Here is a 45,165-nt window from a genome sequence, read left to right on the forward strand (position 1 = left end):
AAGTCAATGCCATTTTAATTAGTATAGGGTTAACCATGTTAATTACAGCTATTATACTCTTTTCGAAACCCTACTTCCCGCTTCTATTGTTTTCTATGGCTATAATTTCGTTTATAGTTTCTCTAATATCCGTTTATGGTTTTAGAGCTTCATTAGTCTCTTTTTCTGGACTATTATCAATGGTGATTGCCTTTGCAATTCAAAAAGAAACTACTGTAGCCATTTTTCAACACATTGGCCTCATGGGAATTGGTGGACTTTGGTATTTACTAGTATCCTACACCTTTCAAAAATTGGCACCACAAAAAGATAAAAACCAACTCTTATCAGACACGCTTGGACTCATTGGCAAATACCTAAAACTAAGAGCTAAACTTTTAACTAAAAGAGAGGAACGGGAAGCACTCATGAAACAAGCCTTAGTATTACAAACCCAAATAAATGAAAAACATGAAACCTTAAGAGAAGTACTTTTTACAGGAAGAAAACGTTCTGGTCGTTCGCATTACCATGAAAAAGAACTCTTAATATTTATTTCGTCAGTCAATATATTTGAGCTTGTAGAAGCCAAACATCTTGATTACCATGAAATAGACCGAATCTTTAGCGATAAAAAACACCACCTAAAAGCCTCAAAAAATCTAAATAAGGTAATGGGTAATCACCTCATAAAACTAGCTGAACTACTCATTCAAAATAACAAACTTCCCAATAAAGACAACTTATTAAAAGCTTTATCAAATGCGAATGACGCCATTGCAGAATACATAGAAGAAATAAAACTTCCAAAAGCAAGAGAAGGAGCATTGGTGCTAAAAAACCTATACGACTATCAAGAACTCTTACTAGAAGAAATCAGAGCAATTAGACGAGTGATGGACAATGTAAAAGAAGCCTCAAAAGTTTCGTTAAAACGCCAAGATGGAAGCCAGTTTTTAACCCTACAAGAATATAACTTAAATGTAATCATTCAAAACCTCAGCTTTAACTCCTACTTATTCAGGCACGCTCTTCGCTTCGCTGTAGCCATGCTATTTGCCTTTATACTTGGAACCCTATTAGATATTCACAACACCTATTGGATTCTCTTAACTATTATCGTTATCATAAGACCTAATTACGGACTAACCAAAGAACGTTCAAAAGATCGTATTATCGGAACATTCATTGGAGCTGCCATAGCCATTGCAATTGTATTACTAACTCAAAACACAATCGTTTACGGAGTTTTAGCCATAATATCTTTAACTTTATCCATAGCTCTAATTCAGCAAAATTATAAATCCGCTGCTGCCTTAATTACCATCAACATTGTTTTTGTATACTCCTTAATCAATCCCAATGCTTTTGAAGTTATCCAATACAGAGTTATAGATACCATTATAGGTGCCATCATTGCTATTGTTGCTAATTATATGTTATGGCCTAGTTGGGAAGTCAACAATTTAAAAAATGTACTTGTTAACGCACTTCAAAAAAACAAAAGCTATATTTTAGCCACAAAAGACTTATACCATGAAAAAGACGAAAATCTACTGGCTTATAAAATAGCCCGAAAAGAAGTCTTTTTAGCCATAAGCAATTTAAACGCTGCTTTTCAACGACTTACGCAAGATCCTAAATCGAAACAAAAGGAGTTTGAGTTGATCTATAATCTTGTAACCTTAAACCAAACAATGGTTTCAGCCATAGCTTCTATTGGGAGTTTCATTATGAATCACAAAACTACACCAGCCTCACAAGAGTTTAATGTCTTGATTGAAAAAATTGCCAACACTTTACACATCGCTGCAGAACAATTAGTAGGTAAAATTCCTGAACAACAAAACGATGAAAAGACGATAAAAGAAGCAGAAGAAACACTATTAAAAACCTTTGAAGTCCTTTCCAAAAATAGAGATGAAAACATTGAAAAAGGAAATCCAGAATTACATACTGATACCCTGCATCATTTACAAGAAGCCTACTTAATCTCCAACCAACTAACTTGGTTAAAATCTCTTTCCGAGAACTTAAGAAAAGCCACCAAAAGTTATAGTCAAGTGATTTAGATTACTTAATCATTTTATTTTATACTTGTAGATTCACTAAAGCCATCAAATTATACTTTCATTTAAAAATAAAACTGTAACAATATGTGAAAAAATTTGTCTAATAGATTCATCATCAATCAAATCAAATGTACAAATCAACAATCACAATGTTACTATTAGCTGTTGGTCTAACTAGTAATGCTCAAAGCACATCTTTTCAACCAGTTCAAAAAGAAGATGGTTGGAAAGTCGAAAGTCAACTTTTAGGAAACGAAACCATCAAAAAAATGGACAGTCTTGTTTCTGTCAACCAATTCAAGCAAATTTCAAGTATTGTAATAGCGCATAACGGAAAAATAATTTTTGAGAATTATTACAATGAGAGTAATTCTGATACAAAACAGAATACACGTTCCGCTACAAAAACAATTACAGGAACACTTATTGGAACATTACTTCAAAATGGATCTTTAAAATCGGTTAATGAAGTCGCTTCAAAATTCTCAAAAGTCAAAGACCTACAAAATCCAGACAAACGAAAAGATAAAATCACAATTGAAGATTTACTTACCATGTCTTCCATTTTAGAATGTGACGATTGGAATGAAAACTCACGCGGACAAGAAGAACGCATGTACATCATAGAAAATTGGGTAAAATTCTATTGGGATTTGCCAATTAAAGGATTTCCTGAATGGATAAAAAAACCAAAAGATACAAAATACGGTAGAAGTTTCAGTTATTGTACTGCTGGAGTTGTAGTTTTGGGCGATGTGATAAATAACGTTACAGGTTCATTAGAAAAATATGCAGACAAAGCCCTCTTTTCAAAACTAGGTATAACAGATTATCATTGGCAAATGACACCAACAGGAATTCCAATGACTGGTGGTGGATTAGGACTAAAAAGTCGGGATTTATTAAAAATAGGTCAATTATATTTGAATAAAGGAAAATGGAATAACGAACAAATCATTTCAGAAGATTTTGTTACAGAATCAACTAAACCACATGCTGAAGTTGGAATGTTCGACTATGAATATGGCTATTTATGGTGGTTGTCTGAATTTGGAAAAGAAGAAAAGGAAAAAGCCTATTTCATGACAGGAACTGGTGGAAATAAAGTAGCTGTTTTTCCTGAATTAGATTTAGTAGTGGTTTTAACAAGCACTTATTTTAATGGAGGAATGGAATCGCACAACCAAACCGCAAAATTATTGGATGAATACATCATTCCCGAAATTAAAAAACTTAAGAACTAAAACCAAGTCAATAAGTAATTCTGTTTTTACAAGAGTTCTTAGAACTTCATAACTTTTTTAAGTATATTTGAAATAAGAAAAAAACTTAAAAAAATAAACCATGGCACAAATCAATCCTCACATCAACTTCAATGGAAATGCCGAAGAAGCCTTCACATTCTACAAATCGATTTTTGGTGGCGAATTCACCAAAATAGTCCGTTTTAAAGACGTATCAAGTCCCGAATTTCCTATACCAGCAAAAGAAGCCCATAAAATAATGCACATTGCATTATCCATTGGAAAAAATAGGTTGATAGCAAATGACGTTCCCGAAATTCTAGGAAAAGTCAATGAAAATGAAAACAGATCTAAGATTTCCATTAGTGCCGAAAGCCCAGAAGAAGCCATCAAGCTATACAACGGACTTTCTGCAGGTGGAAAAATTGAAATGCCAATTTCAGAAAGTTCTGACGGTACCTATTTCGCAATGTTCAGAGACAAATATGGCATAGAATGGATGATAAACTACGAGTCAAAATAAAATAACTAAATATAAAGCCATGAAACTAGGAGCATTCTCAATAAGTCTAGCCGTAAAAGACATTCACAAATCAAAAGAATTCTACGAAAATTTAGGGTTCAAATACAAAGGAGGAAACATAGATCAAAACTGGATTGTCCTAAAAAATGAAACAGCCGTAATCGGACTTTTTCAAGGCATGTTCACAGAAAACATCATCACATTCAATCCGGGTTGGGACAGCGATGCACAAAACATTGAAGAATTTGATGAAGTTCGAGTCATTCAAAATCACCTAAAAAAATTAGGCATAGAACTAACGACTGAAGCTAATGAAAAAACAACTGGTCCTGCACACATAACCTTAACAGATCCAGACGGAAACAATATCCTTATTGACCAACACAGATAAGAAATGGCATAAGTTAAAAATTGAATAAAGAAAGCTCTTCAATTCATGAGAGCTTTCTTTTATTATATTTGAAAACAATTATTAAAACTTCTCTATTTTTATAAATCTATTTTCCAAAACTAAAATCAAATTCCACAAATCCTTCTAGACTCATAACCTTTTAACCTTTTCTCAACAATTAAACATAAAAAAAAGAATTATGAAATATGCCATTAAAGCAAATTCCGTTTCAAAAAAAGATGCTAACTTAAGTATCAAACAATCCGAAATTAGTTTTGGAACAACTCCAGAAACTGCTGATTATTTACCCAATCCAGCCGAATTATTCTTAGGTTCTTTTTCCGCTTGCATCCTTAAAAATGTAGAACGTTTTTCCATCTTAATGAATTTCGAATACACAAAAACAGAAATTACAGTAAGCGCCACTCGTTTAGAAAAACCACCAAGAATGGATGAAATTAATTATGATTTAATAATTCACAGCCAAGACAGCAATTTAAATATTGAATTACTCAAAAAGAACATTGAAAAACATGGAACCATATTTAACACAGTGCTAGCTTCTTGTACAATTACTGGAAAAATTGAAATAAAAACAGAATAATCTAAAAATCAGAACAATATAAAAAAGCGCTAATTATAGAGCTTTTTTATGTAATTAAATTAAAAAAACAATTACTAAATTAAACAACTAAAAAAGCCAACATATATATAAAACCAATTCCACAAACCCTTTTAAACTAATAACCTTTAAAACTCTTCAACTCTTCAACATTTGCATAATCAAACAGTTAAACGATAAAATATACACTTTTATCCATAAAAAATTAAATAAACACCTATCTTTGAAAGAACATTAAATAGTATTCATCGTAAAATAACACTTTTATATTACATAATTAATACTCCTAAAAAGAAATCTTAATTATGAAACTATAGACAACATTTATTTAAGTTAACTAGTTTTTAAAACATGAAATATTCGTTAATCTTTTTTCTGTCTTTATTTACAAATTCTTTATTTGCTCAAACTAACATAGACAGTTTAGAAGCACTGCTACCTGATAAAAAAGAACTCGAAAAAGTTAAAGTATTAAATGGCTTAAGTTATGCTTATTGGGGAGTTAATCCAGACAAAGGTATTGAATATGCTAATAAAGCTCTCGAAATTGCTACTCAAATGGACAGCAAAAAAGACATTGCAAAAGCAATTGGAAATGTAGCGATAAATCAATGGGCAAAGAGTGAATTTAATTTGGCACTCGAAAACAATCTAAAAGCATTAAAAATATATGAAGAAATTAACGACTTAGAAGGAATAAGCAGTATAAGCACAAATCTAGGAAGCATTTATTTAGACCTTTTCGATTATGAAAATGCCTTAAAATATGATTTTAAATCACTAAAAATTTCTCAAGAACATGGGCTAAACGATGTTTACATACTTACTTTAAGCAACATCAGTTCCATTTATTTAGAACAAAAAAATTACCCAAAAGCACTAGAATACATTCAAGAAGCAATTAAATTTTCAGAAAAAAATAACATTAAAATTAATTTAGCTTCTCAACTTACTACATTAGGCGAAATATATAAACTGCAAGAAGACTATAATAAAGCACTAACATCTTACAAAAAAGCACTGTCCATTTTTAAAAAAGATAAAAACACCTACGGAACAGCCATCAGTTTATATAATATTGGCGACGCAGAATACCATCTTAAAAACTACACCAATGCCTCAAATTATTTTGAAGAATCACTAACATTAAGTCGAAAAATTAACGACCAAGTTGGAGTATTACTTGCCAATAAAAGTATCGGAGAAGTCCATAAAGAACAAAAAAAATACAATACAGCTTTATATCATTATGACATTGCATTTCAATGGGCTAATAAATTAAATTCTAATGAAGACAAACTAGGCATTTATAAAAATTACGCAGAGCTGTATAAAGCTATGGGCGAATTCGAAAAAGCATTAAAATATTTAGAAAACTACAATGCACTAAAAGATAGCATAAACAGCGAAAATAGCTCCAACCAAATTGCAGAAATGCAAACCAAATACGAAAGCGAAAAAAAAGATAAAGAAAATGAACTACTGCGAAAAAACAGCAAAATTCAAGCATTAGCCATTACTAAACAAACCAACTTAAGCAATACATTTATTGGAGTATCTATTTTAGTTATACTACTGATTATTATTCTGCTAAACCGTTTTGCAATTAAGAAAAAAGCCAACCAACAACTCATTCTTAATAATGAAATCATTTCTACCCAACGAGACGAACTGAAACAAATAAACTCTACTAAAGATAAATTCTTCAGCATTATTTCACATGACCTTAGAAGTCCTTTTAACAATATTTTAGGATTTACTAATCTGTTAGCAGAAGACTATGATACTTTTGACGAAGCCGAAAAAAAAGACATCATAATTCAATTAAATAAATCATCGAAAACAACTTTCGATTTGTTAGCCAACTTACTAACTTGGTCGCAAACACAAACTGGACAAATAGAAATCAACAAAGAAAACCTCAATTTAAAAGAATTAGTCGAAAACACCATTACACCCTATCAATGCAATGCCATACAAAAAAACATTCAAATAATAACAAATGTACCTCCAAACATCACTATTGAAATAGACCGAAACACTTCTTTTGTATTCATTGGAAACCTGCTAAACAACGCCATAAAATTCACCCCAAAAGGAGGAACCATAACCATCAACTCGCAAGAAAACATAGACACTATTGAACTGCACATTATTGATACAGGTGTGGGTATGACTTCAGAAAAAATAGAAAAACTATTTAAAATTGAAGAACATATATCAACCAAAGGAACCAATAACGAAGAAGGAACTGGTTTAGGATTAATTCTAAGCAAAGAATTCATTCTCAAAAACGGAGGAACCATTACAGTAAAAAGCGAACTAGGAAAAGGAAGCCAATTCATAATTTCGCTACCCAAAGCAAGTTAAAAAAACCATTCAAAACAAAAAAGCCTTTATGTAACAATAAGGGCTTTTTAAATTTTATTATATTTAAAAAATAAAAAAATCCGCTACGATCAGGTTTCAAAACACAAACTATTTCTACAATCCCTTTTAACCTCATAATCTTTTCCCTCACATAAATAGCAAACAAAAGTAATCAATAGACATTTGTAAGATTTTAGACAATAGTATAAGTTTTTAGTTATATTTGAAAAGAAATCTTAAATATGAAACAACTATTTCATATTAAAAGCAAGTAAATAAGTAATAAAAAAATGAAACACCCCTTTAAATTATCAAAAGTAAATCTCTTCTATGCTTCAATAGCATCAGTAATAATCATATTCCTAAATATTAGAATTTACGGATTTGATGCTTATACCTTTGGACTTGCCTTTGGGACAATTTTTACAATGATAGGATTTACAGTTCTGATAGCATTGCTGTTTTGGTACCTACTTGGAAAAAAAGAAAATGGAGGAACAACAACCTTCAATGTGTTACTTACAATAATGCTTTTAGGAACTATAAGTGAATTTTCGCAAAAAATAAATGATAGACAAAAGCCACTTAATAGCATGAAAGAAGCCGTCAAAGAATATAAACAAAATGCATTAGCCAATCCAGATGCTATTGATTCAAATTATGGCGAATTATCTTCCAATGTAAAAAGCTCCATTAAAGACTTAATTAAAACTACAACTGGAGAAGAACAGCAAGTCTATTTAGCACTACAAGAGTTTTTTAATAAATCCGATAGCGTAAATGTAGCATGGAGTAATGCCTATAATGCATTTGCCGTACCACGTATTTTAGATTATAACTTATTAGCAACTAAAAAGGAATTTGATTTTCAAAAAATAATAATCCAAGAATACATTGACCAATCCATAAACTATAAAACATTTGTAGACAACAGAGTTGAATTTCTAAAAACTAAAACCCAACATATAAATAAAAATCACAAAGCATATATAGGTTTTACAAAAGGTTTTACAAAAAAAGATGCCATTCAGAAACCTGTTTTTTCACCCTACATTAATGCACATATTGAATATGGTCAAGAATTAAAAAAAATGCTCGAAATTTTAGAACAAGAAAAAGGCAAATGGACTTATGAAAACGAAACCATAACCTTTGATAATTCAAAAAGCGAAAACAACTATCAATCGCATTTAAATAAAGCCATTAAAAACGAAAAAATTGTAGATTCCCTTTACAGTAAGTTAATTGAAGTAATGTAAACAAAAACTAATCCTTAATGAAACTAAAAATCCTAATCCTCTTATTTGCAATGTCGTTCACTACATATGCACAAGAAAATTGTAAAAAATTCAGAACAGGTAAATTTCAAAACATTGAAAAAGGAATTGTAAAATCTACTATAGAAAGAAATGATTCAATACAATGTGAATATTTTGCAGACAAAGAAATTAAATTAGAAATTACCTGGATTGACGAATGTACTTATAAACTTAAATTAGTTTGGGGCAATGATGCATTTTGGAATAGAAGACCTAAAGATATGCCAACTCCAGATTTGATAGTTCAAATAACTAAAACAAATGGAAACGAATACGAACAAGAATCAAAATCTGAAGGAGAGGACTTTATATATAAAAGTACTTTAACTAAAATAGAATAAAAAAAATAAAACTTGAACAATTAGCAAAAGATTAAAACAATTATAAAAATCTTCCTAATTTTATAAACCCCGTTCCAAAAACAACACTAAAAAATCCTCAAAACCTGCGTTAAAACCACAAACCAATACAACATACAACACTCAAAAGAATGAAAAAAACAATCCTGTTACTATTCTTAGCTGCAATAGCCTTCAGCTGCAAACAAGCCACTATAACCTACAACGACCCAATTCCAAAGCACGACAGTTTAAAAATCACTTCAAAAGTGCTAAATGAAGACCGAACAATCAACGTTTGGACACCACCAAACTACGAAAAATCAAGCGACAGCTTACCAGTGCTATACATGCCAGATGGGGGAATCAAAGAAGACTTCCCACACATGGCCAATACATTAAGTGAATTAATCGCAGCTAACAAAATACCTCCCTACATACTAGTTGGTATAGAAAACACAGACCGAAGAAAAGACCTTTCCGGACCTTCCAAAATAGCCTATGATTTAGAATACATAAAAAATCCAGGAGGTTCAAATAACTTTAGAAGCTTCATCCAAAACGAATTGATACCTACCATAAATAAAAACTACAGAACCAACGCCAAAAAAGCTATCATCGGAGAATCTTTAGCAGGTCTTTTTGTAGCAGAAACATTTATATTAAACCCTAAATTGTTTGACAATTACATAGCAATAGACCCCTCTTTATGGTTCAATGAACAATATTTAGTAAAGAATTTTGAATCCTTAACCAAAAACAACGACTACACAAACAAAAAACTTTGGTTTGCAGGTTCAGATGCCGAGGATATATCTAAACATACCCAACAGCTAGAAAAAAAACTAAAAAAACAAAAACCAACTTTCTCATGGAAATACTCAGATGAACCAACAGAACAACACAACACTATCTTTAGAGCCACAAAAGAAAAAGCATTAATCTGGACATTAAACAATTAAAAAAAATATAAAAATTTATCTAATTTTATAAATCTGTGTTCCAAAACCCTATGAAAACTATCCAAAGCAAAGTGCCTATTCCTTCAAAGAAAAATCTATGTGCCTATGTGATTAAAAACTACCTATAAACCAAAAAAAATCTACAAAAACTAGCGTTTGGGAAAGTCAATGCGGATAATCAGCAGTCAAAACACAAACCATTCCCACAAACCTTTTTATCTTCATAACCTTTTTACAATTAAACAGTTAAACCATTAAAAACTGTAATTAATAGACTTTTGTGAGATTTTAAACAACTTATAAAGTTTATACTTATATTTGACATAAGAAGTTAAAATAGAGCATTTTGTGATGAATAACAGCCACTTAAATGCAAATAAAATAAAACACTTATGAAAAAAACAACTTACAAACTACTTACAACTCTTCTTTTTACTTTATACATAACAAACGTTTGTCATAGCCAATACACTACCAAGCAAGTAGATTCTATCATGGCTTATGCTATGGATAAATTTAATGTTGCCGGAGTAGCAATAGCTATAGTAAAAGACGGAAAAATAATCCATTCAAAAGGCTACGGAGTAAAATCAGCTGTCACAAAAAGTCCCGTAAACCAACACACCAATTTTGCAATTGCATCTAATAGTAAAGCTTTCACCACAGCAGCACTAGCAATTCTAGTAGAAGAAGGTAAAATAACATGGCAAGACAAGGTTAAAGATCATATTCCTGAATTCAAGATGTACAATCCCTATGTAACTGAAAACTTTAATATTCAAGATCTATTAACGCACCGAAGCGGTCTAGGATTAGGAGTTGGTGACCTCATGTTTTTTCCCGACGGTTCAGACTTTACAATCGACGATTTATTAGCAAGTTTTCAGCATTTTAAACCTGTATCTGCTTTCAGAACCCAATTTGATTATGACAACTTATTGTATTTAGTCGCTGGTGAAGTTATTAAGCGAACATCAGGCATGTCGTGGGAAGATTTTATTTCAAAAAGAATTTTCCAACCGCTTAAGATGGATAATTCTTTTGCAGCTTTAGATAGAGTAAAAGATAAAAGCAACTTGGCGAAACCTCATGATTCAAATTCAGGGACTTTAAAAGTACTACCCGATTTTAAAGAAATGATAAACGGTGCCGCTGGTGGAATTTATTCAAATGTAGATGATATTGCTAAATGGATGCTGATGCATTTAAACAACGGAAAGTATGGTGATGAACTAAAAAAACAACTATTTACACAAGAATCACAACGTGAAATGTGGAAAATACATACCGTAACGGAAGCAAATAGAAATCCACGTTATAATTCCCATTTTTCAGGGTATGGTTTAGGATGGGATTTATCGGATATAAAAGGAAATATGAGCGTTTCACATACAGGGGGACTTCCTGGAATGTTATCCAAAACAATTATGATTCCAGACATCAATTTAGGTGTTGTCATTTTAACAAATACAAGTGATGACGGTGCCGGAATTTTCTTGGCCGTTTCAAATACAATTGTAGATAGTTATTTGGGTCTAGATAATTTTGGATGGATAGATAAATATGCAATCTATTTTAAAAACAGAAAAGAAGAAGGAGATGCTGTTACTAAAGAAGTGTGGGAAACAGTTAAAAGTGCTGATCACCCGCAACTAAAATATGAGGATTACATTGGTGTTTATAAAGATGCTTGGTTTGGCAATGTAGAAGTTTTTATGAAAGGAGATAAATTATGGATGAAGGCACATAAATCCCCAAAACTTAATGGAGAAATGTTTTTTTATAAAGCAAATACATTTGCCATTAAATGGGAATACCAAGACATGAATGCAGATGCTTTTGCTATGTTTTCGTTAGATGAAAATGGAAAAGCGCAAAGCATAAAAATGAAAGGAATATCGCCTAATATAGATTTTAGTTTTGATTTCCATGATTTGGATTTAAATAGAGTTGATAAGAAGTAATTACTTGGTCCTACCCTACTTATAAAAATTTCTCTAATTTTATAAATCCGCGTTCCAAAACCTATGCAATCTATAAAAAGCAAAGTGCCTAAAACCAATAAAAAAAACCTATGATCCTATGTGGTTAAAAAAAACATACAATTCAACACTAACAACTAATAAATGATAAAATTCTTTAGAAAAATTAGGCAAAAAATGCTGACTGAAAATAAATTCAGCAAATACCTGATTTATGCTATTGGCGAAATTGTGTTGGTAGTAATTGGAATTTTAATAGCATTACAAATTAATAATTGGAATCAAAGTAACCAGAACAAAAAGCAAGAAAAACAAATCTTAACGCAACTTTTAGAAGAATACCAAAGCAATCTAAATCAAATCAATAGTAAAATATTTATACGAAATGAAATCTTAGCATCATCTATTAAATTATTGGCGTATAGAAATTTAGAAAGCACATTAATTAATATTGATAGTCTAGATAGAAACCTTTCAAGAACAATTACTCGACCAACCTTTGACCCAGAATTGAGCGTAAGCAATGAGCTAACTAATTCTGGAAAACTCTACCTTATTACTAATGCCGAACTTCGAAAAAAAATTTCTGCTTTTCCCAGCTCTTTAAGTGAGTTAAAAGAAGAAGAAATTATTACAGTAAATTTAGTAGAAGAAAGGTTTTATCTCTTTTTAATGGAACATTACCAAATTGGACGATTAAATATTGAGTTTCTGGATGACGAAAAGTTTAGAAAAATGGTTACCCAAATAACATTTAATAAAGAGAAATCACTAAAAGATTTATTTGAACCAAGTGACCCAACACAATTATTAAAACATCCTGATTTTGAAGATTATTTAAGTTTAATTATTGTCAACACAACATACACAAATGACCAATCCATTGGCGTAAAGTATAAAATTGAAAAAATTATAGATTTAATCAGCAAAGAACTCAAAAAATAACCACAACACAAAACCAAACATAATTTAGTACTAGTCCTAGCCTACTTATAAAAATTTCCCTAATTTTATAAATCCGTGTTTCAAAAACTTCACAAAAAAAACCATACTATGATAAATTCAGGTAGTAAAAGAATAATCAATTCAAGAAATTTAATGCTGTTACTTCTAACACTACTAATGACATCTTGTAACGGACAAGTGAAAGAAAAACCTAAGGATGTTAGGGTAGAAAAAGAGCTAAGCAAACCACCATTACTATTTAATCAAAGCACGACATTTCCACAAATTCACACCAATTTAAACGGAATGGTAAGCCAATTTGTTAGAACTATGTATCAAGATACAAAAGGTAACTATTGGTTTGGTACAAATGCAAATGGAATTATAAGATACGATGGCCAAACACTCGAAAAAATGAACCTTGAGCAAAAGTACAAATCGATGGCTGTTAGAGAAATTGTTGAAGATAAAAAGGGCAATATCTGGTTTGGTACTTCTTCGGGATTAGTAAAATATGATGGCAAAAAATTCACAACATATTCCACAGAAGTCGGTTTACAAAATGATGAAATTTGGGGAGTAACTATTGACAAAAAGGGAGTAATTTGGGTAGGAACTATTGGAGGAATTAGTCTTTTTGATGGAGAGAGGTTTAGTCCTTTTACACTACCCAATAATAAAGTGGAAAACCCACAACACATGCTTTCTGATAAATTGATTTTCAAATTTTTAGAAGACAAAAACGGAACGATGTGGCTTGTCACCGATGGAAATGGAATTTTCAAATACAACAAAAAAGAATTTACACATTTAACAAATAAAAACGGACTTACCGACAACAATACCGCAGATATTTTAGAAGACAAACAAGGCAACATTTGGATTGGGACCTTCAATGGAGGCGTGAGTAAATTTGATGGAAAAACATTCAACAACTTTACTAAAGACGGTATAATTAAAGGCCCAGAAACCTATAATTTTTATGAAGACAAAAAAGGAAACATTTGGTTTTCGGCTGAAGGTTTTGGGGTATATCGATATGATGGAACTAAATTTACCCAATTCACAACAGAAAACGGATTAACCTCCAATGTAGTGCAAAGTATTTTTCAAGACCAAAAAGGACAACTATGGTTCGGAACATGGCAAGGAATAAGCATCTATGACAATAAAAAATTCTCAAATGCAAAGGACAAAGAACCTTGGACAAATTAAAAAAACACAAAAAAGACTTATTGCTTCTGCCGTAGGTCTTTTTTTTCGCAATACCCAAACAAACAACCCTTGTTTAAAAACAGCAGCCCTTTCCTATAAAGGAACAATTCTTGTTTATAAACTAAGCTTCCTTGTTTGCAATCAACCTATCAAAACCTAAAAGTTTCTTAAACCCAAAAGAAACGCTTAACATTTTCTTATATTTAAGTCATAAGTACCAGACTAGTGGGCTATTTGACAACGAATTAAAACTAAACAAGCAAAACCAATGACTATAGATACTTCAAAACTACAAGCCTTTGCACCCCTATTCTACTTAGTATGGTCAGATGATTTGCTAACCCAAAAAGAATTTGAAACCCTACATACTTTTATAACAGCTCAAACTTGGCTATCCCAAAAAGAACAAGAATACCTCTTACATAAAATTGATGTAGCCAATCCTCCTTCCAGAGAAACTTTACACACTTGGTACAAAGAATTACAAGAAATAATAAGGCGGCATCCCAACAGTCACTCACTATATGATATCGCACTAGCTTTATCCCACAACAACGAACACATAAAAGCATTAGCAACCGCTTTCAAAAAAATAGAAATCGATTTAGGGATTTTAGGAGAAGAATTCATCAGCAATTTCAAATTAAATGAAGACACCTTCACCTCCAAAAGCCAAACCAACACCAATTTTGAGGTAGCCAAACTAACAACCTTTTTAGACGGAGCACAAACTCCCATCATAAACAAAGTAAAAGAAGTACTTTCAAGACCAGAGTTTACTTATGAAACCTCAACAGACGTTGACATTTACCAAGAAACCGTTTACGAATGGTGTAAAACCTTAGCCAAAGAAAATTTTGGAAACATGGCTTATCCCAAAGAATACGGTGGTGGAGAAAACATAGAAGACTATTTCGCCATCATGGAAACCTTAAGTTACCACGACCTAAGTTTAGTCATAAAGTTCGGAGTACAATTCGGACTTTGGGGCATGAGTGTCCACTCTTTAGGAACAGCAAAGCATCACGAAAAGTATTTAAAAGATATTGGTTCCCTAAAACTACCAGGTTGCTTTGCCATGACAGAAACCCATCACGGTTCCAACGTAAAAGGACTAGAAACCACCGCGACTTACGATCACAAAACCAAAATATTCACCATACAAACCCCAAATAAAAACGCCCAAAAAGAATACATAGGCAACGCAGCCGTACACGGACAAATGGCCACAGTATTTGCCAAACTAATCATAGACGAAGTAGACTACGGAGTAAATGCCTTCATAGTACCCATAAGAGACGAAAAAGGAAACACCATAAAAGGAGTCACTATAGGAGATTGCGGCCACAAAATGGGCCTAAACGGAGTCGACAACGGTACTTTAAGTTTCGATAACGTCGTAATTCCAAAAGAAGACATGTTAGACCGTTTTGCATCGGTAAATGAACAAGGACAATTCGAAAGTCCCATTGCCAGCGACAACAGAAGATTCTTCACCATGTTAGGCACTTTAGTCGGTGGCCGAATAGGAATTCCCCGTTCAGCCCTAGCAGCCGCCAAATCAGGACTAACCATAGCCATAAAATACGCAGACCAAAGAAGACAGTTCGGTCCAGAAGGTGGCTCTGAGATACCAATCCTAAATTACAGAATACACCAAAGAAGATTGTTACCCCATTTAGCCAAAACCTACGCAATTCACTTCGGTTTGCAATACCTAACCAATCGTTTCACCACAAGAACCGAAGCACAAATGCAAGAAATTGAAGCTTTGGCAGCAGGCATGAAAGCCTATTCCACATGGAGCACTACGGCAGTATTACAAGAATGCAGAGAAGCCTGTGGAGGAAAAGGGTACTTATCAGAAAACAGAATCGATGCCCTAAAGAACGACAGCGAAATCTACACTACTTTCGAAGGAGACAACACCGTACTAATGCAATTGGTAGCCAAAAACAGATTATCAGAATTCAGAAAATCTTTTGGAGAAATGAATTCCTTGGGTCTCTTAAATTACGTGTTCGAAAATGCCAAAACAGCATTGGCTGAAAAAAATCCAATCACAACCAGAAACACAGACGAAACCCATTTATTAGATAGTGAATTCCATCTGAAAGCTTTTCAATACAGAGAAAAAAGCATTGTAGCTTCAGCCGCAAACCGAATCAAAAAACTAATAGACAAAGGCATGGAACCTTATGATGCCTTCAACGTAGTGCAACACCAAATGCTTGATGTAGCAGAAGCCTACTTAGAACGAGTAACATTAGAACAATTCCAACAAGCCATTGAAACGGTCGAAGATGAAGCAGTCAAAACAGCCTTAAACAAATTAGCGCAATTGTATGCGCTTCACCAAATAGAAAACAACAAAGCCTGGTATTTAGAACAAGGCTACATGGAAGCAGTAAAAACAAAAGCAGTTAGAAAAATGGTTAATCAATTGTGTTGGGAAATTCGTCCCGATGCAGTTGCTTTAGTAAATGCATTCAATATTCCCGACAGTTGTTTGGCAGCACCAATTGCTTTTCAATAAACAGAAAAATATAATTTAATTTAAAACACAACTAGTATGAGCCAACCAGACTTCAGCCAATTAAAAGCACTATACATAAACTGTACTCTAAAAAAATCTCCAGACAAAAGTCACACCGACACTTTAATGAACGTCTCCAAAGAGATCATGAAAAAAGAAAAAGTCAGTATAGAAGAATTCAGATTCATAGACCACAACATAGCCACAGGAATCTACCCAGACATGACCGAACACGGCTGGAAAGAAGACGAATGGCCAACCCTTTTCAAAAAAGTCAACGAAGCAGACATCCTAATAGTAGGAACACCGATATGGTTAGGAGAAAAATCTTCAGAATGCCAAAAGCTAATCGAAAGATTATACGCAATGAGCGGAAAAACAAACGAAAAAGGACAATACCTCTTCTACGGAAAAGCAGCAGGTTGCGTAATAACAGGAAACGAAGACGGAGTAAAACACTGTGCCATGGGAATTTTATATGCATTGCAACACGTAGGCTATTCCATTCCACCCCAAGCCGATGCAGGTTGGATAGGAGAAGTCGGGCCAGGACCAAGTTACGGTGACACCGAATGGCAAGGCAAAAAAATCAGTCCCCCATTAGGAACAGATTCCAACTTCACCAATAGAAACACCACCTTCATGACTTATAATCTCTTACACTTAGCCAACATGCTAAAAAACCAAGGAGGTTACCCCAACTACGGAAACTCCAGAGAAGAATGGGACAACGGAAAACGCTGGGAATTTGAGAATCCAGAGTACAGATAAAAAAAACCAACTCTATTTTGAGTTGGTTTTTTATTTTAATATTTGAATGTTCCGTATTCACTGGTAATCGTCAACCTCTTAGTAGGACTTTCTTCTACCCTACCCACAATTTGAGCTTCAACCCCAAATGATTTTGAGATTTCGATGATGTCATTAGCAATAGCTTCATCAACATAAAGTTCCATTCGGTGTCCACAATTAAACACCTGATACATTTCTTTCCAATCCGTTTTAGATTGTTCTTGTATCAATTTAAATAAAGGAGGAACTGGAAATAAATTATCTTTAATTACATGTACATCATCTACAAAATGTAGCACTTTTGTTTGCGCTCCACCACTACAATGTACCATTCCACAAATTTCTTTAGGAGTATAAGTATCTAAAATCTTCTTAATTATTGGAGCATAAGTTCTAGTAGGAGAAAGCACCAATTGACCAGCGTCAATAGGACTATCTTCAACCTCATCCGTCAACTTAACTTGACCAGAATAAACCAATTCACCAGGTACAGAAGCATCAAAACTCTCAGGATACTTCTCAGCCAAATATTTATGAAACACATCATGACGAGCAGAAGTCAAACCATTGCTTCCCATTCCACCATTATAACCTTTTTCATAAGTAGCTTGTCCAGAACTCGATAATCCAACGATTACATTTCCTGGTTTTATATTCGCATTGTCAATTACATCAGCACGCTTCATACGAGCCGTAACAGTAGAATCCACAATAATAGTTCTAACTAAATCCCCAACATCAGCAGTCTCTCCACCCGTAGAATGAATCGTAACACCAAATGTTTTTAGTTCAGCAAGCAATTCTTCCGTACCATTAATAATAGCCGACAAAACCTCAGCAGGAATCAAATTCTTATTACGACCAATCGTTGAAGAAAGTAAAATGTTATCCGTTGCACCCACACATAATAAATCATCTATATTCATAATCAATGCATCCTGCGCAATACCTTTCCAAACTGAAACATCACCAGTTTCTTTCCAATACATATAAGCCAAAGAAGACTTTGTACCAGCTCCATCAGCATGCATAATGATACAATAAGCATCATCATTAGTTAAATAATCAGGAATAATTTTACAAAAAGCTTTAGGAAAAAGCCCTTTATCTATGTTTTTAATGGCATTGTGAACATCTTCTTTAGCAGCAGAAACTCCACGAAGATTGTAACGTTGACTTGAATCAGAACTCATATTCTTGTATGTTGTGTTGTTGATGAGCAAAGATATAAAAATGATTAAGGATAATCTAATTTTGGATATTCAGATGTTCGGATTTTCGGAACGCGGATTTAAGAAATTGGAGAAATCAATAAAATTAGAACACAGATTATCAATCAATCTATGTAAACTATGAAAAGTGAAGCATCTACGATACAAACAAAGTCTATTTGCCTATGTGGTTAAAAAAAAATGAAAGATTGAAAAATTCTTTGTGGTGAAAAAGAGAAACTGCATCAACTTCAGCTTGACAAGTTTGAGGTTATGTTTTAATTGTAACGCAAAGAGGCAAAGTTTTTCGCATAGTTCACAAAGCAAAGATGTCAGTAAAAAACTTAAATGACTTATATGTTTTAAAAAAAACCGCAAATTCACAAATCATCAATCAATCTTTATTCTATAAAAACCATTTTCAGTTACGAATTCATAATCAAAACCTTCTATAGATACACTCTTTAGAAAATAATTAGTATTACACCTTGTTTCACTTTTATAAATCTCAGAAACAATTAAAATTGAAATTTGGTTATGCAATGAAATCGTTGTGGTAAATGTCCCTTCAGACCAAGAAGGAGTAATTTGAATAATATTTGCATTATCCTCAGCAATAAAAAAATACGAATTAGTATTTGTTGCAGGAGCAGTTGAAACTGATAATTGATTTTCTGTATAAGTTCCGTTTGTAAAAATATTTTCATTTGTAGCTGAGTCGACAATCTCAACAAAAAAATAAGGTGGCCCAGTTGAAGCATCTTGACAAGGCTCAGTTTTTTCACAAGAGAATAAAATAAATGCAATTAAAATAAATAATGTTGATTTCATATTAAAGTTTAAATAAATAAAAAACTCAAAATCATTTCTTTACAATTAAAATCTCCACTCTTCTATTGGCAACACGTTCCTCTTCATTTTGTTCAGGAATTGGATACAAAGGCATCGAACTTCCAAAACCTTGAAAACTGACTCTAACTGCTCTAATCCCTTGATATACTAAAAATTGTTTAATGGCTTTTGCTCTTTCTCTTGATAACATAATTGAACGAGAATCGGTCACATCTGCATTGCAGCAAACATGACCTTGAATTTGAATTTCTAATCTTGGATTATTTTCCATAATTCTAAATAAATCATATAAAATTGGTCTAGATTCATTCATAACTCCAAACGTATTGTGATAAAAATTAATATCTTTTAAGATTAACGTTTTACCTTCTTTAGTTTTAGCAATGCGCTCTTCCAAAGGAGCATCATCTCCTATAATTTCATCTAGCACAAAAGTAGAGTCAACGATAATTTCAACTTCTTCTTCTATACCTAATATTTCGTTTTCACGTGCTAAATCTTTTTCTTCGATGTAGTAAATCGTTACTTTTCTATTTTCGGCTTTATTCTTAGATTGATCAAAGTTTTCGCCATAACTTCTACTTTCAAAATCTTCTCTAAACGGAATTTTTTCTTTAATAATTGTAAAGATATGATTCACTCTTTTTTTGGATAATGTATCATTATAACCACTGCTTCCGTCTTCATCAGTGTAACCATTTATGGCAACAATTTTATCTTTGGTATGAAGAGTCATCCATGCTTCTAGCTTTTTATTTTCAGCTTTAGTTAATTCGAATTTATCACTGTTAAAATAAACAGCAAATTGTTCTTGAGCAAAAGTATTCGCTATAAAAAAGAAAAGAAAAATGGATAAGAAAGACTTCATTTTAAGGTTTTAAGTTAAGAAAACTAAGTAACAACAATTTTATTACATAAAAAAACGTGCCGTAATTAATTATCGAGAATCATAATTTCAACTCTTCTGTTGGCGATTCGTTGTTCTTCTGTCTTTTCTGGAATTGGATAGATTGGTTTCCTACTTTTAAAACTCCTGTAGCTTAATCTATCTTCTTTAATTCCATTATTAATTAAATATACATAAACTGCTAAAGCTCTAACTTTTGCAATGTCTTCAATTTTATCAGCTTCATGTAATGATTGACAACAAATATGACCTTGAATTTCGATTTTAAGTTTAGGATATTTATTCATTGTGGTCAATAATTCTTCTAAAACAGGTTTAGAATCTGGTAACACTGTTCCAGAATTATTATAAAAATTCAAACTTTTCAGTACAATTGATTTTCCAGATGCATTTGTTGAAAGAAATTCGTCTAAACCAATTTCTTTATTTTTAAAATAAACATCAACTCTCCTATTTAAATCCTGTTTAGCATCTTGCTCAAAATCTTCCCCAAAGGGTTTAAGTTGAATTTTTGAAACTACTTTTTGGATTTTTAGTTTATCTAAAACAAAATTAATTCGTTTTTTAGCTAACTTTATATTGTATGCATTGCTTCCAACAGTATCACAATAACCTTCTACTTTAAGAACTTCAATCGCTGGATTTTCAGAAATCCACTTTTGAAAATTATTTTCTTGATTAATAGTAAAGCTACTTTTATTAAAGTCAAAATAAAAACTTTGTTTGTTTTGACTGAAACAAATCGTCACAAAAAGAATCAGAAATAATCGCATAAAAGTATTTTAATTGAAAACGTTTTAATCTATTTTTTTAGTGTGTAAATCCAGCTGAAATTATTCCCAATCAGGCATAGTTGTTCCAGTAAAAAGAGTTTCTCTTGAATCAATAGTTCCAATTTCATATTTTTGAATGTACCGTGTACTCAAAAAGTCATTAGAAGTATTTACAAAAATCACTTCAGCTTCATTAGGTGAATACCTTACATCTAAATCAACTGTTCCTGCTGGTTTTTGAGTCTGCAATTCTGAAGTAGTTGCTGTTAAGAAAACATGTTGAAATATTCGAGTATCTAATTGTCTATAGTTAGCATTTTCAAAACCAGAAATATCTCTTGTGAAAAGTATTTTTTGTCCTGAAACAGAAAAATTCAATCCACCTATTGCTCCAGAAACAGGAGTAATTACTTGTGTTAAAAACACACCACTTGAACTGATGACATAAATTTCTGCACTATAACCATTAAGATTATTTGTTTTTAATGCAATTTTTGTTCCATCAAAACTCCAATCACATTCAGAAATTAATTTACTGGTTGGTGTTTGATATAATTGCGTAAGTCCACTTCCATTACTTCCAATTCTATAAAGTCTATCAAAATTAGGATAGATAATTTGACTTCCATTAGTGTTCCAAGAGAAATTAACATAATCGGAATTAAAACCAGCAATAGGTACGGAATTTGTAACCTTAAATACACCTGTTCCATCTGGGTTCATAGTGTAAATATGGTTTTGTGCTCCATTAGAACGAATGAAAGCTATTTTATTAGATTGGTTATTTTTTCTAGGTCTCCAACTGTTGGTTGCTGAATCAGTCAATTGAATTTCATTTCCGTCATCATCACTAGTAAAAATTACATTATTTTGGCCAATTTTCTTTACATATAAATAACGCATTGTTGGAAAATTAGCAGTTGTAAATGATCTTACAGTGCTATAAACCAATTGATTAATTCCGTCTGAAGCTGTTACTTGCCAGAAGTATTTTACTCCATAAACCAAATCTGTAAGTTGAAAAGTAGTGGCTGAAATATTTGAATAGATTACTTGGTTAGTATTTGCATCATTTTTTAATATGACTTGAAATTCTAAAGTATCACCTTCTGGATCTGAAGCTGTCCAACTCAAATCAACTTGAATGCTTTGATTTATAGCATTATCAGCCGGAGCAGCCAAAACTGGTGCATTAGGGGGTTTATTGTCACTTGTTGACAATTCTAATTCGAAAACCAATTCAGTATTAGCACCATCCGTAACTGTTGCTGCTTCAAACTTGGTTATAAAACCATCTTTTTTAGCTTGATAAGAATAATCTCCTATAGGAACATCTATCATACTAAAATTTCCGTCTTCATCTGTAAAAACAATACTAGAGTTAGGACTTGAAAATACTTTTACATTTGAAATAGGCTCAAAAGTACCAGATTCAACTACTCTACCAGAAATGGTTCCAAACTGAATTTCTTCAATGCTATCTTCACTACAAGAAAAGAGAAGTAGTAAAAAGAACAGGCTCAATTTTATATAACTATTTTTCATGTTTCTATATATTAAATGCTATTTAAAATAATAAGTTAATCCAGCTCCAAATCGATAATAATAATCATCTCTTTTTCCTGCAATTAAAAAATCTACATCGTCACTAAAAGCTAAATTATGTTCTCCAAAAAGTCTAAGTCCAAAACTATCCGTGACTAAATATTCTAAACCAAGTCCGTATTGAAATTTAAAATGTGTATAGTCGGTAGTTTTAGTAGTTGCGAAACCTATACCTCCAAAAACAAAGGGTGTTAATTTGTCTTTGGGTAAAAATAGAATTTCAGTATTAGCATCGAAGGTTAGGTATTGAAAGCTTTTTCGGTTTTTATTATCTAATTTATTCCATCCAGCAGATAAGGATAAATTTACACTTTCGTTAAAAAAATACTTTAAACTTCCTTTAAAAAATGGTCTAAAAAGTGGGTTAGCATAATCTCCCTGAATTCTTGTTACACCACCATCTAATTCCATTGCAAAATCAGATCTTCTTTTAGTTAATTTTCTGTTGTAAATTGCTGATGAATCGGCTACAGATTCTGCTATATCGTATTTTTTTATCAATTCGTCAATTTCAGCTTGAGGTGCATCTGCTGACCAAATTTTATCTTTTATACCTTCTAAAACTAAAGATTCAACAGCTTTTTCAATAGCTTCTGTAACGGCCATTTGTACAGGTTCATTTGTAGTGTATCCAGTTTCGACTTCTAAAAGTCTTTTGAATTTTACATATCTAAAAAAACTTTGATCAATAGCTTGAGAAAAAAGTGTTTTTGAAACATAAACGGATTTCAATATTTTTCCATTGGATGTTGAAATCATTCTAAGGTAAATTGTAACCCTGTCTTGTCTGTATTTTGTAGAACCACCAGCACCAAAGTAGCGTGCACCAAATCCACCTGTAATTATATTAGAATCGTAAGATACAATTCCACCTTCAAGTAAAACTCCGGCATATAATAGTGGTGTTAATTGAGGTTCGTTTGTGTTTTTTGAATATTCTTGTCTTGTAGAACGAATAAGATTTCGCTCTTGTAAAAGGTTTCCAATATTTTCGCGTTCAATGGGAACAAACCATTTTGAATCTTCTAAGGCTTTAATTAATATAGAAGTTGCTCCTTGTGTTACTGCAGTACTAAAAGTACTTCCTACTTCTGAAGCTTTATATTGTCCTGTTTGATCTCTAAACTTATAAATTCCTATGACAATAGGTTCTTTAGGTTTAGGTAAATTTTTCAATAATGAAGTCGCAGGTGTACTTTCACCAATAATGGCTCTTTCAATCCCTGTAGGTTGATTATAATAAGCACTACAACCATATAAAAAATAAATGGCGAAAAAAAAATAGTAAAGTTTTTTCATAAATAAATTTACGGATTTGGGATAATTACTTGTGTTTGTTCACCGGTAGTAGTATCTAAAATACTTATGGTTAATCCACCATCTGACGGATAAACATCTATTGATAAGCTTCCAAAAGTATATGTGCCTTCTGAGATTCCATCATTTCCAAATTGCTCTGCAAATAGTGATCTTGAAACTTGACTTAAAAGTTGAGAATTTAAATTATCTATAAATTTTTCTAATTCTGTTTTTTTATCCGTTTCAATCCCATCGTCCTTTAATTTATTTTGAGATTCAGCTGAACTTAACAGCCATTGATAATTGAAAGTATCCCCACCAAATGCAGGGTTTTTTGGCTTATAAACCAAATCTTGGGCATTCATTGAAAATGAAAAAAACACCGTTAGTAGTAGGATTGAAAACTTCATGATTTTAGGCTTTTATTTAATACTGGGTAATATATTTTTTTTCGTTTTCTAATTTTTTTAAAAACTGATAGGTTTCATATAATGCAGTTTTTGCCATTGCTTCTAAAAATTCTTCATCTGGCCTTGCCAAAAATTCAAACACTATGTCATTTTCAACCATAATTACAATTTTAGTATTTCTTCCAAAACTTAATTCTTCATTTACTTTGACTATTTGTTTTGCATTTAAATTATAATCTCTATATAAATAATAAAAATTATCATAAAAATCTTTTCCCATTTTGGTTTTTGTCTCGTCAGTTACTATTCCTGACAATTCAATTCCATCATCTAAAATGATTACTTTATCCTTTTTTTTTTCGTCGCTAATTACGACTCTATCTTTACTAACAATTTGATTGTTTTCATCATAAAAAAGTAATAGAACAATTATTTCGTCTTCACTGCTTCTATTAATTTGTGTTGTGGATAGGTTTTTGTTCTCATTTGCATCCAAAGTAAAAACACCTTCTTGAGCATTTGTTGAACGATTTTCTGTTTTAATATTCTTTTTTATTACTGATAATTTATAAGTCATACTTTGAATAATGTCCGTTAAATTTTCAGCAGTACCTGTAATTTTAATATTTCCTTCTACTTCTTCAAGAACAATTTTTGCTTTTACTTCTACTTCTTTATTTTGACCATAAAAAGTGAAATTTGCTAAAAATAAAAAAACAAAAAGTAATGAATATGTAGTTAATTTTTTCATTCTATTGATTAATTATAATTATTGAAGCACCATTTCCTGTTTGAGAAATTTTCATATCTTTTGACAAGGAATTTGTTCCTATACTTTGAATACTTTGGTTATCTCCAATCTGATTCATTTCCATATTCACTTTATAATTTGTGTAATAGGTTAAATCACTAATTGCATTATTATTTCCAATTTGTGAAATACTTTGAGTTAATTCTGGTGTATTTTTAATTAAATCAATTGAATTATTGATCCCATTTTGTGTCATAAATAGATTTGAATTATCTGAATTGACAGTAGCATTTATTACATTATAATCTCCAATTTGTTGAATATTAACTTTATTTTGGTTTAATTGAACTGGATTTAATTTATCCGTCATAGTAGAAACTACAAATAAAGAATTTTGTTCTGAATCAAAAAGGGAAGAACTATATTGTTTAAAATCACCATTAGTATCTTTTTCTTGAGAAAAACCAACTTGTGTAAAAATGATTGCAAATAATACTATGTATATTTTTGATTTCATGATATGGTTTTTTTAAATAATATAGATGAGATAGTTCATCTAAAGAGAACTATCTCATCTTGTATTAAAAATTAGTTAGATTGTGTAACTGTTGAAACGTTTCCATTACCAATTTGTCCTACAGTACTCATATGTAATTGACCTGTTTGGAAAGTATTAGCAACATTTAAGTCACCTAATTGATTGATAGTAGAACCATTCATATCACCAGTTTGTACTGATCTTGCATAGTTATCATCACCATTTTGATCATGACTTGAACTGTTATCATCACCAAGTTGGTTTTGTCTAGAAACATTACTATCACCTCTTTGAATTGCATAAGCATAGTTGTCATCCCCAACTTGTTTTTGCCATGCATCATTATTTGATGTAACTGAACCTAAACCTTGATCGATAACTGCATAATTAGTGTCACCTGTTTGAATTTGTTCTGCAACGTTAAATCCACCACTGCTAATGTCATTTTGGAAAACTAAAGCGTAGTTTCCATCTCCAGTTTGTTTTTGACTTGACCAGTTGTCTGTATCACCTTGGTAAGCATTTGCATCATTACTGTTTCCAGTTTGACGTTGAATTGCGTAATGATTAGTTCCTACTTGAGAAATCATTGCATCATTTAAGCTACCAACTTGTTTTTGGTCAGCCATGTTATCATCTCCTAATTGAGTGATATAAGCTAGATTTCCTGGAGAAGAGTTTGGTCCTGAGCTTTGATCTTGAATAGCATCATTACCATCACCTGTTTGTGTAGTTGTTGCATAGTTGTTATCAAAACGTTGTTTTTGCATTGAGGTATTACCATCACCTGTTTGTGTAGTAATAGCTTCGTTGCTTTCTGCAAAACCAACACCTTGATCGATTGTAGCATCGTTGTTATCTCCTAATTGAATAACATCTGCTTCATTAAAATCTCCGTCTTGTTTAACATCCGAATCATTAGAAACCCCGTTTTGATTAACATCGGAATCGTTTGATTCACCACTAATAGCTGAGTTAGAACCTAATTGATTCACAACAGAATTGTTAGTCATACCGACTTGCAACACATTAGACTGGTTGGTTGTACCATCTTGAGAAACACTACTTACGTTGCCTTGAGCAAATGCAGTTCCCGTAGCCACTAGAAAGGCCACACTTAAAATTAAGTTTTTCATAATATAAATATTTAATTGGTTACAATTTCAATATTTGGGGCTGAAAAAACTTTTAAAATTTAAAAGAATTATTTTTCTTAAATAAAAAACATCTTGTGCTTGCAGGGATACACAATTACATAATTATACAAAAGTATAATTTTTAGTATGCTCTACTATTATAAAATAGTTTAGGTTAGAAGCATAACTTTCGCTCATTGAGTTCAAATGTAAAATAATTTTTTAAACCGCCAAATTTATTTTACTTAAAACCCTAAAATTTTCGACGAAACAAGTAAAACAATCGTTAAAATGTTGATTTTTTAGCAATAAGAGCTATTCCTAAATATTAAATATTTAAAATATTAATCAAAAATAAGGCTTATATGCAAAAAAGGGCTTACTCAATTAAGAATAAACCCTTTTTTTGAAATCTGTAAAGAATTATTTTGAAAACAACAATTCTCTGTATTTAGTTAAAGTCCACATTTCATCATCTACCATTAACTCTAATTTATCAGCATGTTCTCTAATAACTTCAAAGTAAGGTTTAACTTTATTGCAATAAGCAGCAGCCATTTTTTCCATATCAGTTAAATTGTTTGCTTCCTTACGCTCATCAATCATTTTTTCAACATTTATATTAATTCCTTCAATGTGTCCAGAAATTTCCTTAATCATTGAAATTTGTTCTTTGGCTACTTTTTCATACTCTTTTCCGAAAATTTCTTTTAAACCTCTAACATTTTCTATTAAAGTATTTTGGTATTTAATAGCTGTAGGAATTACATGATTACGAGCAATATCGCCTAAAACTCTACCTTCAATTTGAATTTTCTTAGTATATTCTTCTAATTCAATTTCGTAACGTGATTCAACCTCAACATGATTCATTATGTTTAATCCTTCAAATAAATCCATTGCTTTTTTAGAAACTTTAGCTTTTAATGCTTCTGGTGTTGTTTTATGATTGCTTAATCCACGTTTTTTTGCTTCAATTTCCCAAGCCTCACTATAACCATCACCTTCAAAAAGGATTTTTTTAGTACCTTTAATATATTCTCTCAACACATTAAAAATAGCTTCGTCTTTCTTTAAATCTTTTTTCTTGATTAAAGAATCAACTTCTTTTTTGAAATCCATTAATTGTCTTGCTACCATTGCATTCAATGTAGTCATCGAAGTAGCACAGTTTGCAGTTGAACCAACGGCTCTAAATTCAAATTTATTTCCTGTAAAAGCAAATGGTGATGTTCTGTTTCTGTCTGTATTATCTAACAATACATCTGGAATTTTACCAACTACATTCAATTTTAAATCTGTTTTTTCTTCTGGTGATAATTTCCCATTAGTTACACCCTCTAATTCTGCTAAAACCTTTGTTAACTGAGCACCGATAAAAACCGAAATAATTGCTGGTGGTGCTTCATTAGCTCCTAATCTATGATCATTACTTGCAGAAGCAATTGCAGCTCTTAATAATTCTTCATAATCATGAACTGCCTTAATTGTGTTAATAAAGAAAGTCAGGAACTGAAGATTACTCATTGGAGTTTTTCCTGGAGCTAATAAATTAATTCCAGTATCAGTTGCTAAAGACCAGTTATTGTGTTTCCCTGATCCATTAACTCCTTTGTATGGTTTTTCATGAAATAACACTTTATATTCATGACGTTCTGCAACTTTTTGCATTACATCCATTAATAATGAATTATGATCCACCGCTAAGTTAGTTTCTTCAAAAATTGGAGCTAATTCAAACTGACTTGGAGCTACTTCATTATGTCTAGTTTTAACTGGAATTCCTAACAGCATACATTCGTTTTCTAAATCTCTCATATAATTTAATACACGAGTTGGAATTGAACCGAAATAATGATCATCTAATTGTTGTCCTTTTGCTGCAGTGTGACCTAATAAGGTTCTACCTGTCGCCATAATATCAGGACGTGAATTAGCCAATGCTCTATCAACAAGGAAATATTCTTGTTCCCAACCTAAAGTTGGTGTTACTTTTTTAACGTTTTTATCGAAATACTTTGCTACTTCTGTCGCAGCATCATCAATTGCATTTAATGCTCTTAATAATGGGGCTTTGTTATCTAACGATTCTCCTGTGTAAGCAACGAAAACTGTTGGTACACAAAGTGTAGTTCCATAAATAAATGCTGGTGATGTTGGATCCCAAGCTGTATAACCTCTTGCTTCAAATGTGTTTCTAATTCCTCCATTTGGAAAAGAAGATGCATCTGGTTCTTGTTGCACCAATTGATCTCCTCCAAATTTTTCAACAGGATCACTACCATCAAAAGATGTTTCGAAGAACGCGTCATGTTTTTCAGCAGTTCCACCTGTTAAGGGTTGAAACCAATGTGTATAATGAGTAACTCCTTTAGAAAGCGCCCATTCTTTCATCCCTAATGCAATATAATCTGCTAACTTTCTGTCAATCTTTGTTCCGTGTTGAACAGCACTTTTTACAGCTTTATAACCCTCAGAAGTTAAAAACTGACGCATAGTTTTATCATTAAAAACATTGCTTCCAAAAATGACTGATTTTTTATCTAATTCTTCTACATTTACTGGTGTTCTTGAATTAGCTTTCTCAAGTGCTCTAAAACGAATTGTTGACATAATTATTTAAAATTTAAGTTATACCCTGTTATTTTAATGCAAATATAAGCAAAAAATCAAATAAAAATATTTTTGCCCCTAAAATTTTAGGGTTAAATTAAAATGGTAATAAAATATTGATAATTCAATAATAAAGAAGTAATCCACTATATTTGTACCTTAAATAGGTAGAAATTATGATAGTTTGGATTATTTTTATTGCTTCAATAATATTTTTCTTGGCCTTAGACTTAGGTATTTTTAATAAAACACCACATATAATAAGCTCTAAAGAAGCTGGAATATGGACAGCAATTTGGGTAACCTTATCCTTTTTATTTTCAGGTGTTATTTACTGGATTTACTCTAATGGTTTTATTGATAACCCTTCTAATATAACACCCACATTAGCTTCCATGAAGTTTATTACGGGTTATTTAATTGAACTTTCTTTAAGTGTAGATAATATATTTGTTATTGCTGTAATCTTTTCATCGTTTAAAATCCCACAAAAATATCAACATAGAGTTTTGTTTTGGGGAATTCTTGGCGCAATAATTTTTAGAGGCTTAATGATATACTTTGGTGTAATGCTAATCAATAAATTCAGTTGGATGGTTTATGTTTTTGGTGTATTTTTAATTTTTACAGCAGCAAAAATGTTATTTAAAAAAGAAGATGAAGAAGTTTTTAATCCTAAAAAATCTTTTGTTTTTAAAGGTCTGAGAAAAGTTATGCCAATTACCATGCACATGGAAGGAGAACATTTTTTTGTAAGAAAACGTAAAATTTTATTCGCTACCCCTTTATTTGTTGCGCTTATTGTAATTGAATTAATGGATGTTCTTTTTGCTATGGATAGTGTTCCTGCAATTTTAGCCATTACTTCAGATGGCTTTTTAGTTTTTAGTTCTAATATTTTTGCAATTTTAGGCTTACGCTCAATGTATTTCTTTTTAGCTAATATGTTAGAAAAATTCAGTTATCTTGAATATAGTTTAATTGCTATTCTAACTTTTGTGGGAATAAAAATGCTAGCTCATGATTATATTGAATTACCTGAATGGGCTTCCTTAGGTTTTATTGCCTTTTCATTATTAGCAGGAATAGCTTATTCATTATACAGAGATAAACATGAAAAATAAAAAAGAGGCTACTTTTCAGCAACCTCTTTTAAAAACAAACTAATCTAACCAAACTAACAAACTATTTTTAATATTTTAATCTAACTTTTTAATTTTTGATTCTTTATAACCTAACATTTCTATTGTAGCATTGTAATCTGAGTAATCAACTTTATTTGCCATTTTAAATGAACCTGGAACTACAACCAATCTAAAGGTTTGATTTTGTGTCCAAGCAGTTGAAAAACTACCTAAGTTAGCATTTGAATCTAAAAAAAGATTAACATCATATCTTGTAAAATCATAATTGTAATCTAATTCTACTCCGCCATCGAAATAATAGGTTTGAGGCATTATTCTCCAAACATCAGATCCATTAACAACATCATATAAATGGTAAACTAAAACTGTATCTGAATTATATATAGCTGGATTAAATGTGACCAACTTACTAAAATCATTATTTGGTCCAAAAGAAGTAGTTACTTCAAAAACTTCACTTACGTAAGTGTTATTTATTTGCTGAACTTGTGCTGGTGGTGTATCATTAACGGTACAACTGTTTAGTGTTATCATTCCGATAAAAGCTAAAATAAGAGTAATTTTTTTCATGATATTTATTTTTAATTGATTAACGATGTTAATACTTATTCAATTGCCGTGCCAAACTTTTTATTTAACAAAAATTTGTACTTTTGAAAAATGAAAGAAAAGAATCATTTATATATGATAATGTTGGGCTGCAGACCTAAAGGAAGGGTAACGGAACAACACGATATTTTTTTCGGAATAGGAAACTCATTAACTGAATTAATTCCGAATATGAAACAATTTTGGCCCGAAGCCAAAGGTCGAATTCACATTGATGCTTGGCAAAAAGTCACTTGTATTGATGGGTTTTCTATAGAAGTAGTAGAACGAAATCAATCTATTGAAAGTATAGAAAAATTATTTTTTGTAAATTTAGGTGGTTATAAAGAAAATGAATTTGAAGAATATCATTACAAAGTATTGACCGTTGCAAAAAGCAAAGTTTCGGCCATTAAAAACAGTAAAAAAACAACTTTTTTTAAACATTGTGGATTTGAAGGCACTGGAGCATCACATATTGATGACAAGTTTGGAATTGACGTTGATGATATTTACAGAATTAATGATATCTTATCAGAAGAATTCAAATCAAAGTTTCAATTAAAAATCACAAAAACTGCTATTGAAGTAGAAGACCAAAAACATATTGGATATTTAAAACTTGACAAAAAAAACACCTTAAATTTATAATTATGGGAAGAAATACAGAAAAGAACATCAAAAAACACAACGATAAATTACACAAAGAACAAGACAAAGCAAAAGCTAAAAAAGTGGCTCGTGCTGAAAAATTAAAAGCTATTGTTCGTAAATTTAATGAAGAGAAGAATAGTTAGTCCCAATTTTACAATTCCTTTACTTCTTAATTTTTAAGACACATTTTAATAATGTTAAAAAAATAAATTGATGATTTTGAGGTAACCCTTTCAACCTCATTTATAAGGTAAGTTTGTACAAACAACAATAAACTTATCTTATGAAAATTAAATTTACTTTACTTTTATGTTTACTAACCTACTTTGTACAAGCTCAGTTAACCACAACTGGAGACATCGCATTTGTTGGGTTTAATGCAGATGGCGACGATGATATCGCATTTGTGACTTTTAAAGAGATTCCAGTTAATTCTACTATCATTTTTTGTGATTCTGAATGGAATGGAACAAGTTTTGGTACTGACGAAGGAGATTTTACATGGTCTTCTGGCACTACAATTATTCCAGCAGGAACTATTATTTCAATTAACAATATAAGCGCAACTATTACTCCATCAATTGGAAGTATTACTGTTAATAACGCTGGTGGACTTTCTAGTTCAAGTGATGCTATGTTTGCTTTTTTAGGCACTTCTCCAAGAACTGTTTCAACAATGCTTGCTGCAATTTCCAATTCTTCAACAGGTTTTGGAGATTTGACAAATTCGGGTTTAACTTTAGGAACTACTGCTATTACTTTACCCGAAGGAGCTGATATGGCAAATTATAACGGTATTAGAACTGGTTTAGATGCTAACGGATATTTATCTCAGTTAAACAATCTAGCTAATTGGCAAACAGAAGACACTTCTGCTGACGATCACAACAATGGTACAACTCCAGATTTACCATTTAATGCAACTCAATTTGTGATTTCTGCAAACGATACTTCTGCTCCAACAGTTGCTATTGTAAATGTATTGACTCAAAACTCAGTTGAAATTATTTTTTCTGAAAGTTTAAATCAAGCTACAGCTGAAACTATTGCAAATTATGTTTTTGCTTCAAGCTTAACGATTTCGAGTGCTGTTTACAATGCTACATTGAATTCTGTCACATTAACTCATATAGGTTTTACCGCTGGAAGTGCTTATCAATTAACAGTAAGTAATATTCAAGATACTGCAAACAATACTTTGTCACCTGCCTACGTTAGTCCAAATTTGTATTATAATGCTTTAACTTCGGGATTACTTATTTCTGAAATCATGTATAATGCTCCTTCTGCAAATTCAAATCAATTAGAATTTATTGAAATTTACAATAATTCAAATACAACTATTGCTTTAGGCGGAATTAAAGTCAAAGACGAGAGCAACTTTACTTTCGAATTTGAAGAATTAAACCTTGCTGCCAATGGTATTGTTTTACTTGCAACTGACAAAACAAGTGCAGATGCTTTTTATGGGGCTTCCTTTATTGATTTGCCTCAAGGAATTAGTAATGCTTTAGGAAATGGAGGTGAAAATCTTCAAATTTTAAATTCAACAGGGGTAATTATTAGTCAAGTTAATTATGATGATGCAACTCCTTGGCCATTATCACCTGATGGAAATGGTCCTTCTTTAGAATTATTAAATCCAAATGGTAATTTAAATGACGGAACAAATTGGGCACCAGCAACAAATTTAGTTGGACAATCAATTGGTTTAGATGTATTTGCTTCACCTGGAACTTTCAATCCTATTATTACTTCAAATTTATCTTTTGCTACTGAAACTACTATTGTAAATGAAAATGATGGAACTGCTTCAATTACAATTAATCTTTCAAATGCTTCCACTTCAGTCGTAACTGTTGATGTTGCAATTCTTTTAAATTCAGGAACAGCCACAAACGGAACAGAATATGTTTATACGAATGAAACCGTAACTTTTCCAGCTAATTCAACTTCACAAGTTATTTCAATTACTTTAAATAATGATGCAGTTGCAAATGGAGATACATATTTTGCTTTAAAGCTTTTAAATCCAACTGGAGCTAATCTTAGTGGAATTTCTCAAAGCTTACTTTATATTTTAGATGATGAAACTGATGCTCCAACAGCTTCAAATGCATTAAACATTAACTATTTATCAAGTTATTTAGTGGACGCAACTGGTTCGGCTGAAATTGTAGCTCATGATCCAACAACGCAACGTTTGTTTGTAATGAATTCAACCGCAGCTAAAATTGAAGTATTAAATTTTTCAAATCCATCAGCAATAACTCCAATCCAATCAATAGATTTATCTTCATACGGAATAGGAGGAACAAGTATTACTGTTAAAAATGGCATTGTTGCTGCAACAATTGAAGGAGCTAATTTTGGTAATGGAAAAGTAGTTTTCATGGATACAAATGGAACAATTGGTTCAATCGTTGAAGTAGGCGTACTACCAGATATGATTACATTTACTCCAGATGGCACAAAAGTATTAACAGCTAACGAAGGACAACCAAATGATGATTACACAATTGATCCAGAAGGAAGTATTTCAATCATAAATGTCACTGGTGGATTTAACAATGTTCAACAATCGGATGTAACAAATTTAAACTTTAATGCTTTTGATAGTCAATTAGCAACTTTAAGAGCTAGTGGTGTTCGTATTTTTGGAGTTAACGCAACAGTTTCTAAAGATGTTGAACCAGAATATATCACCATAGCAGATGATGGATTAACAGCTTGGGTTTCTCTACAAGAAAACAATGCAATTGCTACTATTAATTTAGTTACAAATCAAATTACAGCTATTAGTCCATTAGGATTAAAAGATCATAATCTTTCAGGAAACACACTAGATAGTTCTGATCAATTTGGAGCAATATTTATGGGAAATTGGCCTATTAAAGGAATGTATATGCCCGATGCAATAGCTCATTACACAGTTGCTGGAACAACTTATTTAGTTACTGCTAATGAGGGTGATGCAAGAGATTACAACGGTTTATCAGAAGAAGTTCGAGTTGGTAGCAGTTCATATATTTTAGATCCAACCGTTTTCCCTAATGCTGATATCCTTAAAATGAATTCTAATCTAGGAAGATTAACAGTTACTAATGCAACTGGTGATACTGATAATGATGGTGATTTTGATGAAATTCATGTTTTTGGAGCACGTTCTTTTAGTATTTGGAATACAACTACAGGACAAATAGTTTATGACAGTGGTGATGAATTTGAAAAAATTACTGCAAATGATCCTACTTATGGAGCCTTATTCAATGTAAGTAACGACAACAATAATTTAAAAAACAGAAGTGACAATAAAGGTCCAGAACCAGAAGGAATTACTGTGGCAACAATTAATGGTGCTACTTATGCATTCATTACTTTAGAAAGAACTGGTGGATTAATGACTTACGATATTACAAACCCATTAGCTCCAACTTTTGTTTCCTATAAAAACAACAGAACTATAGCAACAGTTGGTGGAGATTTAGCTCCAGAAGGAATAATTTATATTGCTCCAGCTGTCAGTCCTCTTGCAAAAGGTTTGGTAGTAATGGCGAATGAAGTAAGTGCCACAATTAGTGTTTATGAAATTACAAATGATGTTTTAACAAATGAAAATTTTACTACTTCATCAAATGCGTTTGTAGTTTATCCAAATCCAGTTAAAGATGGAATAGTTTATTTTAACAGAGAAGTTTCAGTAAGTCTTTTCGATATTTCAGGAAGAAAAATTACGGAACAAGAAAATATATCAAGTTTAGAAATGAATTACCCAAAAGGAATTTATCTTCTTAAAACTAAAGATGGTTTGGTTGAAAAAATCATTGTTAAATAAGTTGTTATTAATTCTGATTAACCTAAAAGGTCTTTCGAAAGAAAGGCCTTTTTTTTATGTATGGTAATTCTGTAAACAATACAAAATACTTTATAATTCGTGAAAATAAATTTGTAAATAAATTTACACTAATTATAAATCTAAAAAACTAAACCCTATGAAAATCGGAAAAATAATCGGAGCAGTCTTAATACTTGGAGCAATTTATATTGGATATTTAGGTATTAATAAGGTATCAAACAGTAGCGCAGAAGTTGAAGTCTTAGGATTAGAAATTGATGCCTCAAATGATTCAGGAAAAGAGCGAGGATTTCTTTATATAGGATTAGCAATAGTCCTTTTTGGTGGTGGAATTTATTCACTCAACAAGAAGTAAGAAATCATCTTAGCTATTTATTTATAACAAACCTTACTATTCTGTAACAATTTACTAAAATAGTATAAGAAGAAAATCGATTTTTATCCTTAGTTTATTATCAAAATAATTATTAATAATCTTTAAAAACAAAATACTATGAAAAAGAGAATAGCAATTTTAGCTACCAATGGATTTGAAGAAGTAGAATTAAGCTCACCAAAAGAAGCTTTAGAAAAAGAAGGTTGGATAACAGAAATTATCAGTCCAGAATCAAACAGTATAAAAGCATGGGCTTCTACTGACTGGGGGAAATCATATCCTGTAGACAAAAATATAGCTGATGCAAATCCTGCGGATTATAATGCTTTACTATTACCAGGTGGTGTAATCAATCCCGATAGTTTAAGAACTAACGAAAATGCCTTGAAGTTTGTAAGAGCATTTTTTGAAGCAGGAAAACCTGTCGCATCAATTTGCCACGGACCACAAACCTTAATTAATGCAAAAGTAGTTGAAGGTAGAAAAATGACCTCATACCCATCTATTAAAGTAGATTTAATAAATGCAGGAGCAGAATGGTTTGACCAAAAAGTTGTTGTAGACAAAGGATTAATTACTAGTAGAAATCCAGACGATTTACCTGCTTTCAATCGAAAAATGATTGAAGAAATTAAAGAAGGTATACACGAACCAGCGCTATAAATAACTATTAAATATAAAAAAGGTCAAACATTAATTTGTTTGACCTTTTTTCTGTTATCAAGAAAGATATTTTCTTACATATTGCGTCTATATTGACCACCAACTTCAAACAATCCATTTGTGATTTGTCCTAATGAACAAACTTTAGTAGCTTCCATCAATAACTCAAATAAGTTTTCGTTTTTGATGGCTGCATCTTGTAATTTAGTTAATTGTTCTTCTACCCTATCTTCATAAGTTATATGCAATTGTTTTAACATATTAATTTGATATTGTTTTTCCTCTTCTGTAGCACGAATAACCTCAGCCGGAATAACAGTTGGAGAACCTTTTGAACTCAAGAATGTATTCACACCAATAATTGGGAATTCACCCGTATGCTTCAACATTTCATAATGCATAGATTCTTCTTGAATTTTACTTCTTTGGTACATAGTTTCCATGGCACCTAAAACGCCACCTCTTTCTGTAATTCTGTCAAATTCAGTTAAAACAGCATCTTCCACTAAATCCGTTAATTCTTCAATAATGAACGAACCTTGAATTGGATTTTCATTTTTCGCTAAACCTAACTCTTTATTAATTATCAACTGAATGGCCATAGCTCTTCGCACTGATTCTTCTGTTGGAGTCGTAATTGCCTCATCATAAGCATTTGTATGTAATGAGTTACAGTTATCGTAAATCGCATACAAAGCTTGTAAAGTTGTACGAATATCATTGAAATCAATTTCTTGTGCGTGTAAGGAACGTCCAGAAGTTTGAATGTGATATTTCAACATTTGTGCTCTTTCGTTTGCACCATATTTAGCTTTCAAAGCTTTTGCCCAAATTTTTCTAGCTACACGACCAATTACAGCATATTCTGGATCAACTCCGTTTGAGAAGAAGAATGATAAATTAGGTCCAAAATCGTTAATGTTCATTCCACGACTTAAATAATATTCCACATAAGTAAAACCATTAGAAAGTGTGAAAGCTAATTGTGTGATAGGATTCGCTCCAGCTTCAGCAATATGATATCCTGAAATTGAGACCGAATAAAAATTACGAACGTTTTCTTTGATGAAATATTCTTGCACATCACCCATTAAACGTAAGGCAAATTCTGTTGAAAAAATACAAGTATTTTGTGCTTGATCTTCTTTCAAAATATCAGCCTGAACTGTTCCGCGAACCTGAGATAACGTTTTTACTTTGATATCATTATATATATCTAAAGACAAAACTTGATCACCAGTTACTCCTAAAAGCATTAAACCTAAACCATTATTACTTTCTGGTAAATTTCCTTGGTATTTTGGTCTTTTTGTTCCTTTAGCTTTATAAATCGCTTCAATTTTAGCTTCCGTTTCTTTTTCTAAACCATTTTCAATAATGTATTTTTCACAGTTTTGATCAATGGCTGCATTCATAAAGAAACCTAACAACATGGGTGCTGGTCCATTAATTGTCATTGAAACTGAAGTTAAAGCATGACTCAAATCGAAACCTGAATATAATTTTTTTGCATCATCTAAACAACAGATTGAAACTCCAGCATTTCCGATTTTTCCATAAATATCTGGACGCAAATCTGGGTCATTTCCATATAATGTTACACTATCACAAGCTGTTGACAAACGTTTTGCTGGCATTCCTTGACTAACATAATGAAAACGCTTGTTAGTTCTTTCTGGTCCACCTTCACCAGCAAACATTCTACTTGGATCTTCTCCTTCACGTTTAAATGGATATAATCCAGATGCAAAAGGAAATTCTCCAGGCACATTTTCTTGTAAATTCCATTTTAAGATATCGCCCCAAGCTTGGTATTTTGGTAACGATATTTTTGGAATTTGAGAATGCGATAACGATTCCGTATGCGTTGCAATTTTGATTTCTTTATCACGAACTTTAAACGTGTAAAAAGGGTTTTTATATTTCTGAACTTTTTCATCCCAAGTAAGAATTACTTCCCAATTGTAAGCATCTAAGTCCATTTTAATTTTGTCAAATTGTTGTGTTAACAATTCTAAAAAGACTTTGTTCTCCTCTGTTCTATTTAACGAATCATCTATTATTCCACTTTTATCAATTTGAGGAAGATTTCCGTTTACCGATTCAATGGTTTTAAAAATTCCGTATAATTTTTGAGCTACTTCAAATTGTGTTAAAGCCGTTTCATCATATTTTCTATTACTTTCTGCAATCTCAGATAAATAACGTGTTCTGTGTGGTGGAATTACATAAATTTTCTCACTCATTTCGCGTGTGATTTCGAAAGTCGATTTTAAATCAACACCTGTTTTCTCTACCATTTTATCCATGATAGATTTATATAAAGTGTTCATTCCAGGATCGTTGAATTGTGATGCAATAGTTCCAAAAACAGGCATTTCATCCGGATTTACATCCCAAAGATTATGATTGCGTTGGTATTGTTTTTTAACATCGCGAATAGCATCTAAAGCTCCACGTTTGTCAAATTTATTTAAAGCTACTAAATCAGCAAAATCCAACATATCGATTTTTTCTAATTGCGTTGCAGCTCCAAATTCTGGTGTCATTACATATAAAGATACATCAGAATGTTCGATGATCTCAGTATCTGACTGACCAATTCCAGAAGTTTCTAGAATAATTAAATCATATTTTGCTGCTTTTAATACTTGGATAGCTTCATTTACATATTTGGACAAAGCTAAATTAGATTGACGAGTTGCTAAAGAACGCATGTAAACTCTAGGGTTGTTGATAGCATTCATACGAATTCTATCTCCTAATAAAGCCCCACCGGTTTTTCTTTTGGATGGATCGACTGAAATTAATCCGATAGTTTTTTCTGGAAAGTCGATTAAAAATCTACGAACCAATTCATCTACTAAAGAAGATTTTCCTGCACCACCTGTTCCTGTAATTCCTAAAACTGGTGTTTTTGAAGTTTCATTCTTTTTATGAATAGCATCCATAGTTTCTTTTGCAATTTCAGGAAAGTTTTCTGCTGCTGAAATTACACGTGCAATAGCTGTCGGCAATTTTTCTTCTAAATGATTTATTTCACCATTTAATTTATCCCCAATTGGATAATCAGAACGCTTTACTAAGTCGTTAATCATTCCTTGTAATCCCATAGCACGACCATCATCAGGAGAATATATTTTCTCCACTCCATAGGCTTCTAATTCTTTAATTTCTGTCGGAAGAATAACTCCTCCTCCTCCTGCAAATATTTTAATATGACCAGCACCTTTTTCTTGAAGTAAATCGTGCATGTATTTTAAATATTCTGTATGACCTCCTTGATAAGATGTCATTGCAATAGCATTTGCATCTTCTTGAATTGCTGTATTTACTACTTCATCAACACTTCTATCATGTCCGAGATGAATTACTTCACAACCTGTTGATTGGATAATTCTTCTCATAATATTAATTGCGGCATCATGACCATCAAAAAGTGAGGCAGCTGTAACAATTCTTACTTTATTAATAGGAGTATAAGGTAACTGTGGTTCCATTTTAAATAATTATCAATTTTTAATGGTGCAATTTACGAATTAAATAATTCAAACAATAACAATTAAAATAAAGATAATTATGTATTTAATCGAATAAAAGTTGATTTCATCTAAAAATTTTACAACGAGAGTTTTCTTATTTGTTAAAATTTTACTAAAAATCTAATTTTGAGCCAATTAAAAATCAAAACAAAATGAAAAAAATTACATTGATTACAACGTTAATTACGTTATTGTCATTTGGAGTTAAGGCTCAGGAACTTCCTGCTAACCCAACTCCTGGTAAATGTTACATTAAATGTATTACTAAAGACGAGTTCAAAGAAGTTACGGAAACAATACAAGTTTCACCTGCTTACAAAAAATTAACAGTAGTACCTGCAACTTACAAAACAATTGAAGAAAAAGTGTTAGTTAAAGAAGCTGGTTCAAGAACGGTAACTTCGGCTGCAACTTACAAAACTGTTGAAGACAAAATATTAGTTAAAGAAGCGACTAAGAAAATGGTTGAAGTTCCTACAACTTACAAAACTGTTGAAGACAAGATGTTAGTAAAAGAAGCTTCAAAAAAATTAGTTACAATTCCAGCTGTGTATAAAACAGTTGAGGAAAAAATTGTTGCTAAAGAAGCTACAAAAAAATTAGTTTTTGTTCCTGCAACGTACAAAACAGAAGAAGAAAAAATTATGGCAAAAGAAGCTATGAAAGTTATGACTTCTGTACCTCAGTCCTATTCTACTGTTAATGTTCCTTATATTTCTAAAGCGGCTTCAAGTACATTAGAAGTAATTCCTGCTACTTTTTCAAAAGATGCTAAAACTTTTGTAACAAAAGAAAAAACAGGAAAATGGGAATACACAATTTTAGCGGATTGTCCTTCTGTAAATAAAGAAGACTGTATGACAATGTGTTTTGTTGAAACTCCAGAAGAAACAGAAACTGTTCCTTTTACTAAATTAGATAGTGACGCTACAACTAAAACAATCGATTGTAACGATCCAAGAGGAAAAGATTATTGCGAAACTTCAGCAACATACAAAAAACAAGTAATTGAAAATGTTGCTAAAGTAAATACAGCTGAAGTTCCTGCTGTTTATAGTATGGTAAAAAGACAAGTTATTGCTACTCCAGCAAGATATGAAGAAGTTGAAGTTCCTGCTCTATATGCAGTTGTTAAAAAACAAGTTATTGTTACTCCGGCAAAAGTTGAAGAAACTGTAATTCCTGCTGAATATGCAATGGTTAAAAGACAAGTTGTTGATGTTCCTGCAAGAATGCAAGAAATTGAAATACCTGCTGAATATGCAATGGTTAAAAGACAAGTTATTGCAACTCCAGCTTCAAGCTCTGTTGTAGAAATTCCAGCTGAATATGCAGTTATCAAAAAACAAGTGGTTGATAATGCAGCTTATACTACTGAAGTAGTTGTTCCTGCTGTTACTAAAACTGTTACTAAGATGGAATTAGTTAAAAAAGGTGGAATTACTGTATGGGAAGAAGTTGACTGTTCTTTAGTTGGAACAAACAATTTATTAAACATTTTATATGAATATAACAGTGCAAAATTAACACCAACATCTACAAAAGATATTGATGAGAATTTATTAAAATTAATGAATGAAAAACCAAACTTAAGAGTTGAGATTATGTCTCATACTGACTCAAGAGGAAATGACGCATACAACATGTCATTATCTCAACAAAGAGCACAATCAGTAGTTAACTATTTAGTTGGTAAAGGAATCTCAAGAGGTAGATTAGTAGCTAAAGGATATGGTGAAACTAGATTGAAAAACAAATGTTCTAACGGAGTTAGTTGTTCAGATGATCAACACCAAGTTAACCGTAGAACTGAATTTAGAATTTTACAATAATAGTAAAACCTAAATAAGATTATACTAAAAGAGGAGTGACATTTTTACTCCTCTTTTTATTTGCATACTATTGAAATCTTGTTACACTCAATTAAATAAAAATTAAATATCATTTAAAAATTAACTCCACAAATAAACTATATAAAAAAGTTATTTCTTTGAAACCTGAATTATCTTAGCTTCATAAGTTGTAGACTTCAATGTTATTCCAAAAGAACTTTCTAACTCTTCACTCATTAAGTTATCATAAAGAAACTGTATATCCCAGTCATATAAAGTATTATTTGTTCCGTTATAAATATAGTTGATATCTTTAATCTTGCTTAATAAACTGCAAAGTGTGAATAAAGACATGTTATCAGCCTGAATTCTATCCGTACCTACTATATAATTAGAAGAACTTCCTTCCCAATCAAATTGATTTGAATCCCAAAGCAAATCATTGTTCTTAATTATTAATTCAGTAGCGTTAATTTTTTTAGTAAATTCTGTTTTTTGCAAGTTGTAAGTTGTAAGTACTATATCAATAATAGTTTGTTTCTTAATATCCCACATTTCTTTTGAACATGTCAATTTTAATCGTTCATCTGCCTTTGCATCAAATTGCAATTCAAAAGGATACTTATTTGATAATACAAAATACAAATTTGATAAACTTCCGAAATAATTCACTTCATCATTTACAATTGTAATTCCGTCAAAACCATCATCTATTTTTTCGAATATAATAGCATTTTCATCTGATAATTTTTCTTTTACATATGCATCTTCTGCTTTAATTTCTATTATAGAAAACAAATCCTCCTCTTTTGTCTTGTTGGGTTGTTTGTCATAATATTGATCTAACTTTCTTTGCGTTAAATCTGCAGGATGACCTTTCCAAAGTAATTTTCCGTTTAAATCTAAAAGCACGGCATAAGGACGAGAAATTATTTCATATTTTGAAAAAGTGTATTTATCATAATCAGAAGTTACCATTAAATCAATTGGTTTTTTTTCTAAATATTTTTTAATTTTTGAAGAATGTTCATCAGACATTGAAATTATAAATATCTTTTCTTTGTTTTGTTTTTGTAGGATTTCTAATTGCTCAGTTGCCGTAACACAAGGTGCACACCAAGTAGCCCAAAAATCAATTAATATTAGTTTTTGTTCTGAAAATGCAGTAATTTTGTTTTCCTCGATAACATCAGCAATAAGTACAGATTGAGCTGATAAATTTTGAAGAAATAAAATTAAAAAAAGTATATGTAAATTTTTCATCATCACATTTTCAATTATGAATACAACAAACATACCAAAATTAAAGCCTTTACAAAAGATTAAAGTTGTTTTACTTTCAACAATATTTTTAACAACTACAGGTTGTGCAGAATTACAACAAGTAGTTGATCAATTACCTCAAGGAACAGTTGGATTAAGCCAATTAGATATAGCAAATGGTTTAAAAGAAGCTTTGGATAATGGAATTGAAAAACAAGTTTCAAAATTAACAGCAACAGATGGATTTTTAAAAAATGAAGCTGTAAAAATATTGTTACCTCAAGAATTGCAAACCGTTGATACTAAATTAAGACAAATTGGACTTTCTAGTTTAGCTGATGAAGGTTTAAAGGTTTTAAACAGAGCGGCTGAAGATGCTGTAAAAGAAGCTACACCAATATTTGTTGATGCTGTTAAAAATATGTCATTTAATGATGCAAAAAATATTTTAATGGGAAATAATACTGCTGCAACTTCATATTTAGAAACCTCAACATCTACCGCTTTGTATTCAAAATTTAATCCGGTAATTAAAAATTCTTTTGCTAAAGTTGGAGCTGATAAAGTTTGGACAAACATTATAACAAAATACAATAGTCTTCCTTTTGTTACTAAAGTAAATCCAGATTTAACAGATTATACAACAAACAAAGCTATGGAAGGTGTCTTTAAAATGATAGCTGTAGAAGAGCAAAATATCAGAACTGACTTTAGTTCAAGAAGTTCTGATTTATTGAAAAAAGTATTTGCTTTACAAGACAAAAAATAGTGTGCTTATTTGTTTCTAAAATTTTAGAAATCAATAACATATAAATAACATACAATTAACATTGGCCAAAAAAATATTTCCGACATTTGTAGTGTTGAAAAACAAATAAGTTTGGTTGAGTTAGTTAGTAAAAAGAAATCGTTAGTCAGAAGCTATCGGTTTTTTTTTATGCCAAATTTTTAAGAAATTGAAGAGAAACTTCGTTGAACTTTTGAGCTTGTTCTATATTAACCACATGACCACAATTTTCAATAACATTTAATTTTGAAGAATTATAGTGGCTTTTAACAACTTCTTTAATAGATGGTAAAAACATATAATCTTCACTTCCCATGACATATAAAGTAGGGATTGAAAGTTCTATTTGCCTGAAATATTTTAGTAAAGGATTAATTTCTGCTGTAAGTTTAAACCATTTTATAAATTCCTTTTGGTATAACTTTTTAGCTTCATTAATAAAAAATAATCGTGACTGTTTGTGATTTGCTTTTGGCATTATTATAAAAGCAAACAACTTATATAAAATCAAATAAGGCAATACATGCTTAAAAATATTTCCAACTTTCATTAATATCTGAGAACGAAAATTCATCTTTAAAATTGCACCACCTAAAATCATACTTTTTACTCTTGTAGGGTGATTTTCAGCTAATTGACGAATTAAAATTGTACCTAACGAAATCCCAACAAAATGAGAAGATTCAATTTTGAGGTGATTAATTACTTCTAAAATATCATCTGCAATTGCATTGAAAGTATATTTTGATGAAGTTACTTTTAAAATACTTTTTGAATCTCCATGTCCTCGTAAGTCCAAAAGTAAAACATTATAATGTTTTTGAAATTCTCTTATTTGTTTAAACCAAATAGACGAACTTCCTCCAGCTCCATGCACAAAGGTTATCCAATCTTGACTTGTTTCGTTTTTATAAATTGTATAGGAAATCAAATTGATTTATTTTGAGGTCAAATGTAGCCTATTAAATGATGAAACAATATTTAATTTATTCTTAAATTTTATTATGTAATTGTTTAAAATAGTCAAAAGATTTTAAAATTCGAGATCCATACCATGAAAACATTTCACCATCA

37 protein-coding genes are annotated in these 45,165 nt (G+C 31.3%); 22 read left to right on the forward strand and 15 right to left on the reverse strand.

Annotated features, from left to right (window positions below; translation table 11 throughout):
* The 14 genes from AACZ53_RS01445 to AACZ53_RS01510 all read left to right on the forward strand — a co-directional run.
* Positions 1-2,051: FUSC family membrane protein (locus AACZ53_RS01445; RefSeq protein WP_339833891.1), on the forward strand; the 2,051-nt coding region annotated here is incomplete at its 5' end.
* Between the two features lie 128 nt (positions 2,052-2,179).
* Positions 2,180-3,295, forward strand: coding sequence for a serine hydrolase (locus tag AACZ53_RS01450; RefSeq protein ID WP_339833894.1), 1,116 nt, complete (start codon positions 2,180-2,182; stop codon positions 3,293-3,295).
* 100 nt (positions 3,296-3,395) lie between these two features.
* Positions 3,396-3,818, forward strand: coding sequence for a VOC family protein (locus AACZ53_RS01455; protein ID WP_339833897.1), 423 nt, complete (start codon positions 3,396-3,398; stop codon positions 3,816-3,818).
* A gap of 19 nt (positions 3,819-3,837) precedes the next feature.
* Entirely contained in the window at positions 3,838-4,209 is a 372-nt protein-coding gene (locus AACZ53_RS01460) for a VOC family protein (protein WP_339833900.1), read from the forward strand.
* A gap of 199 nt (positions 4,210-4,408) precedes the next feature.
* Positions 4,409-4,813 carry an OsmC family protein gene (locus tag AACZ53_RS01465; protein ID WP_339833903.1) on the forward strand — a complete coding sequence of 135 codons (405 nt, stop codon included), beginning with the start codon at positions 4,409-4,411 and terminating at the stop codon, positions 4,811-4,813.
* Between the two features lie 369 nt (positions 4,814-5,182).
* Entirely contained in the window at positions 5,183-7,201 is a 2,019-nt protein-coding gene (locus AACZ53_RS01470; RefSeq protein ID WP_339833905.1) for a tetratricopeptide repeat-containing sensor histidine kinase, read from the forward strand.
* Between the two features lie 290 nt (positions 7,202-7,491).
* On the forward strand, positions 7,492-8,460 hold the full coding sequence (locus AACZ53_RS01475) for a hypothetical protein (protein ID WP_339833908.1): 969 nt from the start codon (positions 7,492-7,494) through the stop codon (positions 8,458-8,460).
* A 17-nt stretch (positions 8,461-8,477) separates the two neighbouring features.
* Positions 8,478-8,861, forward strand: coding sequence for a hypothetical protein (locus AACZ53_RS01480; RefSeq protein ID WP_339833910.1), 384 nt, complete (start codon positions 8,478-8,480; stop codon positions 8,859-8,861).
* A gap of 149 nt (positions 8,862-9,010) precedes the next feature.
* Entirely contained in the window at positions 9,011-9,820 is an 810-nt protein-coding gene (locus AACZ53_RS01485) for an alpha/beta hydrolase-fold protein (RefSeq protein WP_339833912.1), read from the forward strand.
* Positions 9,821-10,212: 392 nt separating this feature from the next.
* Positions 10,213-11,784: a serine hydrolase gene (locus AACZ53_RS01490; RefSeq protein ID WP_339833915.1), complete on the forward strand. Its 1,572-nt coding sequence runs from the start codon at positions 10,213-10,215 to the stop codon at positions 11,782-11,784.
* A 162-nt stretch (positions 11,785-11,946) separates the two neighbouring features.
* The gene (locus AACZ53_RS01495; protein ID WP_339833918.1) at positions 11,947-12,747 is read left to right on the forward strand and encodes a DUF6090 family protein; all 801 of its coding nucleotides are present in this window, start codon (positions 11,947-11,949) and stop codon (positions 12,745-12,747) included.
* 108 nt (positions 12,748-12,855) lie between these two features.
* Positions 12,856-13,962 carry a two-component regulator propeller domain-containing protein gene (locus AACZ53_RS01500; RefSeq protein WP_339833921.1) on the forward strand — a complete coding sequence of 369 codons (1,107 nt, stop codon included), beginning with the start codon at positions 12,856-12,858 and terminating at the stop codon, positions 13,960-13,962.
* A gap of 268 nt (positions 13,963-14,230) precedes the next feature.
* The gene (locus tag AACZ53_RS01505; protein ID WP_339833924.1) at positions 14,231-16,498 is read left to right on the forward strand and encodes an acyl-CoA dehydrogenase; all 2,268 of its coding nucleotides are present in this window, start codon (positions 14,231-14,233) and stop codon (positions 16,496-16,498) included.
* A gap of 36 nt (positions 16,499-16,534) precedes the next feature.
* Entirely contained in the window at positions 16,535-17,269 is a 735-nt protein-coding gene (locus AACZ53_RS01510; protein WP_339833927.1) for an NAD(P)H-dependent oxidoreductase, read from the forward strand.
* Positions 17,270-17,304: 35 nt separating this feature from the next.
* On the opposite strand, the gene AACZ53_RS01515 is transcribed toward AACZ53_RS01510, so the two are convergent.
* From AACZ53_RS01515 to AACZ53_RS01565, 11 genes are all read right to left on the reverse strand, one after another.
* The gene (locus tag AACZ53_RS01515) at positions 17,305-18,483 is read right to left on the reverse strand and encodes an AIR synthase related protein (RefSeq protein WP_339833929.1); all 1,179 of its coding nucleotides are present in this window, start codon (positions 18,481-18,483) and stop codon (positions 17,305-17,307) included.
* Positions 18,484-18,891: 408 nt separating this feature from the next.
* Positions 18,892-19,332 carry a hypothetical protein gene (locus tag AACZ53_RS01520; protein ID WP_339833931.1) on the reverse strand — a complete coding sequence of 147 codons (441 nt, stop codon included), beginning with the start codon at positions 19,330-19,332 and terminating at the stop codon, positions 18,892-18,894.
* A gap of 31 nt (positions 19,333-19,363) precedes the next feature.
* Positions 19,364-20,221 carry an OmpA family protein gene (locus tag AACZ53_RS01525; RefSeq protein ID WP_339833934.1) on the reverse strand — a complete coding sequence of 286 codons (858 nt, stop codon included), beginning with the start codon at positions 20,219-20,221 and terminating at the stop codon, positions 19,364-19,366.
* A gap of 65 nt (positions 20,222-20,286) precedes the next feature.
* The gene (locus AACZ53_RS01530; RefSeq protein ID WP_339833937.1) at positions 20,287-21,033 is read right to left on the reverse strand and encodes an OmpA family protein; all 747 of its coding nucleotides are present in this window, start codon (positions 21,031-21,033) and stop codon (positions 20,287-20,289) included.
* A 60-nt stretch (positions 21,034-21,093) separates the two neighbouring features.
* Complete coding sequence (locus tag AACZ53_RS01535; RefSeq protein WP_339833940.1) at positions 21,094-22,578, reverse strand: carboxypeptidase regulatory-like domain-containing protein; 1,485 nt, start codon at positions 22,576-22,578, stop codon at positions 21,094-21,096.
* An 18-nt stretch (positions 22,579-22,596) separates the two neighbouring features.
* On the reverse strand, positions 22,597-23,937 hold the full coding sequence (locus AACZ53_RS01540) for a CsgG/HfaB family protein (RefSeq protein WP_339833943.1): 1,341 nt from the start codon (positions 23,935-23,937) through the stop codon (positions 22,597-22,599).
* A gap of 8 nt (positions 23,938-23,945) precedes the next feature.
* Complete coding sequence (locus tag AACZ53_RS01545) at positions 23,946-24,347, reverse strand: curli production assembly/transport component CsgF (protein ID WP_339833946.1); 402 nt, start codon at positions 24,345-24,347, stop codon at positions 23,946-23,948.
* A gap of 16 nt (positions 24,348-24,363) precedes the next feature.
* Positions 24,364-25,098 carry a CsgE family curli-type amyloid fiber assembly protein gene (locus tag AACZ53_RS01550; protein ID WP_339833949.1) on the reverse strand — a complete coding sequence of 245 codons (735 nt, stop codon included), beginning with the start codon at positions 25,096-25,098 and terminating at the stop codon, positions 24,364-24,366.
* Position 25,099: 1 nt separating this feature from the next.
* Positions 25,100-25,615 (reverse strand): hypothetical protein, encoded by a 516-nt coding sequence (locus AACZ53_RS01555; RefSeq protein ID WP_339833952.1) that lies wholly within the window; start codon positions 25,613-25,615, stop codon positions 25,100-25,102.
* Positions 25,616-25,686: 71 nt separating this feature from the next.
* Positions 25,687-26,772: a hypothetical protein gene (locus AACZ53_RS01560; protein ID WP_339833955.1), complete on the reverse strand. Its 1,086-nt coding sequence runs from the start codon at positions 26,770-26,772 to the stop codon at positions 25,687-25,689.
* A gap of 423 nt (positions 26,773-27,195) precedes the next feature.
* A complete protein-coding gene (locus AACZ53_RS01565; RefSeq protein WP_339833958.1) occupies positions 27,196-29,385 on the reverse strand; it encodes a glutamine synthetase III in 2,190 nt (729 codons plus the stop codon).
* Positions 29,386-29,561: 176 nt separating this feature from the next.
* Here AACZ53_RS01565 and AACZ53_RS01570 point away from each other — a divergent pair, with 176 nt between their 5' ends.
* Positions 29,562-30,509, forward strand: a complete 948-nt coding sequence (locus AACZ53_RS01570) for a TerC family protein (protein ID WP_339833960.1) — start codon at positions 29,562-29,564, stop codon at positions 30,507-30,509.
* 75 nt (positions 30,510-30,584) lie between these two features.
* Here AACZ53_RS01570 and AACZ53_RS01575 read toward each other — a convergent pair whose 3' ends face one another.
* Positions 30,585-31,100 (reverse strand): hypothetical protein, encoded by a 516-nt coding sequence (locus tag AACZ53_RS01575; protein WP_026716104.1) that lies wholly within the window; start codon positions 31,098-31,100, stop codon positions 30,585-30,587.
* A gap of 90 nt (positions 31,101-31,190) precedes the next feature.
* Here AACZ53_RS01575 and AACZ53_RS01580 point away from each other — a divergent pair, with 90 nt between their 5' ends.
* From AACZ53_RS01580 to AACZ53_RS01600, 5 genes are all read left to right on the forward strand, one after another.
* The gene (locus tag AACZ53_RS01580) at positions 31,191-31,769 is read left to right on the forward strand and encodes a DUF1543 domain-containing protein (protein ID WP_339833967.1); all 579 of its coding nucleotides are present in this window, start codon (positions 31,191-31,193) and stop codon (positions 31,767-31,769) included.
* Positions 31,770-31,771: 2 nt separating this feature from the next.
* Positions 31,772-31,915: a hypothetical protein gene (locus AACZ53_RS01585; protein WP_157496475.1), complete on the forward strand. Its 144-nt coding sequence runs from the start codon at positions 31,772-31,774 to the stop codon at positions 31,913-31,915.
* Positions 31,916-32,055: 140 nt separating this feature from the next.
* A complete protein-coding gene (locus AACZ53_RS01590) occupies positions 32,056-35,607 on the forward strand; it encodes a choice-of-anchor I family protein (RefSeq protein ID WP_339833975.1) in 3,552 nt (1,183 codons plus the stop codon).
* A gap of 157 nt (positions 35,608-35,764) precedes the next feature.
* Positions 35,765-35,983 carry a hypothetical protein gene (locus AACZ53_RS01595; RefSeq protein ID WP_339833978.1) on the forward strand — a complete coding sequence of 73 codons (219 nt, stop codon included), beginning with the start codon at positions 35,765-35,767 and terminating at the stop codon, positions 35,981-35,983.
* Between the two features lie 138 nt (positions 35,984-36,121).
* Complete coding sequence (locus AACZ53_RS01600; RefSeq protein WP_339833980.1) at positions 36,122-36,667, forward strand: type 1 glutamine amidotransferase domain-containing protein; 546 nt, start codon at positions 36,122-36,124, stop codon at positions 36,665-36,667.
* 74 nt (positions 36,668-36,741) lie between these two features.
* Here the strand turns inward: AACZ53_RS01600 and AACZ53_RS01605 are convergent, their stop codons facing one another.
* On the reverse strand, positions 36,742-40,167 hold the full coding sequence (locus AACZ53_RS01605; RefSeq protein WP_339833982.1) for a methylmalonyl-CoA mutase family protein: 3,426 nt from the start codon (positions 40,165-40,167) through the stop codon (positions 36,742-36,744).
* Positions 40,168-40,361: 194 nt separating this feature from the next.
* On the opposite strand from AACZ53_RS01605, the gene AACZ53_RS01610 reads away from it, so the two are divergent.
* Entirely contained in the window at positions 40,362-42,041 is a 1,680-nt protein-coding gene (locus tag AACZ53_RS01610) for an OmpA family protein (RefSeq protein ID WP_339833985.1), read from the forward strand.
* A 150-nt stretch (positions 42,042-42,191) separates the two neighbouring features.
* Here the strand turns inward: AACZ53_RS01610 and AACZ53_RS01615 are convergent, their stop codons facing one another.
* Positions 42,192-43,307, reverse strand: a complete 1,116-nt coding sequence (locus tag AACZ53_RS01615; RefSeq protein WP_339833988.1) for a TlpA disulfide reductase family protein — start codon at positions 43,305-43,307, stop codon at positions 42,192-42,194.
* A gap of 13 nt (positions 43,308-43,320) precedes the next feature.
* On the opposite strand from AACZ53_RS01615, the gene AACZ53_RS01620 reads away from it, so the two are divergent.
* On the forward strand, positions 43,321-44,073 hold the full coding sequence (locus tag AACZ53_RS01620) for a DUF4197 domain-containing protein (protein WP_339833991.1): 753 nt from the start codon (positions 43,321-43,323) through the stop codon (positions 44,071-44,073).
* 166 nt (positions 44,074-44,239) lie between these two features.
* Here the strand turns inward: AACZ53_RS01620 and AACZ53_RS01625 are convergent, their stop codons facing one another.
* Positions 44,240-45,022, reverse strand: coding sequence for an alpha/beta hydrolase (locus AACZ53_RS01625; protein ID WP_339833994.1), 783 nt, complete (start codon positions 45,020-45,022; stop codon positions 44,240-44,242).
* Positions 45,023-45,165: the final 143 nt, after the last annotated feature.

The sequence above is a fragment of the uncultured Flavobacterium sp. genome (genome assembly GCF_963975005.1).
Lineage (GTDB): Bacteria > Bacteroidota > Bacteroidia > Flavobacteriales > Flavobacteriaceae > Flavobacterium.

Coding starts and splice junctions, on each gene's coding strand:
- AACZ53_RS01450 (WP_339833894.1), top strand. CDS start 2,180: ATGTACAAATCAACAATCACAATGTTACTATTAGCTGTTGGTCTAACT.
- AACZ53_RS01455 (WP_339833897.1), top strand. CDS start 3,396: ATGGCACAAATCAATCCTCACATCAACTTCAATGGAAATGCCGAAGAA.
- AACZ53_RS01460 (WP_339833900.1), top strand. CDS start 3,838: ATGAAACTAGGAGCATTCTCAATAAGTCTAGCCGTAAAAGACATTCAC.
- AACZ53_RS01465 (WP_339833903.1), top strand. CDS start 4,409: ATGAAATATGCCATTAAAGCAAATTCCGTTTCAAAAAAAGATGCTAAC.
- AACZ53_RS01470 (WP_339833905.1), top strand. CDS start 5,183: ATGAAATATTCGTTAATCTTTTTTCTGTCTTTATTTACAAATTCTTTA.
- AACZ53_RS01475 (WP_339833908.1), top strand. CDS start 7,492: ATGAAACACCCCTTTAAATTATCAAAAGTAAATCTCTTCTATGCTTCA.
- AACZ53_RS01480 (WP_339833910.1), top strand. CDS start 8,478: ATGAAACTAAAAATCCTAATCCTCTTATTTGCAATGTCGTTCACTACA.
- AACZ53_RS01485 (WP_339833912.1), top strand. CDS start 9,011: ATGAAAAAAACAATCCTGTTACTATTCTTAGCTGCAATAGCCTTCAGC.
- AACZ53_RS01490 (WP_339833915.1), top strand. CDS start 10,213: ATGAAAAAAACAACTTACAAACTACTTACAACTCTTCTTTTTACTTTA.
- AACZ53_RS01495 (WP_339833918.1), top strand. CDS start 11,947: ATGATAAAATTCTTTAGAAAAATTAGGCAAAAAATGCTGACTGAAAAT.
- AACZ53_RS01500 (WP_339833921.1), top strand. CDS start 12,856: ATGATAAATTCAGGTAGTAAAAGAATAATCAATTCAAGAAATTTAATG.
- AACZ53_RS01505 (WP_339833924.1), top strand. CDS start 14,231: ATGACTATAGATACTTCAAAACTACAAGCCTTTGCACCCCTATTCTAC.
- AACZ53_RS01510 (WP_339833927.1), top strand. CDS start 16,535: ATGAGCCAACCAGACTTCAGCCAATTAAAAGCACTATACATAAACTGT.
- AACZ53_RS01515 (WP_339833929.1), bottom strand. CDS start 18,483: ATGAGTTCTGATTCAAGTCAACGTTACAATCTTCGTGGAGTTTCTGCT.
- AACZ53_RS01520 (WP_339833931.1), bottom strand. CDS start 19,332: ATGAAATCAACATTATTTATTTTAATTGCATTTATTTTATTCTCTTGT.
- AACZ53_RS01525 (WP_339833934.1), bottom strand. CDS start 20,221: ATGAAGTCTTTCTTATCCATTTTTCTTTTCTTTTTTATAGCGAATACT.
- AACZ53_RS01530 (WP_339833937.1), bottom strand. CDS start 21,033: ATGCGATTATTTCTGATTCTTTTTGTGACGATTTGTTTCAGTCAAAAC.
- AACZ53_RS01535 (WP_339833940.1), bottom strand. CDS start 22,578: ATGAAAAATAGTTATATAAAATTGAGCCTGTTCTTTTTACTACTTCTC.
- AACZ53_RS01540 (WP_339833943.1), bottom strand. CDS start 23,937: ATGAAAAAACTTTACTATTTTTTTTTCGCCATTTATTTTTTATATGGT.
- AACZ53_RS01545 (WP_339833946.1), bottom strand. CDS start 24,347: ATGAAGTTTTCAATCCTACTACTAACGGTGTTTTTTTCATTTTCAATG.
- AACZ53_RS01550 (WP_339833949.1), bottom strand. CDS start 25,098: ATGAAAAAATTAACTACATATTCATTACTTTTTGTTTTTTTATTTTTA.
- AACZ53_RS01555 (WP_339833952.1), bottom strand. CDS start 25,615: ATGAAATCAAAAATATACATAGTATTATTTGCAATCATTTTTACACAA.
- AACZ53_RS01560 (WP_339833955.1), bottom strand. CDS start 26,772: ATGAAAAACTTAATTTTAAGTGTGGCCTTTCTAGTGGCTACGGGAACT.
- AACZ53_RS01565 (WP_339833958.1), bottom strand. CDS start 29,385: ATGTCAACAATTCGTTTTAGAGCACTTGAGAAAGCTAATTCAAGAACA.
- AACZ53_RS01570 (WP_339833960.1), top strand. CDS start 29,562: ATGATAGTTTGGATTATTTTTATTGCTTCAATAATATTTTTCTTGGCC.
- AACZ53_RS01575 (WP_026716104.1), bottom strand. CDS start 31,100: ATGAAAAAAATTACTCTTATTTTAGCTTTTATCGGAATGATAACACTA.
- AACZ53_RS01580 (WP_339833967.1), top strand. CDS start 31,191: ATGAAAGAAAAGAATCATTTATATATGATAATGTTGGGCTGCAGACCT.
- AACZ53_RS01585 (WP_157496475.1), top strand. CDS start 31,772: ATGGGAAGAAATACAGAAAAGAACATCAAAAAACACAACGATAAATTA.
- AACZ53_RS01590 (WP_339833975.1), top strand. CDS start 32,056: ATGAAAATTAAATTTACTTTACTTTTATGTTTACTAACCTACTTTGTA.
- AACZ53_RS01595 (WP_339833978.1), top strand. CDS start 35,765: ATGAAAATCGGAAAAATAATCGGAGCAGTCTTAATACTTGGAGCAATT.
- AACZ53_RS01600 (WP_339833980.1), top strand. CDS start 36,122: ATGAAAAAGAGAATAGCAATTTTAGCTACCAATGGATTTGAAGAAGTA.
- AACZ53_RS01605 (WP_339833982.1), bottom strand. CDS start 40,167: ATGGAACCACAGTTACCTTATACTCCTATTAATAAAGTAAGAATTGTT.
- AACZ53_RS01610 (WP_339833985.1), top strand. CDS start 40,362: ATGAAAAAAATTACATTGATTACAACGTTAATTACGTTATTGTCATTT.
- AACZ53_RS01615 (WP_339833988.1), bottom strand. CDS start 43,307: ATGATGAAAAATTTACATATACTTTTTTTAATTTTATTTCTTCAAAAT.
- AACZ53_RS01620 (WP_339833991.1), top strand. CDS start 43,321: ATGAATACAACAAACATACCAAAATTAAAGCCTTTACAAAAGATTAAA.